Source organism: Pseudomonas sp. 7SR1, assembly GCF_900156465.1.
GTDB lineage: Bacteria > Pseudomonadota > Gammaproteobacteria > Pseudomonadales > Pseudomonadaceae > Aquipseudomonas.
On sequence record NZ_LT707064.1, the window covers coordinates 950765 to 1008435 of the forward strand.

Below are 57671 nucleotides of genomic sequence, written 5' to 3' on the forward strand. Positions count from 1 at the left end.
ACCCGACCCTGCGGCGCTGGCTGAACCAACCGGCCAACACCGTGCTGCTGGCCAACGGCCTGGCGGTTTCAGCGCACCATGCCTGGGACGCTCCCCACAGCGCACGCTGGCAGTACCTCACGAGCCTGTACCTGCAGATGCCCGTGGAAGAGATCCAGCAGCAACTTCACCAACAAGCCGCCAACAGCGCTCGCCAGAACAGCATGCCGGACCTCTGGCACCCGGCCGTGGCCCTGGTCTGGCCCCCGGGCAGTCGCCGCATCCCCTCCGGGCGAGCATCCGCAACGCCACCCAGCACCGTCGACCTGACCCAGTGGCGCAAGCAGTGCGCCGCCTTGCTGGTGGAGCCAAGCCCCTTCAGCAACGCCATGCACCTGACCACCGCCGCCCGGGACGCCCTGGCGGCGTGCGGCATGCGCCGGGTGATGATCCTGATGGCCGACCGCAGCCAGGCCAACGTGCGCGTGCACCAGACCGCCGGCCTGCCCAGCGAGGCGGCGGCCATGAGCTTCCCGATCAACCAGAGCAAGGTCTTGCAACGGTTGCTGGCACAACAGGCCCAGGTTCGCCTGAACCCCGACAACAACGCTCAGTTTTCGGCACTGCTGCCGCCGGTCCTGCGCAGCCTGTTCAAGGGCGAGCACCTGCTGCTGCGTTCACTGACCTGCAATGGCAAGGTGATCATGCTGGTGGTCGTGGACCAGGGCGGAGGCCCGTTCTCGGACGTGACGGTCCAGGCTTTCGGCAAGACCGCGCAATGTATCGAGCGGGCCCTGCACACCTTTACCAACCGCGGCCGTTGAACTTGATACAATCCTTTCCCTTTGCGCCCCTGGAGACCTCACATGCCTGACTTCTCTGGCTTGCCGCTGGTGATCGAACCAAGCGACCTGCTTGCGCGCCTCGACGCACGCGAACTGATTCTGGTGGACCTGACCAGCGCCGCCCGCTACAGCACCGGGCACGTTCCCGGCGCGCGCTTCGTCGACCCCAAGCGTACGCAACTGGGCCAGCCGCCAGCGCCAGGCCTGTTGCCGGCCAAGGCTGACCTCGAGGCATTGTTCGGCGAGCTCGGGCACAACCCGGACGCGGTCTACGTGGTCTACGACGACGAAGGCGGCGGCTGGGCCGGGCGCTTCATCTGGTTGCTGGATGTGATCGGCCACCCGAACTACCACTACCTCGACGGCGGCCTGCTGTCATGGCTGGACGAAGGCCTACCCGTGTCCACCGAAGTACCGCCCAGCGCCGGTGGCCCGGTGCCGCTGACGCTGCGCGACGAGCCCACCGCCACTCGCGAATACCTGCAAAGCCGCCTCGGTGCCGCCGACCTGGCGATCTGGGACGCGCGCGGCCCGCTGGAATACTCCGGGGAAAAAGTCGTTGCAGCCAGGGGCGGACACATCCCCGGCGCGGTCAATTTCGAATGGACCGCCGGCATGGACCCAGCCCGCAACCTGCGTATCCGCCGGGACATGCCGCAGATTCTCGAACAGCTGGGCATCACCCCCGACAAAGAAATCATCACCCACTGCCAGACTCACCACCGCTCCGGCTTCACCTACCTGGTGGCCAAGGCGCTCGGTTACCCACGGGTCAAAGGCTATGCCGGTTCCTGGGGCGAATGGGGCAACCACCCCGATACCCCTATCGAGCTTTGAAGGTTCCAAAAAGGACAGTTAATGAAAAACCGCTTGTTCATCCTCACCCAGTACCTGTTGCCCCACCACCTGCTGTCACGGCTGGCCGGCTGCATTGCCGAATGCCGCGTACGCTGGTTCAAGAATGCATTCACCGCGTGGTTCGCCAAGCGCTACCAGGTGGACATGTCCCAGGCCCTGGTGGAAGACCTGACCGCCTATGAGCACTTCAACGCCTTCTTCACCCGCGCCTTGAAGGAAGGCGCGCGCCCACTGGACGAAACCCCAGGCGCGATCCTCAGCCCCGCCGACGGCGCCGTCAGCCAGCTCGGCCCGATCGAGCACGGCCGGGTGTTCCAGGCCAAGGGCCACAGTTTCAGTGTGCTGGAACTGCTTGGCGGCGACTCGGCCAACGCAGCGCCGTTCATGGGCGGCGATTTCGCCACCATCTACCTGTCGCCCAAGGATTACCACCGCGTGCATATGCCGCTGGCCGGTACGCTGCGGGAGATGGTCTACATTCCGGGACGGATCTTCTCGGTCAACCAGACCACCGCCGAAAACGTTCCCGAGCTGTTCGCCCGCAACGAACGCGTGGCGTGCATCTTCGACACCGAACGCGGCCCCATGGCCGTGGTACTGGTGGGCGCGATGATCGTGGCGTCCATCGAAACCGTCTGGGCCGGGCTGGTCACGCCACCCAAGCGCGAGCTCAAGACCTTCCGCTACGACGAAGCCGCCCGTGCGCCGATCCATCTGGAAAAAGGTGCCGAACTGGGCCGCTTCAAGCTGGGTTCCACCGCCATCGTCCTGTTCGGCCCGGGCCAGGTGAAGTGGGCCGAGGAACTGGTGGCCGGCTCGCCGGTACGGATGGGCCAGGGGCTGGCCTTGCCGAGGACCTGAACCATCGGTCGCCCCGTGGGAGCCGATACACTCGCTCCCACGGGCGACCTGGAATTCGATCGGAACTTCTTTCGACCACAGCTGCTATTGTTGGAGACATCCTTTTCGTTTTCAGCCGGAGTCGTCCACGGCATGAATGAGACCAGCCCTCTCCAGTTACTGCGCGTCTCGACCCCGACGCAGCCACGCCTGTCGTTCTGCGATGCCACGCCACGCGACCTCAAGCGCTGGATCGCCAACCTGCCCAAGGCCAACATCGGCGAAACCGCTCGACTGCTGTACCAGGCCATCGGCGAACTCAACCTGCTGCTCACCACCAGCGACAATCGCCTGCAGCTGCTCGAATTGCTGCGGCCCGAGGTGTACTACGTCTGCAAGCATCTGGAGCGGCATTTCCTGCACCAGGCCATTGTGCTGGACGACCGCTCACGCAAGATCGTCAACCTGTGCCAGGCCCTGCAAAGCCAGCTGGCGATGGGCTACAAACAGATCGTGGCGCGCATTTCACCAAAATTCACCAAGGACCGCGCCCGCCTGCTGAGCACCGCGCTGCAACGGGCGATGCATGCCCTCGACGGCCCGCTGATGCGCGCCACCGAGCTGTACAGCCCAGTGCCTGAAGGGTTATGGCTCGATTTGCACCAGCTGTACCGCATCGCCTGCCAGCATCGGTTGCAACATCAGAGCATCAATGACGAGCTGGCCAGCCAGGTCCAGCAACTGAGTCCGGAGCAAAGCTATGTGGTCGCCCTGCTGCTGGGCGCCTCGCGCAGCAACCAGCTGCGCCAGGGCCAGATAGCCCGGCTGGCCGAAGCGCTGGAAATCTGGAGCCAATGGATCAAGCTGGACCCGGCCACTTCCGCCACGAGCCTGTTCGCCGTCGCCCCGGGCCTGGATGTGGGGCCGCGCTATCGCTCCAAGTTCAGAGCCGAGCAACAGCCCAGCCTGCTGGGTTTCGATCCTCAGCCGCTGGTGCGCGCCATCGCCGTGCATCTGCAGCAGCCGACCGACCACACCCTGCCGGTGCCCGGTGGCATGAGCACCGACACCCTGCAGCACCTGCAGGCGGCCTGGGGCGAGGCCGTCGAACGCAGCTTCCAGCGCACCGAGGGCAACGGCACGCTGACCTTGTGCGTGGGCATGAGCGCGCTGCATTACTACCTTGGCGGCAAACGCTCCTTCAGCGAAATCCTGAAGACGCCGAATGCCCGCAAGGCGCGCTTCGAAGTTTCACAGAGCAAGCCCCACGACACCTGGAACCAGGCCTTCGACGCAGCGCCCGCTGGCGACAGTGACCTGCTGCCCTACGAGGAAATCGAATACCCGGCCAACCCGACCGACGATGAAGGCAGCGGATCGGACCACCAGCAGCATTTTCCAACCTACGACCTGCCGATCATCAATCACAGCCCTGGCGGTTATTGCCTGGGCTGGCCTAAGGAAGTACCGGAACAACTCCAGGCCGGGGAAGTGGTCGGCATCCGCGACGCCACCGATCAGGTCTGGAGCATTGCCGTGGTGCGCTGGATTCGCCAGGTGCGCAACGGCGCCATGCAAATGGGCATCGAACTGGTCGCCCCTTATGCCCAGCCTTGCGGCCTGCAACTGGTGCGTGAACAGGACCAGCAAGGTCACTACCTGCGTGGCCTGCTGCTGCCGGAGATCAGTGCCATCGACTTGCCGCCCACCATGATCGCCCCGCGCCTGCCCTTCCAGGAAGGCCAGCGCGTATTGATCAACACCAACGGTCAGGAACGCCGTGCCGGCCTGGACCGTCGGGTCACCAGCACCCACAGTTTCAACCAGTTCGCCTATCACCAGGAGGACGCAGGCCCCACCGGGAAGGACGACGCCCCCGAAGCAGACTTCGATTCATTGTGGAAGTCGCTTTGAACAGCCCACACACAACCCTTTATGGCAAGGGAATCTATCCCCTCGCCACAGGTGAACGCTTCCAAAGAATGCACCAGACTCGAATCAGAGCTGCCCGTCGCGATCCCTGAAGCCCAGCAGGTACAAGACGCCGTCCAGCCCCAGGGTCGAGATCGCCTGCCTGGCCGACTGCTTGACCAGCGGCTTGGCCCGGAACGCCACGCCCAGCCCGGCGATGGCCAGCATCGGCAGGTCGTTGGCGCCGTCGCCCACGGCGATGGTCTGCTCCAGGCGCAGGCCTTCCTTCTCAGCCAGCTCACGCAGCAGGTCGGCCTTGCGCTGGGCGTCGACGATCGGCTCGACGGCCACCCCGGTCACCTTGCCGTCCACCACGGCCAGTTCGTTGGCAAACACATAGTCGATGCCGAGCTTGGCCTGCAACTGCCTGGCGAAGTAGGTAAAGCCGCCAGACAGGATCGCAGTCTTGTAGCCCAGGCGCTTGAGTTCGGCGAACAGGGTCTCGGCGCCCTCGGTCAGGCGCAGGGAAGCGCCTATGGAATCCAGTACGCTGACATCCAGGCCTTGCAGCAACGCCAGGCGTTCCTTGAAGCTGGCGCGAAAATCCAGTTCACCGGCCATGGCCCGCTCGGTGATGGCCGATACCTTGTCGCCCACGCCAGCGGCCTTGGCCAGTTCGTCGATGACTTCGGCTTCGATCAGCGTCGAATCCATGTCGAACACGGCCAGGCGCCGGTTACGACGGAACAGCGAGTCCTCCTGGAACGCGATGTCGACGTTCAGCTCCTGGGCCACGCTGAGGAACTCGGCGCGCAGTGCCTGGGGATCGGCCGGTTCGCCCCGTACGGAAAACTCGATGCACCCCTTGCCCTTGTCGGCCGGGGTATCGAGCGGCATGCGCCCGGACAGCCGGTCGATATGGTCGATATTCAACCCGTATTTTGCGGTAATCGAGCTGACGCGCTGCAATTGCTCGGCGGTGACCTTGCGGGTCAGCAAGGTAACGATGTGACGCTTCTTGCCCTGGCCTGCCACCCAATGCTGGTAATCGGCTTCCGATACCGGCGTGAAGCGCACCTGCTGGTCAAGTTCATAGGCGGTGAAGAGGATATCCTTGAGTACCGACTTGCCTTGTTCGCTATCCGGGATTTCAACCAGGATGCCAAAGGACAGCGTGTCGTGAATCACCGCCTGACCGATGTCGAGAATGTTCACACCACCCTGGGCCAGGACGCCGGTAATGGCCGCAGTCAGACCCGGACGGTCGCTGCCAGTGATGTTTATCAGGACGATTTCGCGCAAGGCGCACCCCCGCAGGTGGAAAAAAACCGCATTCTACCCACTTTCGGTGACCATCGGGCACCGCCAGTGCTTTGCCGGTCATGGGGCTGTCGCTATACTGCGCGTCAATTTCACGGACAAAGAGCCGAGCTCAGTGAACCGGCCCACGCCAGTCAAAACCGACAATTTCTTTCTGCTGATCTTCCGTGCACTGCGCCATCGTCGCGTGCCGATTGCATTGCGCATTGCCAGCCATAACGTGATCCTGGTCGCCCTGGCGCTGGTCATCTATGCCTGTGTGATGGGCTTGCAGTTCAAGCAGGCGATGCACGAACAGGCCGACGCCCTGGGCGAGAGCCTGACCACCCAGACCGCCACGTCCGCCACCGAGCTGCTGGTGTCCAACGACATCCTCAGCCTCAATGTGCTGCTCAACAACCTGACCAAGAACAAGCTGGTGGCCCACGCCGCCATCTACAGCGTGGACAACCGCATCCTCGCCGAGGCCGGACAGCGGCCCAAGCCTGGCCTGCTGGGCGAATCCGGGGGCATGTACCAGAGCAAGATCACCTTCCAGGACGTGACCGCCGGGCAACTGCGCATCAGCCTGGACATGGACCAGTTCCAGCAGCCGATGACCATCAGCCTGCAAAGCATGGGTATCCTCAGCGCGATATTGCTGGCCCTGGCCCTAGCCTTGAGCCTGCGCCTGGGGCGGCACCTCTCCACGCCGCTGCTGCAATTGCGCGTCTGGTTGCGGGATATCGACGAACATACCCCGGCCATCCAGCGCCAGGACGAGATCGGCGACCTGGCCCGGCAGCTGCACGCCAGCTTCGCGCCGGAGCCTGAACCTGAGCCAGAACCCGAGGAAATCGACTACGCGGATGATGATGCCGAGCCCGGTTTCGAAGTCCGCAACCTGCGTGATCCCGGTTTCGACGAAACCCCGCCCATGCCTGCCGCCCGGCCCGCGCCCCGTCACGTAGTGCGCACGGTTGAAGACGACGAGGACGACGATGCCTTCGCCGACCTGCGGGACGAAACGGTGACCGGGCAAACGCAGCCGGTCGCCAGGGCTGCCGTCTCGAACCAGCCGCAGCACAGTGCCGTGCTTGCCGTGCAGCTCGGCGCCCAGGATCAATTGCGACGCCTGCCCCAGGCCCGCCTGAAGGAACTGCTGGAACGCTATCGCGATTGCCTCGACCAGGCCGCCTCGCTGTACCAGGGTGAATTGCATACCCTGAACGATGGCAGCACGCTGATGCTGTTCCACACCGAAGACAGCGGTGACGATTACCTGACCAATGCCATCTGCTGCGGCGAACTGCTGCGGGCCCTGGGCCATCAGTTGCAGATCGAAGTGGCCGACAGCGGCATTACCCTGCAATTACAACTGGGCCTGACCCTGGGCGACGGACTGTTCGGCCTGAGTCAGATTGACCTGCTGCTGACCGAAACTGCCCAGGACGCCCTGGCCTTGTCCCAACACAGCCGCAACCTGTTGCTGGTGGAGCGCAAGATCAACGACGACGCCCTGATTCGCCAGCGGGCCCGCATCCGCCCTATCGCCAGCCCTGAAGGCGCCTGCTGCGTGGAGCGACTGATGGAGCCCTATCCGTCCTTGCTGGAGCGGCAACTGGCGCGAATGCACGAGCGCCAGGCCTGATATCCAGTCGTTGAAGCGAACGCAAGCCTGCAGATGAGTGATTATCTGCAGGCTTTTTTGTTGCCATCGCCGATCGGTTGCGAGCAGGCTCGCTCCCCCACAAGATCTTCGTAGGCGGCAGAATCCGTGTTTACTCAAGGTTGAATGTGGCTTGTTCGCGAAGGAGCCAGGACAGGCGCCGACAATCCAATCGACAGAAACGACAAAGCCCGCATCAGTGCGGGCTTTGTCTTGTTTGCAGTCCAGCTATCAGAACCGGAAAACTTCCATATCCGTCCGAATCGGCAAGGCCATCGGGATCTTTGGCGACTTCTCCGGTTCAGCAGGCTTGGCCTGGGCCGGAGCGGACTTGCGCACCGGCGCTTCGACGATGGGAGGTTGGTTGGCCAACGGCTTGAGCGCCGTCGATAGCTGCTCGGCCAGGCGCTGCACCAGGATACCTTGGGCCTGGACCTGGGCCGCAGTGCTGCCCGCATGTTGCTCCTGCAGATGAACGATACGGTTTTCGCGGACCTTGCCGCGACGGTCGATCAACCGCCATTGGGCGTCGAGCACCGCCGGCTGCGATTCGCCAGAGTCCAGGCGGGTAATGGAAAGCAGCACCTGGACATCGGGGGTGAAACCCTGGGTCGCTGGCGCAAGGACCACTCGCTGGCTGTCCAGGTGACCCGCCACCTGGCGCAGCAGCAACTGATCGATGTCCGAAGAAAGGCTACCGGCCCAACGACCGTCGGTGGCGGCCTGCAAGCTACCGTCGGGTTGGCGTTGCAGCAGGGTTTCGCGTTGCAGGTAGTCAGCGATCAATACAGGGCCGAGCAACACAGCCATGCCCGTGCTTTGTGCAGGCTGGGCCGGGTTTCCACTGTCGAGTTGATACAGCGACACCGGCTGGTGAATGCTGCAGCCCGCCAGGCCAAGCAGGCCGGCGAGCCACAGAATAGGAAGGCGCAGAGCAGTCATCGTTCCGTCCAGGTGGCGGCCACAAGGCTTACCACAGTGAAAAAATACTCGGTCATTATGAAGAACGCTCGGCCACGCCGGCGCTTGAAAGGGCCTATCATCCGTGAATATCCGTTCCGACTCCAGCGCGAAAGCATCGATCTGCGGCTTTTAATCGCAGACCGAGGCCTCTGGCACGCTTAATTCAGGTTTTCGACGAGCAGTGCATCCACTCGCTGGAAACCCCTCGGAAGCTTGTTGCCCCGGCGACCGCGTTCACCCTTGTAATGCTCAAGATCGTCCGCTTTCAACGAAAGCGTACGCTTTCCAGCCTGCAGCACAAGCGTGGCACCCTCCGGTAATACTGCAATATCCGTGACAAATTCCTCACGGCTTGCAACCCGTTCGCCGGAAATGCCGATTATTTTGTTGCCTTTGCCTTTCCCCAGCTGCGGCAGATCGCTGATCTTGAAGACCAGCAAACGGCCCTCGGTAGTCACCGAGGCCAGCCAGTTGTTATCGCGATCGAAGACCGGACGCGGCGCAATGACCTTGGCGTTGTTCGGCAGGCTCAACAGCGCCTTGCCCGCCTTGTTCTTGGCTTGCAGGTCCTCACCCTTGACGACGAACCCGTAGCCGGCATCCGACGCGATAACGTACAGCCCGTTATCATCAGGCATCAGCACGCATTCAAAAGTTGCACCCGGTGGCGGCGTCAGACGACCGGTCAGCGGTTCGCCCTGGCCGCGAGCCGATGGCAGGGTATGGGCCGGCACCGAATAGCTGCGTCCCGTGGAGTCGATGAACACCGCATACTGGTTGGAACGCCCGGGCGCCAGGGCCTTGAAACCGTCGCCGGCCTTGTAGGAAAGCCCGGCGGCGTCAATATCATGACCCTTGGCGGAGCGTACCCAGCCCTTTTCCGACAGTACGACGGTCACTTTCTCATTGGGCAACAGGTCGTGTTCGCTCAACGCTTTGGCTTCGGCCCGCTCCACGATCGGGGAGCGTCGGTCGTCGCCGTAGGTTTCGGCATCCTTGAGCAATTCGGTGCGCACCAGCTTCTTGAGCTTGGCTTCGCTGCCCAGCAAGGCGAGCAGCTTGGCCTGCTCCTTGAGCAACTCGTCCTGCTCGGCCCGCAGCTTCATCTCTTCCAGCCGCGCCAATTGCCGCAGGCGGGTATCGAGGATGTAGTCGGCCTGGATTTCGCTCAGGGCGAAGCGTTCGATCAGCTTGGCCTTGGGATGCTCCTCGGTGCGGATGATGTGGATCACCTCATCCAGGTTGAGGTAGGCGATCAGCAAGCCATCCAACAGGTGGAGGCGACGCTCGACCTTGTCCAGGCGGAACTGCAGGCGCCGGCGTACCGTCTTCACGCGGAATTCGAGCCACTCCACCAGTAGCGCCCGCAGGTTCTTCAACTGCGGCTTGCCATCCAGGCCGATGATATTGATGTTGACCCGATAACTGGATTCCAGATCGGTGCTGGCGAACAGGTGCTGCATCAGCGCCTCATGATCGACCCGGCTGTTGACCGGAATGATCACGATGCGGCAAGGGTTCTCGTGGTCCGACTCGTCGCGCAGGTCCGCCACTTGCGGCGCTTTCGACGGTTTTGCCTGCATCATGGCCGCAATCTGCTCCAGGACCTTGGCCCCGGACACCTGGTGCGGCAGTGCGGTGATGATGATGTCGCCATCTTCCACGTGGTACACGGCGCGCATACGCACCGAACCACGACCGGTCTCGTAGATTTTCAGCAGGTCGGCCCGCGGCGTGATGATTTCCGCCTCGGTCGGGTAATCCGGCCCCTGGATGTGTTCGCACAGCTGCTCCACCGTGGCTTTCGGCTCGTCCAGCAGGCGCACGCACGCCGTGGCTACTTCCCGCAGGTTGTGAGGCGGTACGTCGGTGGCCATGCCCACGGCGATGCCGGTGGTGCCATTGAGCAGGATATTCGGCAAACGTGCCGGCAGCACCAACGGCTCCTCCAGGGTTCCGTCGAAGTTCGGCCCCCAGTCCGCGGTACCCTGGCCCAGTTCGCTAAGCAACACTTCAGAGTAACGCGACAGCCGCGCCTCGGTGTAACGCATGGCGGCGAAGGACTTGGGATCGTCCGGCGCACCCCAGTTGCCCTGGCCGTCCACCAGGGTGTAGCGATAGCTGAACGGCTGGGCCATCAACACCATGGCCTCGTAGCATGCCGAGTCGCCATGCGGGTGGAACTTGCCGAGCACGTCACCGACGGTACGCGCCGATTTCTTGTGCTTGGAATCGGCATCCAGCCCCAGTTCACTCATGGCATAGACGATGCGCCGCTGAACCGGCTTGAGGCCGTCGCCAATGTGCGGCAAGGCGCGGTCCATGATCACGTACATGGAGTAATTGAGGTAGGCACTTTCGGTGAAGTCAGCCAGCGATCGGCGCTCCACGCCGTCCAAGCTGTCTGCAAGAATGTCGCTCATGCGGGCCTCATCAGTTCGTTGTCTGGCACGACGACAGGCGTGTCGCCGCGCTGGGTAGATTCAATCGGGTCCAGGGCGCATCGGCCCCGTGGTTGCCCATTCATGGCGAAGCGCTCCAACCGCCATCGGGCGCGGCGAAACGCCAGATGACCGGCCGTCTTTCGCCATCGGCGCGTGGCCCATCGTTGTTGTCCAGGCCGATCCAGGCGCCTGCGGCATCCACCACCATTGCTTCGGCCAGCCCATAGGGTTGGGCGTAGCGGCGTTTATCCAGAAGTCCCTCGGCCGCGAATGACCAGCAGCGCTCCACCTTGGCGGTCTGCGGATCGCGCCGGCAGATCTGATAGGCGTTGCGTTCCAGGGTAAACAGTTTGCCGTCGAACAGTGACAGATCGGCGAAGTCCCGCGAGACCGCCTTGGCATCGGCAAACTGGGCCGGTTGCATTTGCTGCCCCGCTTCGCTCAGCAGCGCGCACTGGCCGTCGCAATCCCATACCGTTTGCTGGCGCTTGATCAGCAACAGGCCGCGGCGCTCGCGCTCGGCCGCCAGCCACAGTTGGTCACCGGCCGGGTTGACCGCAATGCCTTCGAACAGCGCATTGAAATGCAACAACATGCCGCTGGCCCGGGCCTGGCGGATCATGGTCGGGGCGATCTTCAACCAGGATGCATCGCCCGACGGCGACACCTGCAACACGGCGGCATGGGACTCGCTGACCACATAGCGGTTGCCTGCGCTGTCGCAGGTAATGCCTTCGAAATCCAGCTCGCCACCACGCAGGAACGAAGCGGCCCAGGTCCGCGAACGCAAACCCCAGGGCAAGTCGCTTTCAGGCACCGGCGGTACCTCGATGGTCGAGACAAGGGCTTGCCAGACCGCCGCATCGGAGGTGTCCAGGCGATAGAGGCGATCATCATCGCGATCGGACACCGCCCACATTTCGCGGCCACACAGGGCCAGCCCGGACAGATTGCCGCCCCGCATGCCATCGACGACGTGCTCCGACAGCATTTTCAGTTCCGTTGCCGGCCCGGCGACGACGCTTCCCACCCATAGCAACAGCGCCAGGGCGAACCCGTTGCGCATCAGGCCAGCACCTCGGCCAGGTCGCCCTTGGACTCCAGCCAGGTCTTGCGGTCGCCGGCACGTTTTTTCGCCAGCAGCATGTCCATGATCTCCGTCGTCGCCTCGAAGTCATCCAGGGTCAACTGCACCAGGCGGCGCGTATTCGGGTCCATGGTGGTTTCGCGCAGTTGCGGCGGGTTCATCTCACCCAGCCCCTTGAATCGCGTGACCTGCGGCTTGCCGCGCTTCTTCTCGGCCACCAGGCGATCGAGAATGCCATCGCGTTCGGCTTCGTCCAGGGCGTAGTAGATATCCTTGCCCAGGTCGATACGGTACAGCGGCGGCATCGCCACATAGACGTGACCGGCATCCACCAGCGGGCGGAAATGCTGGACAAACAGCGCGCACAGCAGCGTGGCGATGTGCAGCCCGTCGGAGTCGGCGTCGGCGAGGATGCAGATCTTGCCGTAGCGCAGTTGGCTCATGTCCTCGGCGCCCGGATCGACGCCAATGGCCACCGCGATATTGTGCACTTCCTGGCTGGCCAGCACTTCGCTGCCGTCCACTTCCCAGGTGTTGAGGATCTTGCCCCGCAACGGCAGGATGGCCTGGAATTCCTTGTCCCGGGCCTGCTTGGCCGAGCCGCCGGCGGAATCACCTTCCACCAGGAACAGCTCGGAACGCATGGGATCCTGTCCGGCGCAATCGGCCAGCTTGCCCGGCAATGCCGGCCCCTGGGTGATGCGCTTGCGTTCGACCTTCTTGCTGGCCTTGAGACGACGACCGGCGTTGTTGATCGCCAGCTCGGCCAGCAACAGGCCGGTTTCCGGGTTGGCATTGAGCCACAGGCTGAAGGCGTCCTTCACCACACCGGACACGAACGCGGCCGCCTCGCGGGAGGACAGGCGTTCCTTGGTCTGGCCGGAGAACTGCGGCTCCTGCATCTTCATCGACAGGACGAATGCAATGCGCTCCCAGACGTCTTCCGGCGCCAGCTTCACGCCACGGGGCAGCAGGTTGCGGAACTCGCAGAACTCGCGCATGGCATCCAACAGGCCCTGGCGCAAGCCATTGACGTGGGTACCGCCCTGGGCGGTGGGGATCAGGTTGACGTAGCTTTCCTGGACGCTTTCGCCGCCCTCGGGCAACCACAGCAATGCCCAGTCCACGGCTTCCTTGTTGCCGGCCAGGCTGCCGCAGAACGGCTCATCGGGCAGGCGCTCGAAACCACTGACCGCGTCCACCAGATAGGAACGCAGGCCATCCTCGTAATGCCACTCGACCTTTTCACCCGTGGCCTTGTCCTCGAAGCTGACCAGCAGCCCCGGACACAACACGGCCTTGGCCTTGAGCACATGCTTGAGGCGGGTGACGGAGAACTTGGGCGAATCGAAATACTTGGGATCCGGCGCGAAATACACGCTGGTCCCGGTGTTGCGCTTGCCGACGGTGCCGACCACTTCCAGCTCGGTGGCCTTGTAGCCATCGGCAAAGGTCATCTGGTATTCGTTGCCGTCACGCTTGACCCGTACCCGGACCTGGGTCGACAAGGCGTTGACCACGGAAATACCCACCCCGTGCAAACCGCCGGAGAACTGGTAGTTCTTGTTGGAGAACTTGCCGCCTGCGTGGAGCTTGGTGAGGATCAGCTCGACGCCCGACACGCCTTCTTCCGGGTGGATATCCACCGGCATGCCACGACCGTCGTCGCTGACTTCCAGCGAATGGTCGGCATGCAGGATGACCTGCACCGACTTCGCATGCCCCGCCAGGGCTTCGTCGACACTGTTGTCGATGACTTCCTGGGCGAGGTGGTTCGGCCGACTGGTGTCGGTGTACATGCCGGGGCGCTTGCGCACCGGGTCGAGGCCCGAGAGGACTTCGATGGCGTCTGCGTTATAGGAGCTAGCGCTGGGAGTGGCCATGGGGTCTCGTCGTCAGTGTTCAAATAAAAAGGGGCGATGGCTTACAGCGACGTGAAGTCGATCGCCTGGTACAGATCGGCGCCAATTCCGGCAAAACTCAACAACGCCGGCAATCGTTGGGCAAATCCCTGGAAACTGTGATCGCCACCGGCCTGGATGCGCAGGGCACAGGCGCGGTAGTACTGCTGGGCGTGGCGATAATCCAGCGTTTCGTCACCGGTTTGCAACCATATCTGAAACCGCTGCGGATCCCGGGGCGCCGGCACTTCCAGCTCGGCCAGGGCCGTGACGTGGTCGTGGGTCAACTCCCAGGTTTCGTCGGTGTACAGATTCCTCTGCGTGCCCAGGTAGCCATCGAACATCCGATGGGGGCTGACGGCAGGGTTGATCAACAGCGCCTTGAGGCCGTGGCGTTCGGCCAAGTGAGTCGCATAGTAGCCGCCGAGCGAGCTGCCGACCAGCAGCGGACGGCCCAGTTGTGCGATCGCCTGTTCCAGCTGGGCCATGGCTTCGCGGGGGTGGTGATGCAGTGCCGGCACTTGCAGTCGGTCGGCCAGGCCCAGGCGGGGCATCACATCGATGAGCTGGCGGGCCTTGGTCGAGGCTGGCGCGCTGTTGAAGCCGTGGATGTAGAGGATCGAGGCCGACATGCCAATTTCCTGTGTGTGGGGGCAAAGGCCGGAGTTTACAGGGAGATTGGAGTGGTTTGGGGGGATTTGGCCTTATCGCCGCCCCATCTCTGCTGGCGGTGCTGCGATTCTGTTGGGAGGGCTAGCTTGCTCGCGATGGCGGCCTGACTTGCTGTGTATTTTTTGACCGAGTACATATCCATTGCTGCGGTAACGGCCGCTTAGGGTTCCGCCCTTACGGCGGGTCACTTTTGAAAAGGCGCCAAAAGTAACCAAAAGCGCCTCGCCCCACCACTGGGCACCTCGCCAAGGCGAGGTGTTCCCGAACGCAGGCATTGCTCCGTGGGCCCGCCGCGAAGGGCCATCCATGGCCCAGCGCGGCTATCCCGGCATCCATGCCGGGATACCCACTACGCAACGCCTGCGTTCGGCCCTTGTGGTTTAACGGGGCGCTCAAGATCAAAAGCCAAAGCCAGAGCAAGAGCAAGAGCAAGAGCAAGAGCAAGAGCAAGAGGTTGCCTGGCCTATCGGGGATCAACGACGTCCAGCGCTCGGTTTGCCAGCAGCTCAGAGAGTTCGACCATCTGCTGGACGCCGAAGGCTATATGCCGGTTGGAGCCTTCCAGGTTGAAGGCCAGGTCGCTGAGCATCGCATTGGCCGAGGCCAGGGTTTCGCTGAGGTTGGCCAGGAGGGTTTCGCTGTCCAGATCTTCGACGACGGTGAATAGCTGACCGGGTAATGGTTTCTTTTTAGCCTGGGGTTCTGGGGCGAGGTAGAAGTTGAGAGCGCGTTCGGCGGCTTCGTCGAGTTTTTTGGCATCGAGGCCGGCGTGAGCCGAGGTGGGATCGGTTTCGGGGGGATTGGGGGTTACTTTGAACATGATGAGGCTCCCTTATGTAGTGGAGCCGCCATTTCCCGTTTCCAGGCGAGAGGGTGGCAGCTATGCGCGGGCTGGAAAACCGGAGTGCGGAGCAAACCCGGCAGACTCGAAAGTCTCCCGCGCACAGCCGCCATGAAGCAGAACTGCACACGCAAAAAAGCGATGCAGTATCTCATGTGGCGCGCTGTTGCATCCTCACTTATCGGGTTTCCAGGCCCGGTCGCTGAATTGCAGCGACCGAAAAAGGTTAGCGAGTCCCCTTCCCACCCGGCAACCGCCAGAGATCGTCGGAAAAATCTGCCTGAATGTCCGACCTTTCCCACAGATTTAGGGTCGACTGTAAAGCCGCCATCGCGAGCAAGCTCGCTCCCACAGTTGGATTGGGTATGGCCAGAGAAACTGGTCGGCCGTCAGGCCGACTCGCTTTGGCTTTGGCTTTGGCTTTGGCTTTTGATCTTAGACGCCCCATTAACCACAAGGGCCGAGCGCAGGCGTTGCGTAGTGGGCATCCCGGCATGGATGCCGGGATAGCCGCGCTGGGCCATGGATGGCCCTTCGCGGCGGGCCCACGGAGCAATGCCTGCGCTCGGGAACACCTCGCCTTGGCGAGGTGCCCAGTGGTGGGGCAAAGACCTTTTGGTTACTTTTGGGGCGTTTGCCAAAAGTAACCCGCCGTAAGGGCGGAACCGTAAGTGGCCGTTACCGCAACAATGGATATGTACCCAGTCAACAGTTCAATACCCCTGAGCCCCATAATCAACCACAAACTCAAACCCAACCACCCGCTCAACCCCCGTCTCCAACCGCCCATCCGGCCAAAGCCGCAACCACCGATACCCGGGCGCCTGCTCACCGACGGCAAAATCCTCACTCCCCGGCTCGAACTGAATGCAAGTCGAAGGCGAAGCCAACAACCGCACCCCATTGCGCTCCCGGTCGATCTCCTGGTGCACATGCCCCCAAAGCACTGCCCGCACCTGAGGAAACCGATCCAGCACCGCAAACAGCGCCTCGGGATTGCGCAACCCGATAGGCTCCATCCACGGGCAGCCAATCGACACCGGATGATGATGCAGGCACACCAGGTGATGGCGCTCCGGCGCTTCGCTCAAGGCATTGGCCAGCAGGATCAATTGTTCTTCTGCCAGGAAGCCAGGCACCGAGCCCGGCACCGCGGAGTCCAGCATCGTGATTCGCCAGTTGCCGATATCCACCACCGGATCGAGCAAAGTGCTCTGCACCGCCGCCTGGAGCATGACCTGCGGTTCGTCATGGTTACCCGGGATCCAGCGCGCCGGGGCATCGATTCGCCCGCTCAGGCGCCGGAATGCCTCGTAGGATTGCAGTGTCCCGTCCTGGGACAGGTCGCCCGTGGCAAGCATCAGGTCGACGTCCGGCTGCTGCCTGAGTACCAGGTCAATCACCGCTTGCAGGCTGTCACGGGTGTTCATGCCCAACAGGAGGCCGTCAGACTCGGCGAACAGGTGACTGTCGGACAGCTGGACCAGCAACGCCGCATCGGCGGTGGTCAAGGTGGATACGCTCGGCAAATCGCTCGCTCCCAGGCGCGATGACGCCATTGGCTGAAGTCGCAATTATGCTGGGGATGATCGAAAGGGGAAACCCGCGAACCGGAACCGGTTCACACTAGCGAACGACTTCGAACTCGTGCCCCAGCGCCAGGCAATGACTCAGCCACTCTCCCAGGAACAGGTTCAACTGGGCTTTCTCGTCCGGCTGGTGCATTGAGGCATTGGGATAAGGATAGATGCCACGGAAGCGTCTTGCATGTTCGGCGCTGACGACTTCGGCCATGCGGGCATCGTGGTAGACCTGGACTTCCAGCTGCGGCACCGGCAGCCAGGGCAGGCTGTGCTCCTGGCGCACTTGCAGCGTGGTGGTATAGGGGCAGGTCTGCAGCACTTCGAGGGCCAGCACGCCGAGCATCTGGTCGCCATGGGTCACGGCGATGCGGCGCGGCGCCGGATCGTTGCGCATGTCCGGCAACAAGCGCATCAGGCGGGCATAGTTGGCCTCACAGGCCGCCTGCAAGCCCACCAGATCGACGCGATAGCGATCGCGTAGCTTGTTCAGGACCATAGCCCCCTCACTTCATCGCGGTTCAAGGCCAGCCACTGCAAGGCAATGATGCTGGCCGCGTTGCAGATACGTCCGTCGCGCACCGCCTGCAAGGCATCTTCGTAAGCCCAGACCTTCACACGAATGTCTTCGGCCTCTTCCACAAGCCCGTGCAGGCCGCCTGCCCCCGTGCTGTCGCAACGCCCCAGGTAGAGATGCACGAATTCATTGCTGCCGCCCGGCGATGGGAAATACTTGGTCATCGGCCACAGCGCGGCGAATACGAGCCCAGCTTCCTCCTGCGCTTCGCGATGAGCAACTTCTTCCGGTTGTTCGTCCTTGTCGATCAGGCCGGCCACCAGTTCCACCAGCCACGGGTTGACCGTCTTGCCCATGGCGCCCACGCGAAACTGCTCGATGAGCACCACTTCGTCGCGCTGCGGGTCATAGGGCAACACGCACACCGCGTCATGGCGCACGAACAGCTCACGACTGATTTCACGGCTCATGCCCCCAGCGAACAGCTCATGGCGCAGGTGAACGCGATCGAGCTTGTAGAAACCCTGGAAGCAGCTTTCGCGCTTGACGATGTCCACGGCGGTCGGTGTGGCGTTGGCGAAATCAGTCATGACAGTCCTCGTATGGAGCAGATCGATGCGAGGTTCCAACCTCGACTTCGCGCCATCCTAACGCGCCCGTACCGTTTGATGCAGCCCCTTTCCACTGATCGGGATAGACGGCAGGGGATGAAAGAATTCTAATGAGTTTAGTGGCGAACTGATTGCCCCGCAGACAGTCGAAGCGGGGAGCTTTTCGCCTTTCCCTGTTTCATGAAGGACACCCATGTCGCTTTTCAAAACCGTTTCAGTGGCCCTCGTCGCCCTGACCCTGGGCGCTTGCCAAAGCCTGTTCCAGCCCAATTACCGCGCACCGCTGGAAACCACCCGCGATGCCTCGGAACAGTTGCAACCCGGTTGTGCCAGTGCCGACTGCCCCTTGGTGAACATCGACACCCTGCATTTTCCCGCCGAGCCGGCACTGGACGGCATCGTCGAAAAACGCTTGCTGCAAATGACCCGCACCGCACCCGACGCCCCGGTGGCGCCGACATTGGCCGCCTACCGCGACCAGTTCCTGCGCAGCGCCGCCCCTGGCAGCAGCAGTTATCTGCAGGCCAAGGTACGGGAGCAACATGACGGCCTGGTGATCATCGAACTGTCCAGCTACCTGGATACCGGCGGTGAACACGGGACACCCGGACGCGGCTTCATCAACTATTCGCGCCAGCAGAACAAGGTGCTGACCCTGTCCGACATGCTGCTGCCGGGCCAGGAGGACGCCTTCTGGAAAGCTGTCCAGGTCGCCCATAACAGTTGGTTGATCAGCACCAAGCTGGATCAGGAGCCGGAATTCATCAAGCAGTGGCCCTTCAAGAAAACCCCGAACGTGGCGCTGACCTACGGCGGGGTGATCCTCAAGTACGAAACGAGCACCATCGCGCCCTACGCCCTGGGCCACATCGAACTGAAGATCCCCTACCCGCGCCTCAACGGCATTCTCAAGCCCGAGCTGTTTCCCGGCCGTAGCTGAACGCCCGGCCCAGCATCAGTTGCAGCGCCCCTGCCACGATCAGCGATGGCAGGGTCGCGCCGAAATCCGGGTAGAAGTGGGCGAGCACATGATAGGTGCTCACCCCGCCCAGCCACGCCAACAACGCCGGCCAGCGCAATGCGGCCGACATTACCTGGCTGCTGCGCCTGCGCAGGATGAAATGATCCACCAGCACCACGCCGAACAGCGGCGCGAACACCGAGCCGATCAGCAGCAGGAAGTTCTGGTACTGCGCCAAGGGCGCGAAGCAGGCGATCAATGTGCAGATGACACCGATGGCCAAGGCCAGGTGCTCGACCTTCAACCCCGACAACATGCCACTGGAAACCGCGGCCGAGTGAATATCGGCGAAAGCGTTTTCCGACTCGTCCAGCAGGATCAACAGCAGCGGGATGCCCAATCCGGCGCCTGCCAGGGCCAATAGCAATGCATTGACTTCGCCGCTCGGCGCAAAGGCCAGGGTGTAGGCCACGCCCAGGCTCATCAGCCAGCAGTTACCCATGAAAAACCCCAGGGCGGTGCCGCCGAAGACGTTCCTGGCGCACTTGCCGAAACGTGAGTAGTCGGCGATCAGCGGCAGCCACGACAACGGTATGGCGATCGCGATGTCGAATCCCACCGCCAGCGGCATCGAGCCGTCGCCCGCCTGGGCCCACAGCGCCGCCAGGTCAGCCTTGGCGAACAGGTTCCAGGTCAGCCACAGGCAAGCCCCCAGCAGCAGCCAGATGCCCCATTTGCGCAGCACCTTGCGCACGAATGTCAGCGGTCCGCTCACCGCAAGCAAGGTCGCCAGGGCGCCGAAGAACAATGTCCACAGCAAAGGGCTCGCACCCAGGCTGCCCTCGCTGAAGGCCCGTGCGCCAAGCAGGCTGGCCGCATCGCGCATGACGATGATTTCGAACGAGCCCCAGCCAATCAGTTGCAACAGGTTCAACACCGCCGGCACGCTCGCGCCCCTGCCACCCAGGCTGAGCCTGAGCGCCGCCATGGCCGACAGGCCGGTGTCGCTGCCGATCACGCCAACGGCCGCCAATAGCAGGACACCCACCAATGTGCCGAGGAAAATCGCCAGCAACGAACCGCTCAGCCCAAGGCCCGGCGCGAGCAAGGCACCGACCTGCAAGACCATCAGGCCGATGCCGAGGGAGAACCACAGGGAAAACAGGTCGCGGGCGCCGAAGACACGTTTGTCCAGGGGGACTGCGGTATCCGGGGAGTAGGTGCTGGGTTGGATGTTCACGAGTGTTATCTCAGAGGAGTATTTGTTGTTTTGGGGCCGCTATCGCGAGCAAGCTCGCTCCCACAAGGGATCACAGGCGCACACAGACTTTGTGTTCACAGCAGATCCCCTGTGGGAGCGAGTTTGAACTGGTCAAGTAATCTTGGACACCAGTTAAGGCTTACGCCGCCAGCCGTTCTTTGGCGACCGGTGACCGATAGTCGTTGTAGCTATGAGGCCTGACGGTGTTGTAGCGCGATACATAGCGCTGCACATCCGCTCGGGCTTCATGCTCGGATTCGTAGCCTGTTTCGGGTACCCACTCTGATTTCAGACTTCCAAAGAAACGCTCCATTGGGGCGTTGTCCCAGCATTCGCCTTTACGACTCATGCTCTGCTGTAGCCCGTGTTCCATCAGTACATTCCTGAATTTATGGCTGGTGTACTGGCAACCCTGGTCGGAGTGAAACAGCACGTTTGCAGGGCGACGGCGCACTTCAACCGCCATTCGTAGAGCTTCGCAGGTCAACGTGGCATCGGAGATCATCGAAAACGCCCAACCCACCACCCGGCGAGCATACAAATCCAGAACCGCCGCGAAGTACAGCCATCGCTTGCCCACCTTGATGTACGTCACGTCTCCACACCACACCTGATTAACCGCCGTCACATCAAACTTGCGCTTGAGTATGTGTGGCGCCACCAGCGCTTCCACCCCTGGTGACTTGTACTTATGACGCCTGCGCTGACGACTGACAATGCCTGCCTCTCGCATCAAACTGCGAGCCATAAACCGCCCGACACTGTGTCCGCTGGCTTGCAACTGCTTGGCCAAGGTGCGGGCCCCCGCCGACTCTCTCGACGCCTTGTGATGCTTGACCAGCACGGCCTTGAGCTTTTCTCGCCGAGGATTCACTTTGTCTTGGCGCTGACGCCAGGCGTAAAAGCTGCTGCGGTTGATGCCAAGCACCCGACAGCACTCATTGACGCCGTATTGCTCGCCCAGCTCACAGATCAACGAGAGTGATCTTTGGCGTCCAAAAGCAGGAGAGCACTGGCCTTTTTTAGGATTTCGATATCCCGATCCTTTTGCCGCAGCAACGCTTTGAGCTCCTGGATCTCACGTTGATCGGCGGTAATCGCTTTGGCCCCTGCCGGCGTTGAACCTTGGCGTTCCTGACGAACCTGATCGACCCAACGGCGCAAGGCTGTAGGGCCAATATCCAAACCGACACAGACCTCAGGTACCGATTGCCCCTCGTCCAGCACCATGCTGGCGGCCTTGAGTTTGAACTCTCTCGAATAGGATTTACGCATAGCCAAACACCTCAGATTTGGGCGCTATCATAGCGCCCGATTGAGGTGTCCAAAATCATTAGGCCAGTTCAGTTTGCTCGCGATGAGGGCAGTGAAAACACCGCCCCCTCGGCTCACATCACACTTTCTTGTAAAGCTGACTGCCTTCCTGCTTGAACCGCTCGGCCTGCTCCGCCATTCCCTGGGCGACGTCGACGTCCACCGCTTCGATGCGCTGGTTGGCGGCGTATTCGCGTACTTCCTGGGTGATTTTCATCGAGCAGAATTTCGGCCCGCACATCGAGCAGAAATGCGCCACCTTGGCCGAGTCCTTCGGCAGGGTTTCATCGTGGTACGAACGGGCGGTGTCCGGGTCCAGGCCGAGGTTGAACTGGTCTTCCCAGCGGAACTCGAAACGGGCCTTGCTCAGGGCATTGTCGCGGATCTGCGCACCAGGATGCCCCTTGGCCAGGTCGGCCGCATGGGCGGCGATCTTGTAGGTGATGATCCCGGTCTTCACGTCATCCTTGTTCGGCAGCCCCAGGTGCTCCTTGGGGGTCACATAGCAGAGCATGGCACAGCCGAACCAGCCGATCATCGCCGCACCGATACCGGAGGTGATGTGGTCGTAGCCCGGCGCGATGTCGGTGGTCAGCGGGCCGAGGGTATAGAACGGCGCCTCGTCGCAGCACTCCAGCTGCTTGTCCATGTTCTCCTTGATCAACTGCATCGGCACGTGGCCAGGGCCTTCGATCATGCATTGCACGTCGTGCTTCCAGGCGATCTTGGTCAGCTCGCCCAGGGTTTCCAGCTCACCGAACTGCGCTTCGTCGTTGGCGTCGGCAATCGAGCCCGGACGCAGGCCATCGCCCAGCGAGAAGCTGACGTCGTAGGCCTTCATGATTTCGCAGATGTCTTCGAAGTGGGTGTAGAGGAAGTTTTCCTTGTGGTGCGCCAGGCACCACTTGGCCATGATCGAACCGCCACGGCTGACGATCCCGGTGACGCGCTTGGCAGTCATCGGCACATAGCGCAGCAGCACGCCGGCATGGATGGTGAAATAGTCGACACCCTGTTCGGCCTGTTCGATCAGCGTGTCGCGAAACAGCTCCCAGGTCAGGTCTTCGGCCACTCCACCGACTTTTTCCAGGGCCTGGTAGATCGGTACGGTACCGATCGGGACCGGCGAGTTGCGAATGATCCACTCACGGGTTTCATGGATGTGCTTGCCGGTGGACAGGTCCATGACCGTGTCCGAACCCCAGCGGATGCCCCAGGTCAGCTTGGCCACTTCTTCTTCGATGGACGACCCCAGCGCGCTGTTGCCGATGTTGCCGTTGATCTTCACCAGGAAGTTGCGGCCGATGATCATCGGCTCCAGTTCGGTGTGGTTGATGTTGGCCGGAATGATCGCGCGGCCACGGGCGATTTCATCGCGGACGAATTCGGGGGTGATGACCTTGGGGATGCTGGCGCCGAAGCTGTGGCCGGCGTGCTGTTGATCCAGCAGGCCAGCGGCACGAGCCACTTCCAGCTTCATGTTCTCGCGGATGGCGACGTATTCCATCTCGGCGGTGATGATGCCTTTGCGCGCATAGTGCATCTGGCTGACGTTGGCCCCCGGCTTGGCGCGACGCGGATTGTTCACGTGGGCGAAGCGCAGCTTGGTCAGCTCGGGGTCGGCCAGGCGTTCCTTGCCGAAGCTGGAACTCAGACCTGCCAGGCGTTCGGTGTCGCCCCGCGCCTCGATCCAGGGCGAGCGTACATCGGCCAGGCCTTTGCGTACGTCGATGATCACGTTCGGGTCGGTGTAGGGGCCCGAGGTGTCATAGACCGTCACCGGCGCGTTGATCTCGCCACCGAAGTCGGTGGGGGTCACGTCGAGGCTGATCTCGCGCATGGGCACGCGGATGTCCGGGCGGCTGCCCTGGACATAGATTTTTTGCGAGCGGGTAAAGGGCTGAACCGATTGCTGATCGACCTGGGCCGAATCACTGAGGTTGGTCGCGTTTTTTGATTTTGTCGTCATCACGGGCTCTCCAGACACACATCCAGGCAGTGGATTTTTGTCGGAGCGAACCTGTAGCGAATGGACGCACCCCTGCACGATCGTGCGGATGCTGTGCTTGCTGCTCGAGGATGCTCGAAGATCGAAAGTCGATTGTCGAACAACATCCCGGACGAAGCACAAGAGGACTCGCCGGGTGACGAGAAATCTTGTTCCCTACGCAGGCGTTAACCTGATCAGGTTCAACGGGATCCGAAATTATTCGATCTCAGCCTCAAAGCAAGGCACCCCGACAAGAACCCGGCCAGTCTAGACACAACCACTACAGAACGCCATGGCTACGGTAAAAGGCTTGATGAATGGCGCATATACAGGATTGTTGCCATGCCCCGGCGCAACTACACTCGCTACGCCGCGCCTTCGTGCGCACTCATTCGTCTAGGGATCGTCTCATGCTGCGCAAACTCTCACTGGCCCTTGCCGTGTCTTGTGCGTCCAATGGAATGGCTTGGGCTGCCGAAGCGCCCTTATCGACCAGAACCGACCTGGTGAGCGTGTACCAGGAAGCGGTGGACAACAACGCCGACCTGGCCGCTGCCCGCGCCCAGTACGGCGCCCAGAAGGAAGTGGTGCCCCAGGCCCGCGCCGGATTGCTGCCCAACCTTTCCGGCGGGGCCGAGGTGGCCAACGTGCGCACCGACATCGATGAGCCTGCCGCCATTGCCAACCGCAGTGCGCGTTCATACCAGGCCACATTGTCCCAACCGCTGTTCCGTGCCGACCGCTGGTTTCAATTCCAGGCTGCCAAGTCGGTGAACGAGCAGGCGGCACTGCAACTGTCGGCCACCGAACAGAACCTGATCCTGCAAAGCGCCGAGAGTTACTTCAATGTGCTGCGCAGTCAGGACAACCTGGCGTCGACCAAGGCTGAAGAAGCCGCGTTCAAGCGCCAGCTCGACCAATCCAACGAGCGCTTCGACGTGGGCCTGTCGGACAAGACCGACGTGCTGCAATCCCAGGCCAGCTACGACACCGCGCGGGCCAACCGGATCCTCGCCCAACGCCAGGTCGAGGATGCCTTCGAAGCCCTGATCACCTTGACCAACCGCCAGTACAACTCGATCCAGGGCATCGTCCACACACTACCGATCCTGCCGCCGGCGCCGAACGATGCCAAGGCCTGGGTGGACACCGCCGCCCGGCAGAACCTCAACCTGCTGGCCAGCAACTACGCCGTCACGGCGGCCGAAGACACCCTGCGCCAGCGCAAGGCCGGCCACGCCCCGACCCTCGATGCCGTGGCGAGGTATGAGAAAGGTGACAACGACGCGCTGGGGTTCAGCAACCCGAACGCGATTGGCCGTCCATACGGGGGCGATGTCGAGCAGCGCACCCTGGCCCTGCAGTTGAACATTCCGATCTACAGCGGCGGGTTGACCACCTCCCAGGTCCGCGAGTCCTACTCGCAGTTGACCCAGACCGAGCAGCAGCGCGAAGGCCTGCGCCGGCAGGTGGTGGAAAACACCCGTAACCTGCATCGCGCGGTGAACACCGACGTGGAACAGGTCCAGGCACGGCGCCAGTCGATCATTTCCAACCAGAGCGCGGTGGAGGCCACGGAGATCGGTTACCAGGTGGGCACCCGCAATATCGTCGATGTGCTGGATGCCCAGCGCCAGCTGTACACCTCGGTGCGCAACTACAACAACGCCCGCTACGACTACATTCTCGACAACCTGCGCCTCAAGCAGGCCGCCGGCACCCTGAGCCCGGCCGACCTGCAGGACCTGTCGCGCTACCTCAAGCCTGATTACAACCCGGACAAGGATTTCCTGCCACCGGACCTGGCGCAGGCCGCGGCGGAGCAACTGCGCTCACGGCCGGCGCAGTAGCCCACGGATCTCGCGGCAGCTACCCCTGTGGCGAGGAGATTTATCCCCTCGCCACAGATATTTTCTCTTGCCACACAGCAATCATCACCGTCCCGCGATCAACCGCCCCAATCCGTCCAGCAAACGCTGCAGCGCCCCCTGATTGGTGCGCATCACCTTCAGGCCAGCCTCGGCCATGCGCTGGGCATCCCGGGGCAGTTCGAACAATCGCTGCACCGCCAAGGCCAGGCTCTCGGCATCGTCGACTTCCTGCAATGCCCCGGCGGCTCGCAGCTGGGCGGCGATTTCGAGGAAATTGAACAAGTGCGGTCCACTCAGAACCGGCTTGGCCAGGGCCGCCGGTTCCAGCAGATTGTGCCCACCGTTGGGCACCAGGCTGCCGCCGACAAAGGCGCTGTCGGCCAACGCGTAGAGAAACAACAGTTCGCCCATGGTATCGCCCAGCAGCACCGAAGCCTGGGCGGTCACAGGCTGCCCGCTGGAACGCCGGACCGTGGCGAAGCCTTCGCGCTCACAGAGCCGGTACACCGAGTCGAAACGCTCGGGATGACGCGGCACCAGGATCAGCAGCGCATCGGGATAACTGTCGAGCAACTGGCGGTGGGCGGCCAGCACCACCTCGTCTTCGCCCTCATGGGTGCTCGCGGCGATCCAGACTGCGCGCTCTGTCGCTTGCCATTGATGCCGCAAGACGCTGGCACTTTCCAGCAGTTGCGGATCGATCGTCAGGTCGAACTTGATGGATCCGGTCACCTCGACGGTTTCGGCCCGGGCGCCCAACTGGCGAAAACGCTCGGCCTCGGCTTCGGTCTGGACGGCGAACAGGCTCATCTCGGCCAGCATCGGACGGGTGAGCCGGGGAAACCGTGCGTACCCCCGCGCCGAACGTTCCGACAACCGGGCATTGGCCAAGGCCACGGGAATGCCGCGCCTGGCGCATTGATGGATGTGATTGGGCCACAGCTCGGTTTCCATGATCACCGCCAGCTTCGGACGCACCCGATCGAGAAAGCGCTTCGCGGCGCAGGGCAGGTCGTAGGGCAGGTAGCAATGCTGGATGCGCGGCTCGTTGGCGAACAAGGCCTGGATCCGCTCCGAACCGGTGGGCGTCATGCAGGTGACGGTGATCGGAAGCTGTGGATAACGTTGCAGCAGGGCCCGGATCATCGGCGCGGCGGCAATGCTTTCGCCCACCGACACCGCATGCACCCAGATACCTCCCGGCACCAGGGTCGGCAGGCGCCAGGAAAAACGCTCGCCAATACGCCGGGCATAAGCCGGCGCCTTGCGTGCCCGCAACCACAACCGAATCGCTACCAGTGGCAGCCCCAGATAAAACAATGCGCTATAGAGAGTTCTGTTCATGGCGGCGGAGTTTATCGGGTTTTCAGCCAATCGCCTGCAGCTGCACGGCAAAACGTTCCGCCAACCAGCGCGCGGCCGGGCCCAGGGGCTCGTCGCGCCGCCAGACCAGTTCCACCACCAGCGCTGGCGGGGTCCATTCGCTGTTGAGCTCGATCATCTGCCCCTGATAGGCCGGGTACTGCACCACATGCCGTGGCAGCCAGGCCCAACCCAGGCCACACCTGAGCCATTCGGCCAGGACATAGAAGCTGTCGGCGCGCCAGACTTGCGGGCTGGCCTGCTCACTGCCGGGGTAGACACTGGACTGGGTCGCCATCAGCAACTGGCGATGACGGGCCATTTCCAGGCAAGTCACGTATTCCTGCGTGGCCATGGGATGTTCGCGTCCGCACACCGTCACCATCTCGACGCTGCCCAGGACCCGGCGCTCCAGTGCCGCAGGGATCTGCTCGTGATAGAACAGCAGTCCGAGGTCGGCGTGGCGCTCCACCAGCTTGCGCGCTACATCTCCCTGGGCAGCGCTGGCCAGTTGCACCTCGAGGGTGGGGAAGCGCTCGGCCAGGGCGGTCAGGCTGTCGATCACCGGCTGATAGGGCATGGCCTCGTCCTGGGCCAGCCGCAGCCGTGCTTCCTGTCCTCGCATCAAGGCCTGGGCCCGCCCATTGAGGCGTTCGCACTGGCGCAGCACCTCCCGCGCCTCTTCCAGCAAGGCTTCGCCGGCTTCAGTGAGCCTGGGCTGACGGCCACTGCTGCGCTCGAACAGGTTCACTCCCAGATCGGCTTCCAGCAAGGCAATGGCGCTGCTGATGGCCGACTGGGCCTTGCGTTGGTCCCGGGCCACGGCGGAGAACGAACGCTTTTCGGCAACACCGACAAACAGCCGCAGCTGCTCCAGATTCCACTGCACGTTCATGACCCAACCTATCTCTATATCAGATAGGTAATGACTTTACCGCATCTGAACGCTCACTAGAATGGCGCCATCGAAAGTCGCAACAGCCAAGAGGAATCGCTCATGAACGCTTACTACTACCTGGCCATCGCCATCTGCGCCGAAGTGATTGCCACCGTCTCCATGAAAGCGATCAAAGGCTTGAGCACGCCCTTGCCCTTGCTACTGGTCATCGTCGGTTACGCCACCGCGTTCTGGATGCTGACCCTGGTGGTGCGCACTGTCCCGGTGGGCGTGGCCTATGCGGTCTGGGCCGGACTGGGCATTGTCATGGTCAGCGTGGCGGCCTTGTTCATCTACGGGCAGAAGCTGGACGTGCCGGCGATGCTGGGGATGGCGTTGATTGTGCTTGGGGTGGTGGTGATCCAGCTGTTCTCCAAGACGGCCGGCCACTGAAGCACACCGGTCATTGACTGGAATACCTTGTGGCGAGGGGCTTTATCGATTCGTCGCAGCGCCCCCTTTTCAAGACAACTGACATGCTGCCGTGCTGTCAGGTGATGAGGTGGCTACACAGCCCAGCGGAGATAAATTCCCTTGCCGCAATCGGACCGAACTTGAATCGCAGATCAGACGCTTCTCATCGAGTCTGTATACTGCGCCCTCGTCTTGAACACAGAGGTCGCTGCATGCCATCCGTTATTTCCACCGACGTCCTGATTGTCGGCGCCGGAGTCGCCGGCCTCTGGCTGAATGCGCGCCTGCGTCGCCAGGGTTATTCGACCGTGCTGGTGGAAAGCGCCAGCCTGGGTGGCGGGCAGAGCGTCAAATCCCAGGGCATCATCCATGGCGGCGCCAAGTACGCGCTGCATGGCGCACTGACCGGCGCCTCGGAAGCCATCGCCGACATGCCGCGCCGCTGGCGCGAAGCGCTGGCCGGCGACGGCGAGCTGGACCTGTCCGGCGTTCGCCTGCTGTCCGAAGCCCACTACCTGTGGTCGCCCGGCACCCTGGCCGGCAACCTCACCAGCTTTTTCGCCAGCAAGGCCGTGCGCGGTCGCGTCGATCAGGTCAAGGGCGAACAACTGCCCGCAGCCCTGCAGGACAAGCGCTTCAAGGGCAAGGTCTATCGTCTGGCCGAACTGGTGGTGGATGTCCCCAGCCTGATCGCGCGCCTGGCGGAACTGGCTGGCGACGGTCTGCTTGCCGGACAACTCATTGAGCCGCTGCGCGAGAATGACGAACTGCTGGGCCTCAAGGTGGACGGTCGCGAGATCCGCGCCCAACGCATCGTCTTAAGCGCCGGGGCCGGCACCGCCGACCTGCTCGCCGCCCTGGGCCTCGACCAGCCAGCCATGCAGCGCCGGCCGCTGCACATGGTCCTGGTCAAAGGCCCTTCCCTCAAGCCGCTCTACGCCCATTGCCTGGGAGGCGGACCGAAGCCGCGCATCACGGTGACCACTCACCCGGCCGCCGATGGCCAGTGGGTCTGGTACCTGGGTGGCGACATCGCCGAAGCCGATGGCGTTGCCCGCGATCCCGCCGCGCAGATCGCTACCGCCCAGAAGGAACTCGGTCAGTTGCTGCCCTGGATCGATCTGAGCTCCGCGCAATGGGCCACCCTGCGAGTGGATCGCGCCGAACCCTTGCAGTCGGGCCTGACCCGTCCGGATAACGCCTTCCTGGCCGAGCGGGATCGTCTATTGGTGGGTTGGCCGACCAAGCTGGCCCTGGCTCCGGATTTTGCCGACCGGGTAATCACGGCACTGCAACGCGACGGCATCGTGCCAAGCCATCCGGCCCCCCTGCCCGACTTGCCGAAACCGCCCATGGCTGTGCCTGCCTGGGAGCAACTGCTGCCATGAGCCAGCCGACCCTGCACGATTTTCTTCGCCCACTGGGCAATGGCGGCCCGCTGGTTTCCCCCGTGGGCCTGGGTACCGTCAAGCTCGGGCGCGACCAGGGCGTCAAATACCCCAACGGCTTTCGGATCCCGGATGACGACGAAGCGCGGATGCTGCTCAGGCTGGCACGCGACCTGGGCATCAACCTGATCGACACCGCACCGGCCTATGGCCGCAGCGAAGAACGCCTCGGTCCGTTGTTGCGTGGGCAACGCCAGGAGTGGGTGATCGTCAGCAAGGTCGGGGAAGAATTCAGCGACGGCCAGTCACGCCATGACTTCAGCGCCGCCCACACCCGCCTTTCAGTGGAGCGCAGCCTCAAGCGCCTGGAGACCGACTATATCGACCTGGTCCTGGTGCACTCCGACGGCAACGACCTGGCGATCCTCAACGACAGCGAGGTCTATCCAACCCTGGCGGCGCTCAAGGGCGAGGGCAAGATCGGTGGCTTCGGTTTCTCCGGTAAAACCGTCGATGGCGGCTTGAAGGCCCTGGAGCAAGGCGATTGCGCAATGGTCACCTACAATCTGAACGAACGAAGCGAGAAGGCTGTCATTGACTACGCAGCCGAACACGGCAAAGCGATCCTGGTGAAGAAAGCCCTGGCCAGCGGCCATGTCTGCCTGACCCCCGGGGTGGACCCGGTCCGTGCCAGCTTCGAACTGTTGTTTGAACATCCCGGGGTTGCCAGTGCTATTGTCGGCACCATCAATCCGCTGCACCTCGCCCATAACGTCGCGACCGTTGCCAAGGTCCTGCGTAAAGACTGACGCCGCATGCGCGGCATGAAGAAGGAGTCGACATGCCGCGTACGCTCATCAGAAAGAACCCCAGCAACTTCAAGACCCTGCCCCTGTATGTCGAAGCGACTCCCGAAGGCCTGACCTACCAGAGCGTGGGAATGCCGCTGAACTTCGCCCAGACCCTGCAACGCCGTCGGCCGGTGACGGTGGCCGATGCCGAACGCTTTTCCCTGGAGCTGGCCAACCTGGGGGTCTCGGTGCGCCTGACCCTGCATTGGCAGAACCGCGACTACTGGGTGCTGGTGCGCCAGCGGCGGCAGGATCGCGGCGACGTGGTGCTCAAGCTGATTTCCGGCTACGTCCCGGCCCATGAACTGAACCTGCCGCTACTGACCGCCATCCAGGAAATCGCCGAGGAATGCCTGCTGGAAACCCCCGAAGGCTGGCTCGGCGGACGCTTCAACGATACCTGGCTGCCGGCCCCTTACGCCGCTGCCCTGCATTATCGCGAAGCCTTGCCGTTTCGCCTGGCACCGCTGTCCGGCTCGGCCCGCCCGGTGCGCAGTGCCAACCTGCAGCTGATCGAGCGACCAAGAGCCTATGTGCATCTGCCGACGGCATCCTTGCAACTGATCTACGATTTGCGCCTGGATGTGCCCCGGGAAGCCAAGTCCCTGAGCCTGTTTCATGTGGATGAGCGCCTCGAGGGTGACCAATTGGTGGCCACGCTTGATCGCAAACGGCCCGACCTCTACCTGATGCCGCTGCACGACGGCCAACCCTTGCCCGAGCTGTACACCCTGAAAAAGGACCAGCTCTACCCGGCCAGCACCCGTGGGTTGTATCTGGCGGAAAGCTTCGCAAAGCAGGATGGCTGGCTGGTGCGGGAGGAGCGGATTCGCTGGAAGGATTGGTTGCGCCAGCAAGGGCTGACGCCTCCGGGCAAGGAGTCGGGCCTGACCCGGCTCAAGGGCAAGGCCCGGCAGTTGCTCAAGAAAATCGTTCCGCGCAAGGTGGCTCGTTAGGACGAAGAGCGACCAGTCAAGCCGGACCTGTGCCGAGGGGACGTATCGCTAGACTCCCTCGCCACAAAGGCTCTTCGCCTTCATTGAGTCGCAATCGCCGGACTCAGTTATTGCGGATCTTCTCCACAATCGCTGTCGTCGAGCTGTTTTCCACCAGCCCGAGCACCTTCACGGTACCGCCATAGGCGGTGACGATGTCCGCACCCACGACCTGGTCGATCCCGTAGTCGCCGCCCTTTACCAGCACGTCCGGCTTGACTTGGCGCAGCAGGTTTTCCGGGGTGCCTTCGCTGAAGCTGATCACCCAGTCCACCGCGCCCAGGCCGGCCAGGACGGCCATGCGCCGGTCGACGCTGTTGATCGGCCGACCCGGCCCCTTGAGACGGCTCACGGAAGCGTCGTCGTTGACCGCAACGATCAGGCGATCGCCCTGTGCCCTGGCCTGCTCGAGATAGGTCACATGGCCGGCATGCAGGATGTCGAAGCAGCCATTGGTGAACACGATCTTCTCGTTGTGGGCACGGGCATCGTCAACGGCCAGCAGCAACTGCTCCAGCCCCAGCACACCGCGCTCGGAACCTTCTTCACGCTGGATCGCACGACGAAGTTCCGGGGCGCTGATGGCAGCCGTACCGAGCTTGCCAACCACGATGCCTGCCGCCAGATTCGCCAGGGCCACCGCGTGCGGCAATTCCTCCCCAGCGGCAATCGCCGCGGCCAGGGTGGAAATCACCGTATCACCGGCACCGGTCACGTCGAAGACTTCACGGGCGCGGGCTGGCAGGTGCAACGCCGGGTGGTCGGGACGCAGCAGGGTCATGCCGTGCTCGCCGCGGGTCACCAGCAGGGCCCCCAGATCGAGGTCCTGCATCAACCGGGCGCCTTTGCTCACCAGTTCATGCTCGTCGGCACAACCGCCGACGATGGTTTCGAACTCGCTGAGGTTCGGCGTGATCAGGCTCGCGCCACGGTAAATGGAAAAATCCTTGCCCTTGGGATCGGCCAGCACCGGGATGCCACGGGCACGCGCGGCCTGGATCAACACCTGATGATTCTTCAACGCGCCCTTGCCATAGTCCGACAATACCAGGACCTTGATGCCTTCGAGCATCTGGTCGACCTCGGCTCCAAGGGCCAGGGGATCGGTGGCGAACGGTTCTTCGAAATCGATCCGCAGCAGTTGCTGGTGACGGCTCATGACCCGCAGCTTGACGATGGTCGGCTGGTGCGCGATGCGCTGGAATCGTGCCCGCACGCCAGCGCCCCTGAGGCTGTTGGACAGACTGTCGGCGGCCTCGTCGTCGCCGGTGACGCCGATCAGGGAGGCCGGCGCGCCGAGGGCGGCAATGTTCAACGCGACGTTGGCCGCGCCACCGGGACGATCCTCGATGTGTTCGACCTTGACCACCGGCACCGGCGCCTCAGGGGAAATCCGTGAGGTACCGCCATGCCAATAGCGGTCGAGCATGACATCGCCGACCACCAGGACAGGGGCTTGATCGAATCGCGGCATCGACAACTTCATGGAGCATCCCACATACAAAATGAACAGGGCGGCGATATTAGCACAGGGTGGGCGAAGGCTCGTCCATGGCGGTGGGAAGCCGCGCCATTATTCCTGTTTCAGCAATGCCGCCAGCCGGTCACATGCCTGGGACAGCTCGACCTCGCAAGTATTGATTTCGCATTCGGGCGCCAGCGGCGCTTCGTAGGGGCTGTCCAGACCGGTGAAATTCTTGATCCGCCCGGCGCAAGCCTCGCGATACAACCCCTTGGGATCACGCTGGGCGCAGATCTCGAAAGGCGTGCTTACATACACTTCCAGAAACGTTTTTTCAGGAAATAACCGCCGGGCCGCATCCCGATCATTGCGAAACGGAGAGATCGCCGCGACGATGACGATCAGGCCGGCGTCCACCATCAACCGCGCAACCTCGGCAATGCGCCGGACATTCTCGCTGCGGGCCGCGTCATCCATCCCCAGGTCGCGGCACAACCCTTGGCGCAGGTTGTCGCCGTCGAGCAGACAGGTGTGCAACCCCTGCTGGTTGAGCTGCACCTCCAGGGCATTGGCCAGCGTCGACTTGCCGGCTCCCGACAAACCGGTCAGCCAGATACAACGCGGCCGCTGGGACTTGAGCGCGGCCCGGTCACCGGGGGTAAGCGCCGGCGCGTAGGGGCGGATCTGCACCTGTTGCATCGATACCTTTGACGTCTCATTCATAGCCGAGCATCTCGTAGTCGCGCTGGTAAACCCGCCGAACCAGCCGGCGGGTACGCACCGAACAGATTTCCCGGACCGGCATCGAGGTACGCTGCGCGGTGCGGTTCACATGAGGCAGTGTAGCGGCAAGGCCCAGATGCTCGCATACCCGCCGAAAATCTCGACCCATATGTTCCTGATAACCGATGAAGTCCATCGCCAGGTGACCGAGGGAATCGGTGAGAAATTCAGTCTGTGGGGCGAAATGCAACTGACGCGCGACATTCTCCGGATGCAGCCAGCGGGCGACGAAATCGTCGAAGTCACGGTAATGCCTCACCAGCGCTTGCGCCCTTTGGTCCCGCGGCCCCAGCTGATTGCCGCGCAGGAAAGCATAGGCGCAATAGGCACGCTCCAGAGGATCACGGACAAAAGCGAACTTGAAGCTGGCGGCGTATTGCTCCGCAAACTGCTCCTCGTACCAGTACAGCGGTAGATGCCCGGGGCTGAAACCATCGAACATGCCCACGCAGACACTGCTGCCGGCGCATTTGGGAACATGGATGAACAGGCAGGCGCGCTGGGCGAAGGCTTCGGGGAAGCGGCAGTTGGCCGACAATGATTTGTTGACGGCTTGCCGATCGACAATCGACAGGCGGCCCAACAGAAAGGAGCGTTGCGACTTGGGCAACAGTTTCCAGAGATAACGTTGCAGCATTGGAGTACCCGCGCGAAGGGGATCGTCTCATCGATCAGTGAAGGTCGTTCAGGAAAAGTCCTGTAGCCAGGACGTTATCAAACGCGGCGCGCGGATTTATGGCGGGTTGGTTCACACAGGTAACCCATTGGATACAAATGCCCGCGGGAGCTCGGATGCTCCCGCAGGTATCACGCTGTATCAGGCGATGTCCTGGGCTGGCGCATCCAGGCCCATGGCGTGCAGGCGTGCGTAGTAGCCGTTCTGGGCAAGCAGTTCGCCGTGGGTGCCGCGCTCGACGATACGCCCCTGGTCCATGACCAGGATCAGATCGGCTTTCTCGATAGTCGACAGGCGGTGGGCAATGACCAGGGTGGTGCGACCTTTCATCACTTGGTCCAAGGCCGCCTGGATATGCCGCTCGGACTCGGTATCCAGTGCCGAGGTGGCCTCGTCGAGAATCAGCAACGGCGCATTCTTCAACAGTGCCCGGGCAATGGCCAGGCGCTGACGCTGGCCACCGGACAGCAGCACGCCGTTCTCACCCACTTCGGTATCCAGCCCCTTGGGCAACTGCTCGATGAAATCCATGGCGTAGGCATCACGGGCAGCTTTCTCGATATCGGCCCGTGGCGCGCCGGCCAGGTCGCCATAGGCGATATTGTTGGCCACGGTGTCGTTGAACAGCGTGACGTGCTGGGTCACCTGGGCGACATGCCGGCGCAGGTTGCGCAGGCGATAGTCCTCGATTTCCACATCATCGAGCAGGATCTGGCCGACTTCATGGTGATAGAAGCGCGGGATGAGGCTCGCCAGGGTCGACTTGCCACTGCCCGAACGCCCCACCAGGGCTATCATCTGCCCAGGCGCTGCCGTGAAGCTGATGTCCTTGAGGACCTCGCGGTCGGCACCGGGGTAGGTGAAACTCAGGTTGCGCACATCGAGACGGCCGCTGACGCGTTCCTGCTCGACCGTACCGTTGTCGATTTCCGGCGCGACATCCAGTTGCTCGAAGATGCTTTCCGCACCGGCCACGCCTCTCTGGATGGTGGAACTGACTTCCGAAAGCTGGCGGATCGGCTTGGGCAGCAGGCCCGCGGCCGTGATGTAGGCCACCAGATCACCGGCCGTGGCATCCCCCCGCAGGAACAGCACCAGGAACATCAGGGCCGCCATGGCGGTGTAGATCACCAGTTGCAACATTGGCGTATAGACAGCGCCCGTACGCGTCATGCGCAGCTGTTTTTCGGTATTGCCCTGGCTGGCCCGGGCAAAACGCTGTTCTTCGTAGGCTTCGCCGCCAAAGCTGCGCACGACGCGATAGCCCTGGATGGTCTCGGACGCCACGTGCGTGACGTCGCCCATGGCCACCTGGATTTTCTTGCTCTGCTTGCGGAATTTCTTGCTGGTATTGCCGACCATGAATGCGATCAACGGCAGGATCGCCAGCATCACCAAGGTCAGTTTCCAGTTCATCCAGACCAGGTAAACGAAGAGGAACACCACGGTGAGGCCTTCGCGGATCACCACCTTGATGGCATCGGTGGCAGCACCGGTGACCATGGTCACGTTAAAGGTGATGCGGGAAATCAGGTGCCCCGAATTGTGGGTATCGAAATAGCGGTTGGGCAGCACCAGCAGCTTGTTGAACAGCTCGACCCGCAGGTCATGGACCAGCCCCAGGGAAACCCTGGCCAGGTAATAGTTGCCCAGAAACGACCCCAGGCCCTGCCAGGCGGCGATCAGGATGATCAGCAGCGGCACCGCCATCAGCAGCTTCAAGTCCTTGAGGTAGGCCACGTTGGGAAAGAGCACCGCATCGGGGTTGCTCAAGCCATCGACGAAATATTTGAGGATCCCGGCCAGCATGGGCTGGGTGGAAGCAAATATCACGAAACCCACGATACTCAGCAAAAAGATGCCCACGTAGGGTTTGACGTATCCCAGCAGCCGAAAATAGATTTTCAGGCTGGAGTCCTGTTCCGCTTTGGGCGGTGCATCACTCATCGTAGAGCTCACTGGTTAGGAAGAACACGGAATTTTATCACAGCCACCCGGCTTGACCCGCGCCCAGGTCAAAACACCGGCCAAACCGATCGGCAGCCAGCTGATGAACCACTCGGCGCGCGGCGTTCCGGTCAGGCTTGCGGCATCGAACTGCATCGCCAGGAACGAAAATATCCACATGCCGAGCACACCCCGTCCCAGCAGGCTTTCCCGTGCGCGCCAGGCTTCGCGCAGCACGGCGAACCAGGCAATGCACCACAGCGCCAGCCCCGGCAATCCAAGCTGGATGGCGACATGGCTGAACAGGTTGTGTGCGTGGTCAAAGGAAATACGGCCAACGGGGATCCGGTAGTCTGCCGCCAGTCCCAGGCCACCCCACGGGTGCTCGGCAATCATGTGCAGGCTCGACATGAAGATCTCGGGCCGGTAGGAAGCACCACGCGCCAGGACCAGCGGCTCGAGCAGCCAGAAGGTCAGCATCGCCAGCACCAGGGCGGTGGCTGCGATCACACGGCTACGCTGGTCGCGGCAGTAGATGGGCATGGCCAGGACGCTGAGCAGCAAGGCCAGCGCCGCGCCACGGCTCTGGCTCATCACGACGAATACGCCCAACAGTGCCAGGGCCACCGCCCAAACAACCTGCAGGCCGATGGAACGAGGCACCCAGTGCAACAGCCAGATCGCCGCCAGGCCAATCACGTAGCCGCCAAGGATTGGATGGGACAACTCGCCCAGTCCTTCCAGGCGGGCTACCCAGGGATTGTTTTCAACGCCGTAGAAATGAACGATCGCCATCAAGGCCGTCAGGGCAAGCCCCACTCCCCCCCATTGCATGATGCGGATGACTCGCTCGGGCTGGCCATCGGCCAGGATGGCAAAGGACAACAGGAACACCAGGATGTAGAGCAACCGCTTGGCCTCACGCGCCGGCTCCGGTGCATCGGCCCAGCACAGGGTAATCAGCGACCAGACTGCCAGTGCCAGCAGCGCGGTGTAGATGACACGCTGGGCACGCCACAGTTCTGCCAACCGCTGACGCGCCGGCCAGGCAAACAGAATTGCCGGCAACCAGACAAAGATAACAAGGCCCTGTTGATAAACTTTATTGCTTGGTGCCAGGGCGATTGCCAGCAGAAACCAGAACAAGCCAAAGGCCATCCATCGCTGCGCCCAACGTGTTGCTTGCATCTTCGCTCCTAAATGGTTCACCTGCCAAACAGGCATGGTTAAAACAAAAACTTTTGGGCATCATGGCCCGCCAAGGTACCGGCCCTTTCAACAAGGTTTCCCTACGATGCAATCCACACGGCTTCCCCAAGCCGCTTTGAATCAACTGATTGAAGGCGCCAGCATTCTGGAGGCCGACAGCTCCGGCCCAAAAGTCTATCTGTTGCAGGATGGCAACATCCTTAAGTTATTTCGCCGCAAGCGGCTTTTTTCTTCGGCTCTTCTACGGCCTTATTCGGTACGGTTCATCCGAAACGCGGCTCGCTTGCGAGAGCTTGGCATACCGACCCTCGACGTACTGGCTTTCTATAAATTGCCAAGCCCCGGCATGACCGCCGTACTGTATCGGCCGCTTCCTGGAAAAACCCTGCGTCAAATATCGAATCAGGAAAATTTCAGTTGGCAGCAAGCGCTTCCGCAACTGATCGAAATGATCCGCAGGCTGCACGCCAGCGGTATCTACTTCCGCTCGCTGCACCTGGGTAACATCGTCGTCACTCCGGAAAACGAACTGGGCCTGATCGATGTGGCCGATATGCGCTTTTTGCGCGCGCCCTTGCCGCGGCATCTGACGCGCCGCAATTTGCAGCATTTCGCTCGTTATATTGCCCGCGAGAACCTGAACGAGAGCTTTCCGATGCAGGCGCTGGAAGAAGCGCTACTGCCTGCCTGAAACCAGTTGCCGCGCGGTCTGGCTGAAGCTCAGCCAAGCCTGGTCAGGTGCCAGCGCTTGATATTGAGCCGCCGCGACCGCTTCTGCCGAACCCTGTGAAGTCTGGAGAAGTGCCTCGCTCCAGGCGTTGATATCGTTCGCCGGAGCGTACCGCCCCGCATCGCCCAGTTGCTCGCGAAACACCGCCAGCTGGCTGCTGAGCACCGGAATACCGGCCATGACCGCCTCTTGCAGGATCAGCCCGAGCCCTTCCTCGAGGGAGGGGATCACCACCCAGTCAAACGCCTTGTAAAGCGTTGCGACATCATCCAGATGCCCCGTCAGCAACACTTTCCCTCGTAGATCCGGTTGGGCGATCCGCGCCTGAAGCGCCTCGCGCCGCGGCCCTTCACCGACAATGACCAGGCGCCAATCAGGCTGGTTTGCCGCTGCAAGGGCAAACGCCTCCAGCAGGCAGGCGAAGCCCTTGTCGTCCACCAGGCGTCCAACGGCTCCAAATACCCGCAGACCGCCAGAAGGCAAGCCCAAGCGGATACGGGCTTCCTGGCGCGGGATGAGTGCGTGCTGGAAAGCCGCCGGGTCGAATGCGCTGCGCAGCACCGTCACAGGGAGACCTAGCGCGTCCTGCAACGCGGTCGCAAGGGTCTGGGAAACCGCCACCAGCGCCAGGCGTGAAGCAGGGAAGCCACGCAGCAGCTCACGACTTTCAGCTTTTATCCGCGTCGCACCGTGGAAAATCACCACCACCTGTATGTGTGGCATGCCCTCAAGGACAGGCAACAAGGTCCGGGCGACACCCAGACCGTCCAGCAGCACGACGCGAGCATCGCTGTCGAGCAGTGCCTGTCGGAATCGCTTACGCATCAAGGGCTTGAATAACCGCCAGACATGTCGCCCCTTCAGACGGGCCGACGAGAGACGCCACTCCAGCGCCTGCCCCATGTTGACCTGACAGGCCACGCCCGCGCCCTGCAAGAACCATGTCTTGACCGGCATCGCAGGTTCAAGCTGCGAGAGGATCTGGTGATGGACTTTGTGTACCGAAGCGAACGGCGAACCGCCCGCCCACATGACGTTAATAATGCTCATTGAGCAGCAAACCTTTCATCGCGTTCCGGGATTCGTGCTGCCGGGCATTTAAAAATTGATGAGCCAGCCAATGCAGACTCCGAGCAACAGAACCAGAGCCAGCTTGATCTGCTCGCGGCGCCTGCGGCGTGCCTTGCGCTGACGTTCCACAGGTACTTCGACGTGATCCCCGAAACCAGTATGCAAAACAGCATCTCCTTCCAGCGTGACCGCCGTCAAGTTCAGCTGTGCATAGCGAAGCGACAGGGCTTTTTCGCCTCCGAAGCCGGCAAACGGGGCACACAAGCGATACTCCTTCAGCCGTCGTAGCCCAGGATTGAGCGAAAAGCTCTGCCATTCAGGCTTGTCGGAGATCAACGGGTAACAGGCCACTCCAGCGATGACTTCACGCTCCCCCAGGTGTATGTAAGGGCTGTGTACGCACAAATCGTAAACATAGTTGCGCAACCACACCTGGAGAATATCGGGACGCTGCTCGAGAATGGCACGCGAATCTTCCACGAAGGCCGGGCGATAGAATTCCCAGTCGTCCTCGCAGTGAAAGATATAAGGGGTCTTGACGTGCCCATAGGCCAGGTCGATCGAGGCCAGTTGTCCCAGCTTCGGCCTGTTGACGAAAACTGTGCAGTGATCTTTCCAATGCGCCGGAATGACCTCATGTACCCCTTCATCGCCGGCATCCTCGGTGATGAAGACCTCCCGGATAGGCGCGGTATTGAAACGGTCGAAGCTCTCCAGAGTCCGCTTAAGCAGATCGAGCCGACCGCAACTGGTTACCACCAGGGTAATGTCACTCTCTTCGGAAAATTGCACCTGAAATACCATTTAGTTAAACGCTACCCCGCATCGGGCAGCCGAACGATTCCTGTCAAACGCCCAGCCTCAGGCGTAGTTTTTCAAGCAGGCTCAACGGCGCACGAGGCCGCAACGGCGGTTCCAGCGCCTCGACAATCTTCTGGCCTATGCGTGCAAAACTGAACTGCTCCAGCGCCAGTTTCTGGCCGTTGCGCGCGATACCCTGCGCCATTGCGGGATCGGCACGAAGCTGGGCGAGCTTTTCCTGAAGCTGCGGGATGTCGCGATACAACACGACGTTCTGCATGTCCTGCAGGCCCAAAGCCCGGGCCTCATCGGCGCCCTGGTCGAACGCCAGCAGCACGCAGCCACAGGCCATGGCTTCGAAGTTCTTGATCATGAACTCCCCCATGCCCACATCGGCGCTGACGAAAAAGCGGATACGATTGAGCGTCTCGCAATATTCTTCGCCCGACTTGGTGCGGGTCACCACCAGCGGCTCGACGCGCCCCAACTCGTCCAGCAGAGCCTTGCGGCCACTGTAGGCAACGCTGTTGGTGCTGCCGACAAAAGCCAACTCGATATCCCGCTCGCGCCCCTGATCCTGCAACAAGGATTGATCGTAGCCCTTGGGCACGAATACCGCATCGAAACCTTCCCCGCGCAGACGCTCGGCGACCGTGAAGCCGGAACTGATCACCCGTGCCCAAGGCAGGCGGCGGTAATGAGCACTGAATTTTCCAGTGTATTTGCACGCAATATAGTTCTGGTAGGCATCGTGTTCGAGGATCACCAGGTTGGGGACCGTACGGATGAATCCGGCCTGGCGGATCTCCTGCTTGAAGCGCAGGAAAAAGACGATCCGGTCGTAACGCGACACGTCCACATGGCGCCTGAAATAGCCCCGCAGATTGCGCTGTTCACCACTGTCGAGCCAACGCAGGTCACATTCGCAATGGGCGGCGACACCTTCATAAAGCCGATCAAGAATGGCCCGTTGTTCTTTCTGCACCAGGAATAGAACTTTCATCGTCTTCCTATCGGACCAAGGAAAATATGTTGCTTAATATTTCAAAACAGCTCGACTGCATCCATTTCAAACGCTGACTCATAACTTTCCCTGATGAAAACCTGTCGCATCGATCTCCCAAGAGGATGTCGCCGCCAGTTGTTTGATCGATGCAGTATCGGGGACAGGCAATACCGACCATTCATTGTGCTTCCAGGAAACAAAATGAAAATAAGGAAAAGCACGCTCCCCATCTCGATCATTGGTGAGGCAGCCGTCGCGCCAGTACCAGCGATGAGGGAAGTCTTGCGAACCGTCGTGCCACTTTATGCAACCGCCCGGCGTACTGAACGCTTCGATGAACTCGCTGCTTCGACGCCATGGATTGAATTTTCCGACCAGGGAAAACAGCGGCTTGGGAAAATTCTTTCGCCACAGGAAAATGCGGCTGAACGCCCCCTCGTCCAAGGCGTGATGTTCGTCGTCGGTAAAACGCTCTTTCCAGTTCTTCATCAGCTTGAACACTTCACGCTTGCGTGCAGTGTTGCGCATCAGGCACAAATGCCCAGCGACACGTCGCTCATGGGTTGAAAACAGGTCATACCGGGCCAGGCGCTCAGCGGTGAAGTATTGCCGGAGGTTGCCATATATCAGGTCAATATCGCCAAAAGCCCAGAAATCATAGCCGTCGAGGCGGTCGACATGGATGTAACCAAGGGCGGGCTTGATATCGCACAATTTATAAGGCTCGGCAGGCCTGAAATCGATATCCAGTTTCCGGGAAACCAACTGGCAATAGGCTGCAAACGTCATGCTTTCTACCGTCACGTTTGGCGGAAGATTTTCCGGCACGCCACAATCGCTGAATAACAGCCAATCGATATCAGCGTTACGCCGACAGCTCTCAAGGAACAATGGCATCCAGTAAGGCCAACGGCCGAAGTAAGGGATGATAAAAAGAATACGCGGGCAGGGATTGATCAAAACAACTCACCTTCACTAAGGACGAAGACGCCAGGGCCTGTTATGCGTCATTTATGTTTTATTTTCGCTTCAGAAGGTTTCAACAACCAAAAAAGTTCGTGACGCCTGACCGCCTTGCGGAAAAATTCGTTCTCACCATAAACGGGAATAACTCTACCCGCCATAAAGCGCTGTATCAATCGCCTCACTCGGCGCTTCAATGGCGCAGACGGTTGCAAGTCGTGCATCATCCCCAGCGCCATGGCCTTGTCCCGCTGCCCCCTCAATGACAGAGGCAGGCTCAGGGGCTGCATCGACCGATCCGGATCGAAAAACGGCGGCAAGGCGACCCCCTCCCCTGCATTGCCCATTGGCCAGCGGTCATTGTCATGCAGGTGGTTGGCATAACCCAGCAGCGTTGCGGGCTGCCACTCCAAGCCTTCGAGGGCTTGCAGGACGGCCTGATGGGCGCAGAGGTGATCGGGGTGCGGGTCCAGGGTTGGATGCGGCAGCACGATGACGTCGGGGCGAGCCTTGAGGATCAGCTCGCGCAGATCGGCCAGCAGGTTGTTCCAGGTCGGTGCCCCATCGACATCGCCAGGCAAGGCAAACGGGTTCATCTGACGAAACAGCCGGGTATCACTCAGGTCCGCCTCGCGCGACCCTTGCGGCTGGCCGGGCGTCGCTTGCATCGCCGCCAATTGCAGGCAGAAGTATCCCAGTTGCACACAATGTGTTTCCGGCACCCCGGCCCAGCGCGGCACCGTGATGCTGTCCCAGGCACGCAGGCGTCCCTTGAGCCGAGCCGCCTCGATGCGGTCCAGCCCCATCCGTTGATAGTGTTCGGCTTCTATCTCGCCAGCGGTCAGCGTCACGACCCAGGCTTCGTCAGCCTGGCTGTACAAGCCGTACGCGGCCAATTCCGCATCGTCGGCATGGGGGGCGATGACCATCACCCTTTGATGGCGCATGTCCACGGGTGCGAAGGACCATAAGGTCGCCCCCCCCAACAAGCGGCAGAAGCGCCCCCGCAAGCGCAGCTCGCCAGCGGTCAGCGCGGCCCCTTGCTCACTGAGGTTGAGGTAGCGCACGCCGTTGACCCCGCGCTCGAAAGTCTGCCGATCCGAATACCCACCGCCCGACAATAAGACGACCGGATCGATGAAGCGCCCCAACCAGGTACTCTTGACCCGTAGCGCCAGGATCAACGTCGCCCCTTCATCCAGCATCACCCCCTCGTCCAATCGCAACCGCCCGGCATCGAGATGCACCTTGGGCTGCTGGGTGAACGGCGGGAAGCTGTACAGATAGTCCTCCCGAGGCGAATAGAACAGATGGTCGGCGAACCATGCCTCATGGGCCATCCAGCCCAGGACCGCGAGCAACAATGGCAACCACCAGGCGACCAGCACACCCGACAGGACCAGCACCATGAGGGCGAGCAACAGCACGACGCGCTTGTTGCGACGGTGGCGCTTGAGCAATTGCTGCTTGCGACTCAAGGGCAGGTTCATACGCTGAACACCGGCACGGGGTTGCACCAACGGTCCTTATATTCCCGGTCTGCCCGGCCGAAAGAGAAACGCATCGGCTTGCCGAGGGCACGGGCATGCTCCCAGGCCCCTTGGGTATTGAGGAAGCTCAAGACACTGCCAGGGCTGAACTCACGGGTCTGCGGGTCGACACCGCCGTTGATGTACTCGACGCTGATCCATTCAGGCGCTTCGACGCGATACACCAGTTGAATGGCAATCGGCGCATCGTTGAGCAAAATCACCGAACCGATGAGCAGTTCGCGCAGCAATTCGATCACTTCGCCCATGCGCTCGGCTCCGGTGGCCGCAAAACCCCAGCGACGCAGGAACAGATCACAGTAGATCGCGGCCAGCTCGTCGCTGGAGAACGCTTCGACCGGCCTAACCACACCACCAGCCTCTTCCAGCAAACGCAACTCGCGACGCTGGTTATAGCGAAACTTCTTCGACAGTTCTTCCGGCGTGCGGGCCATGGCCAGCTGTTCTTTTTGTGGCTTCAAGCCACTGAAACGTCCTTCGTTGAGGGCCGACAGGTAACGTCCACGATGACGCAACGGTGCCAGGGCATCGGGCGCCGCCGGCAGGATCAGCTCGGCATTGCCCAGGTCGAACAGGCCTTTCTTGCCGCTGCGCTTGAGCACGTCCTTGGACAACGCCAGGTCGCGCCCCCAGGTGGGAATCGCCGCCTTGAGCTCACCCTGCTGCTCATAGGCCAGGTATCGCACGGGGATGCCAGCCAGGGCCGCGAGGCGCTCCACCACCATGGGATGGGTTGCCACGCTGCCACCAAAACGTTGCCAGGCCTGGGCATAGACCGAAGCGTCTACGGCTGTCCAACCGCGTTCGCGCCAGCCTTGAAATCGATTGAACATCAGGCCCCCGGCGCCAGTTCGGTCACTTGTGGCAGACGCCAGAAAGCCTCGCGTACGGCGCGATCCGAGAAGCGTTCACGCAAGCGGTCGAGCATCAGTTCGGCACATTGACGACGCTGCAGATCGTCCATGGCCGCCAGGTGCTGCAGCCCCTGGGCCATATGCTCGGCGTCACCCAGCGGGAACAGGATGCCCACGCCCTCGACCACCTCCTTCGCCCCGCCACAGGCGGTGGCCAGCAATGGCACGCCGGCGGCCATGGCTTCGAGCAATACCATGCCGAACGGTTCGTGATCGGAACTCAGGGCAAACACATCGAAGGCGCGAAAATAGCGACGCGCCTCGGGCACCTGACCGAGAAACAGCACACGGTCGGCAATGCCCAGTTCCAGGGACAGCTCTCGAAGGTCTTTCTCCAGTCGCCCCTTGCCGAGAATCGCCAGCTGGCTGTTGCCAGGCAGATGCGCCAGCGCCGCGGCGAAACCTCGCAATAGCGTAGCCTGGTCCTTGTCCGGGTGCAGGCGGCCGACATTGCCGATGATCCAGGCGTTCGAATCCAGCCCGAGGGTCTGCCGCGCCTCATCCCGGGAAAGCAGGCTGGCCTGCGTCGCGTCGAGGTCAATACGGTTGTAGAGGGTCTGGATCCGGCTGGCCGGCCATTTCGGCAGACAGCGACGCAGGTCGTCGCGCACCGCATCAGAGACGCCAAGCAAGCTCAAGCGCTTGCGGTAGACATGGGCGAACAGCCGGCGGGTCCGCCGCTGATAGTCCCCAAAGGCATGGTGCACGCCTATCACCGGCAGACGGGTGCCCAGCAGGGCGATATAGATTGGCTTGAAGCGGTGAGCAATGCAGAAACTGAAATTGCGTGAGGCGGCGATCCTGCGCAGATCGGCGATGGCGCCCAGCTTCAGGCCGCGCACGGCACTGGAGCTGTATTCCATGAACAGCACCTCGTCCGAGGCACAGCCGGCGGCGACCTCGGCGTCGGCAGCGCCGGTGAGGAACACCGTGGTCACGCGATAGCCAGTGCCGGCGAACAGACTGGCGTATTGACGGGCACAGTCGAGGAACGGCCCGTCATAACCGTGGCAGAACTGCAGCACATGTCGCTCAGCCGAGCGTGTCATAAGCGTCCACGCCGTCTTTGACCACCAGGATGTCTTCCATGATCAGGTACTGCAGGTCGGAACCATAGAACATGTTCAGCGCATCGGTGGGCGAGCAGATCATCGGTTCGCCACGACGGTTGAGCGAAGTGTTCAAGGACACGCCATTGCCCGTCAGCACTTCGAGGGCCTTCATCATGTCGTAGTAGCGCGGGTTGTATTCGCGCTTGAGCACCTGGGCACGGGACGTACCGTCCTCATGGACGACTTCCGGTACGCGGGTCTTCCATTCCTCGGCCACTTCGAAAGTGAAGGTCATGAACGGCGCGGGGTGATCGACCTTGATCATCTGCGGCGCGACGGTGTCGAGCATCGAAGGGCAGAAGGGCCTCCAGCGCTCGCGGAACTTGATCTGCTCATTGATGCGATCGGCCACGCCAGTGGCGCTCGGGCAACCGATGATCGAGCGACCACCCAGGGCACGCGGACCGAACTCCATGCGCCCCTGGAACCAGGCCACCGGATTGCCGTCGACCATGATCCGGGCGATGCGCTCGGGCGTGTTGTCGATCTTGCGCCACGCCGGTCTGCTTGGATGACGGGCACACGCGGCGATCACGTCTTCGTTGCTGTAGGCTGGGCCGAGGTAGACATGCTCCATCTTCTCCACCGGTACGCCGCGAGCGTGGGACACATAGGCTGCCGCCCCCACTGCGGTGCCGGCGTCGCCGGAGGCCGGTTGCACGAACAGTTCCTTGACGTCGTCGCGGGCGATGATCTTCTGGTTCAGCTTGACGTTCAAGGCGCAGCCGCCGGCGAACGCCAGCTTGCCGGTTTCCTTGAGTATGTCGCCCAGGTAGTGATCGATCATCTGCAGCGCGAGCTTCTCGAACAGCGCCTGCATACTGGCCGCGTAGTGAATGTACGGCTCGTCGGCGATGTCGCCTTCACGTTTCGGGCCGAGCCATTCGATCAGCTTCGGCGAGAAGTAGAAGCCCTTGCCCTTCTCTTTGTAGCGACGCAGGCCGATCACGTTGGCGTAGTCGGTGTTGATCACCAGCTCGCCATTCTCGAACGAGGCCAGGCGCGAGAAATCGTACTTGCTGGCGTCGCCATAGGGCGCCATGCCCATGACCTTGAATTCGCCATCGAGCATCTCGAACCCGAGGAACTCGGTAATGGCGCCGTACAGGCCGCCCAAGGAGTCCGGATCGTAGAATTCCTTGATCTTGTGGATCTTGCCGTTTTCGCCGTAGCCGAAAAAGGTCGTGGCGTACTCACCCTTGCCGTCGATGCCCAGGATCGCGGTCTTTTCCTGGAAGCCTGAGCAGTGATAGGCGCTGGAGGCGTGGGCCAAGTGGTGCTCGACCGGCTCGATCTTGATTTTCTTCGGGTCGAAGCCCAGTTGCTCCAGGCACCAGACGATCTTGCGGCGATAGCGCTTGTAGCGGCGGTTCCCCATCAGAATCGCGTCGAGGGCGCGGTCCGGGGCGTACCAGTAACGCTTGGCGTAATGCCAGCGAGCCTCGCCGAACAGGCTGATCGGGGCGAATGGAATCGCCACCACATCGACGTCGGAAGGCTTGATGCCGGCCTGCTCCAGGCAGAACTTCGCCGACTCGTAGGGCATGCGGTTCTTTGCATGTTTATCGCGTACGAAGCGCTCTTCCTCGGCCGCCGCGATCAGCTTGCCGTCTATGTACAGCGCTGCGGAAGGATCATGGCTAAGGGCGCCGGACAGGCCAAGAATCGTCAATGCCACAGGGGTCTAGCCTCTTATGTCTGCATGTGGGCGCCAAGCGCCGCGAAAAAATGATGTGCCACGTGCCGGGGCGCGGGGCAGCTAAAGGGCGGGATTATAGCTTAAAAGCGATCCTAAGCCTCTAGCAGTGAGTGGCAAGCCTGGGACGCACTGTTCGGAGGGGCCACGGCAAGCCGGCGCCTGGGACTTGTGGGGAGGGGATCCATCGGCCTGGCTGCGAAGCAGTCCCCAAATCGGCGGCCTGGTTGCGCTCAACGGGTTTGGGGTCGCGGCGCGACTCAACGGGAATCCCCTCGCCACCAGGACTGCATCCGACTGCCGGCGTACGCTGCTCGCTAGGACGAGGCGCTATCGATTGTTCTGGGCAACCGCTGGTCAATCACCCGGTACAAGGCGCTGCCCTCAGGCCAGTTGCGCATGAACCGGGCCCGGTCACGTGCGTAGGCCGGGGCGAAGCTGGCGTGGGTGCGGTGCTGGCACATCGAGTCCAGGTCGATCAGCGCCCAGCGGTCGTGCTGCCAGAACAGGTTGTGACCCTTGAGGTCGCCGTGGCTGATGCGCTCGCGGATCAGGTCGGCGAACAGACGGTCCAGCGCCAGCAATTCGGGCTCCGGCGCTTCACCGCTTTCCATGTAGGGTGTGAAGCGCTCGATGATGTCGGGCCCAGGCAGGTAATCGGTCACCAGGTACGCACCGCGACGCAGCCACAGGAAACGCTTTTCCAGCAATGCCAGCGGCTTGGGCGTGGCGATGCCGAGGAAGGCCAGGCGATGGCCTTCGCGCCAGGAATGCCAGGCACGGCTGGGGCGCCAGAAGCGCTTGAGCCAGTGGGCGAAATTCTTGATGTTGTAGCGCTTGATCACCAGGGGACGACCGTCCACTTCGACTTTGCCAACACTGGCCGCGCCACCGGTCTTGTACAGGTGTCCCTGGTCAAGCAAGGCATCCGCCTGCGCCAGGACCGGTGCCATGGCTGCCTCCTCGTCACGACGGATCGCCCGCAGGCCGAACGGTCCCCGTTGCACACTGAACAGGCTGCATTCGCGACCGATCTTCTCCAGGAAATCTTTCAGGCGCCAGGCCTGCACCTTGTCGATCTGTTTCTGCAGCGCTTCCATGGGCAGCGCGTGCTCGGCGTTACCGAGCAGGTAATGCACCAGCAGTTCCTCGTTGAACGGCTCGATGGACTTGGGTAGCTGGGCAAAGAACACCCCGAGGTTCTCCAGCACCTTCTGTCGCGACAAGGGTTGCCCAGGGGTTTCGGCGCGGATGCCGGCACCGTCGATCAGATAGAGCTTGCCGCCATGACGCAGCAGGTTGTCCAGATGAAGATCTTCCTGCCACAGGCCTTTGCTGTGCAGCTGGGCAATGGCGCCCAAGGCCTCGGCCAGCACAGCCGTCTGCTCGTCCGCCAGCAAGGGCAGGTGCTCGACCTGCTTCCAGGCATCCGCCAGGCTCTCGGCCTCTTCGAGCAACTCGAACAGCAACCAGCCGCCCTCACCTTCTTTCAGGCCATCGGCAAGCAATAGCGGAGTGGTCAAGCCCTGCTCGGCCAGCAAGCGCACGCCCTGCAATTCTCGCTGGAAGTGCCGGGCGGCCTTGCTGCCCACCAGCAACTTGGCCAACACCGGCCGGCCGCGCCACACACCGGCACCGACATAACGCTGCCCCGGCAACACTCGCAACAGCGTCAGCAGCTGCAGTTGCGCCGGCCCGGCGGCGTCCGCCAATTCCAGGCTCAGCGGCAGGACCGGGCTGCGGCCGGCATCTTTCAGTTCGGACAATTGCATCAATGGGCTTCCTTGTGGCTGCGCCGGGCGGTAAGGCGGCTCATCCAGCTATCGACCAGTGCCCCTTCGATCGGCTGGTCCAGATAGGCAGACAGTAGCTCGCGCACGTCGTTGTCATTCCAGGCGCGAGCGCGACGCAGCAAGGGCTCCAGATCCTTGACCCGGTCGCGCTGGCCGAACAGCAGTGGTCGAGTCTTCTCCAGATCGATCAACCGGGCCTGGTAGCCGTTCGCGATCGCCTGCAGGAAGATGTGCTTGGGATAGAAACAGCCATGGACCTGACGCATGCCGTGCAGGCGCCGCGCCAATTGGCCGCAGGCCTGCAGGATGGCGCAGCGTTGCGCTACCGTCAGCGCCGGCCAGCGATGCAATAACGAATCCAGGTCGTCCCAGCCGTCGAGCGCCCGGGTCAGCAGGATCGCACGCACCTCGCCGTCCACCTTGCGCTGGCCGTAGAACACTGCTTGCAGCGCCGGGATCCCCAGTTCGCGATATCGGCTGATATTGCGAAACTCCCGGGAAAAGCTCGGCTCGCCGAAGGGATGGGACCAGGTTCGAGTCAGGTAATTGCTCTGGCGCTTGAGGTAATAGCCCTGCCCTTCCAGTTCAAGCCGGAACACGCTGCTCCAGCCCCCGCCCGAGGTATTGGGTTCATCCACGGCGTCCAACTGCCGCGCCCACAGAGCCTCGAAGCTGTCCAGGCCGTGACGCGCCAGCAAGGGCCGGTCTTCGGCGGCCAGAAAATCAGTCATTCACGCCCCTCGAAAAATCTCACCACATGGCGGATGCGCTTCTTGTCGCACGCATCGAGCCGGTCACGCTGGCGGTATTGCAGGTAAAAGCGCAGGCGCTGGGTGGCGGACAGGTGATACTTGGCCACTTTATCCAGGCATGCCAGGTCTTTGGTGATGCGGTACTTGAGCCAGAAACCACGCCAGAAATCACCGTTGGGACAGTCGATCAGGAACAGTCGCGACTGGTCGTCCACCAACAGATTGCGCCATTTCAAATCGTTATGGGTGAAACGATGTTCATGCATGATCCGGGTGTACCCCGCCAGTTGCTGGCTCACCTTTTCGACCCAGGCGCGATCGGCCAGGCGCTGGTCGTGATGCTCGGCCAGGGCGGAAAGGTCCTCGGTATGGGGCAGCTCACGGGTGATCATCGCGCCGCGGGCATAGGCCGCGCCATGCCGTTCCAGCCCCCAGGCGACGACTTGTGCCGTGGGAATGCCCCATTTGGCGAAACGCTTGAGGTTCTGCCATTCGGACTTGACCCGGGGTCTGCCCAGGTAGCGCCGCAGGCCCTTGCCGGCCCCGGTGTAACGCTTGACGTAATAGTTCACGCCATTGCGCTGTACCCGGATCACCTCCGACAGCGGGTCGCGTGTCAGGCGCTCGCCCTCCAGGGCGAACACCGCGTCGAGGCTGCCGAAATCCCGCGCCAGTTCAGCGTAGGCAGGTTCCAGATTCCAGCCCGACATCAGAGCGCGTCCCCGTACCGTTGTTTACGTGCATAGAGCTTGTTGGCCTTGCCTTCGAGCCAACGCAGCAGCGTGGCTTCTTCGGCGAGGATCCGGCGCAGCGACTGCTGGAAATAGCCTTTGAGAAAACGCAGCTTGTCACGCTGTGTCAGGCCAATGTCCAACGCCGAGAAATACAGCGCCGCCAGGTCCTTGTTGCGCCAGCGCCGGGTGATGGCCGGGCGGGTCTGGGCACGGTGCAGGTCGATCACCGACAGTTTGAGATCCGCAGCCGTGACCGGTTTGTCGGTGTGCAGCAGGAAATGGCAGATGTAGCAGTCTCGATGGTTGACCCCGGCACGGTGCATCATGCCGGTCATGCGTGCCACCTCGGCGATCAGGGCCCGCTTGAGTGCCGGTTGCGGCGGCTGCCTGACCCAGTCGATGCTGAAATCTTCGAGGCTGATGGTAGGCGCCAGCTCCTCGGTGACAATGAAAGAGTGCTGGTCTGCCGGGTTGCTGCCTTTTTCGCCATAGGCCACGGCCGTCATGGTGGGTACACCGACTTCCTGCAAGCGCTGGATGGCTTTCCATTCCTGCCCCGCCCCCAGGACCGGCAATTTGGCAGTCAGCAGGTTCTTGAAGATTTCGCCCCAACCGATTCCCCGGTGGATCTTCACGAAAAAGCCGCGACCGTCCACCTCCGTGCGCAAGGTGCGCCGGGCTTCCAGTTCGCGATAGACCTCGCCCTTGAGCGCTTCGACTTCGGCGAACGCATCGCGTCCGGCCCAAAGGCTCTTGAACGGTTCGGCCAACATCACTTTCATTGTGCGTGCTCCGCCAGAATCACGTCGGCCGCGTGCTGCGGCATGCTGTAGAGGTCCGCCGTTTCGGCGAAAGCCAGGCCGTTGCGGCTCCAGGCAGCCCGCGCCTCGGCGTCGCTCAGCATCCGCTGCAGGTACTCGGTGAGCTGGGCCTGTTCGAACGGCTCGTCCAGCACCAGGCCGCAATCGGCCTCGGCAATGTAATGAGCGTACCCGCACACCGCGCTGACCAGCACCGGCAAACCGGCCACCAACGCTTCCAACAGCACGGTGCCAGTGTTTTCGTTGTACGCCGGGTGGATCAACAGGTCGGCCCCTAACAGGAAACGCGGGATGTCACTGCGGCCCTTGAGGAACCGCACGTTGTCGCCCAGACCCAACGCGGCGCTCTGCAGTTGGAATACCTTGGGGTCGTCCTGGCCGATTACAAACAATCGGGTGCGTTTTTTCAGTTCCGCCGGCAACGCGGCCAGGGCCTTGAGGCTGCGATCCACGCCCTTGGTCTTGAACCCGGAGCCGATCTGCACCAGCAACAGCTCGTCGTCAGCCAGTTCGAATTCGGCACGGAACGCGGCGCGTATGTCATCGGCATCGGCGGGCCGTCGGCGATCCTGGGCGATGCCCGGTGGCAGCAGGTGAAAGCGTTCCAGCGGTGTGCCGTAGTGCTTGATGAACAGCGGCTGCTGGACTTCGGAAATCATCAGCACATCGGTTTTCGCATCCTTGGCGAACACGGCCCGCTCGTACTCGGCGAAATGCCGGTAGCGGCCCCAGCGCCGGTACAGCGAGTTGCGCAGGTTCTGCGCCTTGTCTTCGAAACAACCGTCGGCGGCGTAGTACACGTCCAGGCCGGGCATTTTGTTGAAGCCGATCAAACGGTCCACCGGGCGCTTGGCCAGGTCGGCCTCCATCCACGCACTGAGCTTCTCGTTACGGCGGTGATTGAACAGCGCCTTGACCGGCGCCACCAGCACCTCGAAACCGGGCGGCACGTCTCCTTCCCAAATCAGCGTGTAGACACGGATCTGGTGACCGCGTCGCTGGCACTCCAGGGCAATGCGCATGAAGTCACGCTGCAGGCCACCGAAAGGGAAGTACTTGTACAGGACAAAAGCCAATTGCATCAGCGTGATTCCTCAGCCAATAACGTGCTCAGGTGGCTGGCGACACGCTCGGGGTTCAGACGCGTGAAGCACAGGGGCTGCTCGCGTTTCAGGTCAAACCGCCGGGCATCTTCGGCGGTCGGCGGATAGGTGCATTGTTTCTGCATGCAGGGTGCACAAGGAAAATCACTGGCAAGGTGGACCTGGCCCTTGCCGTAGGCACCGGTGAGTACCGGGTTGGTGGGGCCGAGCAGGGAAATGGTCGGCACGTCCAGCGCCGCGGCCAGGTGGCCCAGCCCGGTGTCCACGGCCACGCAAGCCTGAGCGCCGGCCAGCACCTTGCCCACAGCGCCCAGGTTCAGCTTCGGCAACACCTGGGCGTTGCGCAGCCCTTTGGCGATGCGCTCGGCCCGGGCCTTTTCCAGGGGGCTGCCCCACGGCAACTTCACCACCACGCCGAGCTGCCCCATGCGCTCGGCGAGCTGGCGCCAATAAAGCTCCGGCCAGTGCTTGGACTCCCAGGTCGTGCCATGCAGGAACACCACGTAGGGGTATTGGCGCGGCAATTCCACCAGCTTGTCGACGTTCAGGCCATAGTTGCCCAGGGTCTGGGGCAGGTCATACCCCAGCGCCAGCGCGAACAACTGCCGCACCCGCTCCACCGCATGCTGACCGCGAGCCACCGCCAACCGACGGGAATAGAACCGCGCGGCCAGGGGTTCACGGGCCGATTGCTTGTCCAGGCCGGCCACCGGAGCCTTGACGTAACGGGTCAGCCAGGCGCTCTTGAGCAGGCCCTGGGCATCGATGACCAGGTCGTACTTTTGCGCCCGCAGGCTCTGCTTGAAGCCTCGCCACTCGCCGCTCTTGATGGTTTGCCAGAGGTTCTTGCGCCAGCGCCGAATCGCCACCGGTATGACCTTGCCCACGGCCGGGTGCCAGGTGGGAATCTCGGCGAAACCTTCTTCCACCACCCAGTCGAACCGGATGCCAGGGATCGCTCGCGCGGCGTCGGTCAATGCCGGCAGGGTGTGGACCACATCGCCCAGGGAGGAGGTCTTGATCAGCAATACCCGCAAGTTACTGGACCTCCACGGGGGTGCCCTGCACGCGCGCCAGGGCATCGGTCACCGATGGCGGCATGAGCTGGCGCAGGCAGTTGTAGTGGCCGAAGCGGCAAGTGCGGTCGAAGCATGGGCTGCATTCGATGCCCAGACGCACTACTTCGACCTTGTCGGCCAGCGGCGGGGTAAAGCCCGGCGAGGTGGAGCCATAGACAGCCACCAGCGGACGGTTCAGGGCCGCCGCCACGTGCATCAGGCCTGAATCGTTGGACACCACCGAGTCGGCGCAAGACAGCAGGTCGATGGCTTCGGCCAGGGAGGTATCGCCACTGAGGTTCACCGCCTCTTCCCGCAGGCCGGGAATCAGGCGCGAGCGGATGTCTTCGCCCACCGGGTGATCCTTCTTTGAACCGAACAGCCACACTTGCCAGCCTTCACGGATCTTGGCTTCCGCGACCTGGGCGTAATGCTCGGCCGGCCAGCGCTTGGATTCGCCGAACTCGGCCCCCGGGCACAACGCAAGCACCGGACGGTCAAGGCTCAGGCCGAACCTGGCCAAAGCAGCGTCACGGGTCACCGGGTCGATCTGCAGGCTCGGCCGCGGATAAGGTTTCGGCAGCTCGGCACCCGGCTCATAGGCCAGGGCCATGAACCGCTCGATCATCAGTGGATAGCGGTCCTTGTCCAGCTTGCGCACATCATTGAGCAGGCCGTAGCGCAGCTCGCCGCGCCAACCGGTGCGCTTGGCAATGCCGGCGAAGAACGGCACCAGGGCAGATTTCAACGAGTTGGGGAGCAGGATCGCCTGGTCATACTGACCGGCCAGGGATCTGCCGATACGCCGGCGGGTCGCCAGCTCCAGCACGCCGTGACCGAGCGGGAAGCTCAAGGCCTTGCGTACTTCGGGCATGCGCTCAAGGATCGGCCGGCTCCACTCAGGGGCCAGGACGTCGATTTCGCACTGCGGATGGCGCTGCTTGAGGCACTGGAACAGTGTCTGCGCCATCACCATATCACCGACCCAACTGGGCCCAACGATCAGAATATTCATGTGCTTTCCAAAAACGATACGGGGAGGCCTACGCCTCCCCGCCTCGAGAATCACTGTGGCTTAGGTCGTTGCCTGCTGCCCTAATCTACAACACACCGCCAATCTACCGAGGGAGCGAGCCTGCTCGCGACAAGGCCAGCTCATTCAACATCAATGTCGCCTGACATTCCGCTATCGCCAGCAAGCTCGCTCTCACATTTAAAGCTTCAGCTCAGCCCCAGCTCACCCCAGATCCGCAATACCTGGCGGCGCTCATCCACGAACTGGTCGCCTGCGATCACCCCGGCATCTTTCTGCAAGGCCTGGCGGTGGGCGGCGGAGCGGTAGGCTTTATAGGCTTCGCGCAACAGCGTGGCATCTTCGGCCGGCATCAGACCGACCTCTTGCAACCCGTCCAGGATGCGGATGTTATCGGTGTAGCGCACCAGCGAGGGATGCTCTTCGGACCACGCCAGAGCCGCGTATTGCACCATAAATTCAATATCGACGATACCTCCGGCGTCCTGCTTGAGGTCGAAGGGCGCCGAGGCGTCGAAGGCGTTTGCCGCCGTCCCGGCGGCGGTGGCCTTGCTACCGAGATTGTCGCGCATCTTGGCGCGCATCTCGCTGACCTCCTGGCGCAGCGTCGACAGGTCACGCTTGCGCCCCAGCACCTGGGCGCGGACTTTCTCGAAGGCCTGGCCCACATCCTGGCTTCCCACCAGCACCCGGGCCCGCACCAGTGCCTGATGCTCCCAGGTCCAGGCTTCGTTTTCCTGGTAGCGGGCGAACGCCCCGAGGGAACTGACCAGCAACCCCGAAGCACCGGAAGGCCGCAGGCGCATGTCCACTTCATACAACTGCCCGGAGTTGGTCTGGGCCGTCAGCAGGTGAATGATCCGTTGGCCCAGCCGGGTAAAGAACTGGGCTCCATCGATGGGTTTCGGTCCGTCGGTTTCCGCCTGGGGATCGCCGTCATGGATGAACACCAGGTCCAGGTCGGAACCATGCCCTAACTCCAGGCCGCCGACTTTCCCATAACCGACAATAATGAAGCCCGGATCGCACAGACTGCCGTCGGTGCGCAGCGGCACACCGTGCTTGGCCACGGTCTGGCGCCAGGCCAGGGCCAGGACCTGTTCGAGAATCGCCTCGGCCAGCCAGGTCAGGTAATCGCTGACCTTCATCAACGGCAGGCTGCCGGCAATTTCCGAAGCCGCCACCCGCAGGCGATGCGCCAGCTTGAAATGCCGCAGCGCTTCCATCTGCTGTTCGAGATCATCCTCGGGGATCCGCGTCAGGCGCTCGCGCAGCTCGGCGGCCAGCTCCGGCGCCAGGGGCGGCTTGAACAGACGACCTTCATTAAGCAGCTCGTCGAGCAGCAGGGGGAAACGCGTGATCTGTTCGGCAATCCACGGGCTGGCCGCGCATAGCGTCAACAAACGTCGCAGGGCACCGGGGTTTTCCGTCAGCAGCACCAGGTAGGCCGAACGGCGGGCCACCGCTTCCACCAACGGCAGTACCCGCTCCAGCACCAGGTCCGGATCGGCGTGCTCGACGGCCTGGGCCAGCAGGCGCGGAATGAAGGCATCCAGGCGTTCGCGCCCCAGGCGCTGCATGGCGCGCAACTGCGGACTGCCGCGCAGGGCCGCCAGGGCCCTGAGCGCCTTGGGCGCGTCACGGAAGCCGCCCTCCTGCAACTGCCGGCACGCCGCTTCCTCGTCCTGACTGTCTTCCCACAAGGGCAACCATTCGCCGCCCACCACCACTTCGCTTTCGCCGCCCTCTTCTTCATCCGGGTCGGCGATGACCTGGCCGAAGTGCCAGGCCACGCGTGCGCGCCAATGCATCAGTTGTTCGTGGAAAGCCGCCCAGTCGGTAAAACCCAGCATGAACGCTATGCGCGCCTGGTCCTGGGGGGTGTCGGGCAGCATCTGGGTCTGGCGGTCGGCGATGGCCTGGATAGCGTGTTCGGTATAGCGCAGGAACTCGTAGCCCTGGCGCAACTCGTCGATCACCTTGGCCGGCAGGTAACCCTGGCCCTCCAGCGTCCCCAGCACCTTCAACAACGGCCGCTGCTGCAGACTCAAATCGCGGCCGCCGTGGATCAGCTGGAATGCCTGAGCGATGAACTCCACCTCGCGAATGCCACCCGAGCCCAACTTGATGTTATCGGCCATGCCCTTGCGCCGCACCTCCTGCTGGATCAACTGCTTCATGGTGCGCAACGCTTCGATGGCGGAAAAATCCAGGTAGCGGCGATACACGAAGGGCCGCAGCATATCGAGCAGTTGCGCGCCGGCCGCCTGGTCTCCGGCCACTACCCGCGCCTTGATCATGGCGTAGCGTTCCCAGTCGCGGCCCTGGTCCTGGTAGTACTGCTCCAGCGCGTTGAAGCTCAGCACCAGCGCACCGGCCGAGCCGTAGGGACGCAGGCGCATGTCGACGCGAAACACGAAACCATCGACCGTCATCGGGTCCAGGGCCTTGATGAGGCGCTGGCCCAGGCGGATGAAAAACTCCTGGTTATCCAGTGGCCGCTTCACCCCGACGGTTTCGCCTCCCTCGGGGTAGGCGAAGATCAGGTCGATGTCCGACGACAGGTTCAATTCCACCGCGCCGAGCTTGCCCATGCCCAGGATCACCATCTGCTGCGCCGTACCGCTGCGCCGGCCGGTAGGCGTGCCGAATTGCTGGCAGAGGCGCTGATACAGCCATTGATAGGCCTGGTCAATGCAAGTGTCGGCCATGTCCGACAGGTCGCGACAGGTCCGGACCAGATCGGCCCGACGGTTCAGGTCGCGCCAGATGATCCGTACCTGTTGCCGGGTGCGCTGGCGGCGCAGGACCCGACCCAGCTCGTCCTCGGTCTCGGCGGCCTGGACCGCGGCGCCGATCTGCCGGCACATTTCCCCGGTCGCCAGGTCGCGATCCAGCTCGCCGCTGCGTACCAGCTCCAGTAGCATCACGGGGTCACGAAGACTCTGCTCGATGACGAAATCGCTGGCGACGGCGACGCGGTTGAATTCGCCCCAGCGTTCCGGCGTCCAGGTGGCCAATCCGTGATCGTCATCCAGTGAGGCGACCGACGCACGGAACGACTGCTCGGCACGGCTGACCAACGGCAGGAGAATT

At 62.3% G+C, this 57671-nt stretch carries 49 protein-coding genes and 1 riboswitch (2 of these 50 running past the window's edge); of the genes, 12 read left to right on the plus strand and 37 right to left on the minus strand.

Annotated features, from left to right (window positions below; all coding sequences use genetic code 11):
• The 4 genes from BW992_RS04460 to BW992_RS04475 all read left to right on the plus strand — a co-directional run.
• A protein-coding gene (locus BW992_RS04460; protein WP_072398514.1) for an HDOD domain-containing protein crosses the window boundary here: on the plus strand, positions 1–803 show its 3' portion. 736 nt of this gene lie to the left of the window's left edge; only the last 803 of its 1539 coding nucleotides appear in the window; the start codon falls outside the window, past its left edge; the stop codon is at positions 801–803.
• Between the two features lie 42 nt (positions 804–845).
• Complete coding sequence (locus BW992_RS04465) at positions 846–1661, plus strand: rhodanese-like domain-containing protein (protein ID WP_072398515.1); 816 nt, start codon at positions 846–848, stop codon at positions 1659–1661.
• A 21-nt stretch (positions 1662–1682) separates the two neighbouring features.
• Positions 1683–2543 (plus strand): archaetidylserine decarboxylase, encoded by an 861-nt coding sequence (asd, locus tag BW992_RS04470; protein WP_072398516.1) that lies wholly within the window; start codon positions 1683–1685, stop codon positions 2541–2543.
• A gap of 132 nt (positions 2544–2675) precedes the next feature.
• Positions 2676–4436 (plus strand): molecular chaperone, encoded by a 1761-nt coding sequence (locus BW992_RS04475; protein WP_076405673.1) that lies wholly within the window; start codon positions 2676–2678, stop codon positions 4434–4436.
• 84 nt (positions 4437–4520) lie between these two features.
• On the opposite strand, the gene serB is transcribed toward BW992_RS04475, so the two are convergent.
• Positions 4521–5735, minus strand: a complete 1215-nt coding sequence (gene serB, locus BW992_RS04480) for a phosphoserine phosphatase SerB (protein ID WP_072398518.1) — start codon at positions 5733–5735, stop codon at positions 4521–4523.
• A 133-nt stretch (positions 5736–5868) separates the two neighbouring features.
• Here serB and BW992_RS04485 point away from each other — a divergent pair, with 133 nt between their 5' ends.
• The gene (locus tag BW992_RS04485) at positions 5869–7383 is read left to right on the plus strand and encodes an AhpA/YtjB family protein (RefSeq protein WP_076405676.1); all 1515 of its coding nucleotides are present in this window, start codon (positions 5869–5871) and stop codon (positions 7381–7383) included.
• A 249-nt stretch (positions 7384–7632) separates the two neighbouring features.
• Here the strand turns inward: BW992_RS04485 and BW992_RS04490 are convergent, their stop codons facing one another.
• The 9 genes from BW992_RS04490 to BW992_RS04530 all read right to left on the minus strand — a co-directional run bounded on the left by BW992_RS04490 (position 7633) and on the right by BW992_RS04530 (position 17996).
• Positions 7633–8343, minus strand: a complete 711-nt coding sequence (locus BW992_RS04490) for a PqiC family protein (RefSeq protein WP_072398520.1) — start codon at positions 8341–8343, stop codon at positions 7633–7635.
• A gap of 179 nt (positions 8344–8522) precedes the next feature.
• Positions 8523–10787, minus strand: coding sequence for a DNA topoisomerase IV subunit A (gene parC, locus BW992_RS04495; protein WP_072398521.1), 2265 nt, complete (start codon positions 10785–10787; stop codon positions 8523–8525).
• Positions 10788–10887: 100 nt separating this feature from the next.
• Complete coding sequence (locus BW992_RS04500; protein WP_076405678.1) at positions 10888–11874, minus strand: esterase-like activity of phytase family protein; 987 nt, start codon at positions 11872–11874, stop codon at positions 10888–10890.
• Complete coding sequence (parE, locus tag BW992_RS04505) at positions 11874–13778, minus strand: DNA topoisomerase IV subunit B (RefSeq protein WP_072398523.1); 1905 nt, start codon at positions 13776–13778, stop codon at positions 11874–11876. Before parE ends, BW992_RS04500 begins: the two co-directional genes overlap by 1 nt.
• A 41-nt stretch (positions 13779–13819) precedes the next feature.
• A complete protein-coding gene (locus tag BW992_RS04510; RefSeq protein ID WP_076405680.1) occupies positions 13820–14428 on the minus strand; it encodes a YqiA/YcfP family alpha/beta fold hydrolase in 609 nt (202 codons plus the stop codon).
• A 503-nt stretch (positions 14429–14931) separates the two neighbouring features.
• On the minus strand, positions 14932–15288 hold the full coding sequence (locus BW992_RS04515; protein WP_072398525.1) for a DUF6124 family protein: 357 nt from the start codon (positions 15286–15288) through the stop codon (positions 14932–14934).
• 734 nt (positions 15289–16022) lie between these two features.
• Positions 16023–16838 (minus strand): 3',5'-cyclic-AMP phosphodiesterase, encoded by an 816-nt coding sequence (gene cpdA, locus BW992_RS04520; RefSeq protein WP_072398575.1) that lies wholly within the window; start codon positions 16836–16838, stop codon positions 16023–16025.
• A gap of 97 nt (positions 16839–16935) precedes the next feature.
• Positions 16936–17388 (minus strand): DUF1249 domain-containing protein, encoded by a 453-nt coding sequence (locus BW992_RS04525; protein WP_003186471.1) that lies wholly within the window; start codon positions 17386–17388, stop codon positions 16936–16938.
• Entirely contained in the window at positions 17379–17996 is a 618-nt protein-coding gene (locus tag BW992_RS04530) for an NUDIX domain-containing protein (protein WP_072398526.1), read from the minus strand. Before BW992_RS04530 ends, BW992_RS04525 begins: the two co-directional genes overlap by 10 nt.
• A gap of 214 nt (positions 17997–18210) precedes the next feature.
• On the opposite strand from BW992_RS04530, the gene BW992_RS04535 reads away from it, so the two are divergent.
• The gene (locus tag BW992_RS04535) at positions 18211–18957 is read left to right on the plus strand and encodes an RsiV family protein (RefSeq protein ID WP_072398527.1); all 747 of its coding nucleotides are present in this window, start codon (positions 18211–18213) and stop codon (positions 18955–18957) included.
• On the opposite strand, the gene cytX is transcribed toward BW992_RS04535, so the two are convergent.
• The 4 genes from cytX to thiC all read right to left on the minus strand — a co-directional run bounded on the left by cytX (position 18926) and on the right by thiC (position 23522).
• Complete coding sequence (cytX, locus tag BW992_RS04540) at positions 18926–20218, minus strand: putative hydroxymethylpyrimidine transporter CytX (protein ID WP_076405682.1); 1293 nt, start codon at positions 20216–20218, stop codon at positions 18926–18928. The two genes, BW992_RS04535 and cytX, sit on opposite strands and share 32 nt — an antisense overlap.
• A gap of 160 nt (positions 20219–20378) precedes the next feature.
• A complete protein-coding gene (locus BW992_RS04545; RefSeq protein WP_072430581.1) occupies positions 20379–21215 on the minus strand; it encodes an IS3 family transposase in 837 nt (278 codons plus the stop codon).
• A complete protein-coding gene (locus tag BW992_RS27155; RefSeq protein WP_072430580.1) occupies positions 21212–21514 on the minus strand; it encodes an IS3 family transposase in 303 nt (100 codons plus the stop codon). Before BW992_RS27155 ends, BW992_RS04545 begins: the two co-directional genes overlap by 4 nt.
• Positions 21515–21632: 118 nt before the next feature.
• A complete protein-coding gene (gene thiC / locus BW992_RS04555; RefSeq protein ID WP_072398529.1) occupies positions 21633–23522 on the minus strand; it encodes a phosphomethylpyrimidine synthase ThiC in 1890 nt (629 codons plus the stop codon).
• 175 nt (positions 23523–23697) lie between these two features.
• Positions 23698–23803, minus strand: a riboswitch (TPP riboswitch).
• 150 nt (positions 23804–23953) lie between these two features.
• On the opposite strand from thiC, the gene BW992_RS04560 reads away from it, so the two are divergent.
• Positions 23954–25393, plus strand: a complete 1440-nt coding sequence (locus BW992_RS04560) for a TolC family outer membrane protein (RefSeq protein WP_072398530.1) — start codon at positions 23954–23956, stop codon at positions 25391–25393.
• A gap of 84 nt (positions 25394–25477) precedes the next feature.
• Here the strand turns inward: BW992_RS04560 and waaA are convergent, their stop codons facing one another.
• Together waaA and BW992_RS04570 are read right to left on the minus strand one after the other, a co-directional pair.
• Positions 25478–26758 carry a lipid IV(A) 3-deoxy-D-manno-octulosonic acid transferase gene (gene waaA / locus BW992_RS04565; RefSeq protein WP_076405684.1) on the minus strand — a complete coding sequence of 427 codons (1281 nt, stop codon included), beginning with the start codon at positions 26756–26758 and terminating at the stop codon, positions 25478–25480.
• 22 nt (positions 26759–26780) lie between these two features.
• Positions 26781–27671 carry a LysR family transcriptional regulator gene (locus BW992_RS04570; protein ID WP_072398532.1) on the minus strand — a complete coding sequence of 297 codons (891 nt, stop codon included), beginning with the start codon at positions 27669–27671 and terminating at the stop codon, positions 26781–26783.
• A gap of 102 nt (positions 27672–27773) precedes the next feature.
• Here BW992_RS04570 and BW992_RS04575 point away from each other — a divergent pair, with 102 nt between their 5' ends.
• From BW992_RS04575 to BW992_RS04590, 4 genes are all read left to right on the plus strand, one after another.
• Positions 27774–28106 carry a DMT family transporter gene (locus BW992_RS04575; protein WP_046065574.1) on the plus strand — a complete coding sequence of 111 codons (333 nt, stop codon included), beginning with the start codon at positions 27774–27776 and terminating at the stop codon, positions 28104–28106.
• Positions 28107–28339: 233 nt separating this feature from the next.
• A complete protein-coding gene (locus BW992_RS04580) occupies positions 28340–29515 on the plus strand; it encodes an NAD(P)/FAD-dependent oxidoreductase (RefSeq protein ID WP_076405685.1) in 1176 nt (391 codons plus the stop codon).
• A complete protein-coding gene (locus BW992_RS04585; RefSeq protein WP_072398534.1) occupies positions 29512–30324 on the plus strand; it encodes an aldo/keto reductase in 813 nt (270 codons plus the stop codon). Before BW992_RS04580 ends, BW992_RS04585 begins: the two co-directional genes overlap by 4 nt.
• 32 nt (positions 30325–30356) lie before the next feature.
• A complete protein-coding gene (locus tag BW992_RS04590) occupies positions 30357–31322 on the plus strand; it encodes a metal ABC transporter ATPase (RefSeq protein WP_072398535.1) in 966 nt (321 codons plus the stop codon).
• A gap of 103 nt (positions 31323–31425) precedes the next feature.
• Here the strand turns inward: BW992_RS04590 and hldE are convergent, their stop codons facing one another.
• From hldE to BW992_RS04615, 5 genes are all read right to left on the minus strand, one after another.
• Positions 31426–32847, minus strand: a complete 1422-nt coding sequence (gene hldE / locus BW992_RS04595) for a bifunctional D-glycero-beta-D-manno-heptose-7-phosphate kinase/D-glycero-beta-D-manno-heptose 1-phosphate adenylyltransferase HldE (protein WP_072398536.1) — start codon at positions 32845–32847, stop codon at positions 31426–31428.
• 87 nt (positions 32848–32934) lie between these two features.
• Positions 32935–33546 (minus strand): adenylyl-sulfate kinase, encoded by a 612-nt coding sequence (gene cysC / locus BW992_RS04600; RefSeq protein ID WP_072432161.1) that lies wholly within the window; start codon positions 33544–33546, stop codon positions 32935–32937.
• Entirely contained in the window at positions 33539–34243 is a 705-nt protein-coding gene (locus tag BW992_RS04605; RefSeq protein WP_072398538.1) for a sulfotransferase family 2 domain-containing protein, read from the minus strand. Before BW992_RS04605 ends, cysC begins: the two co-directional genes overlap by 8 nt.
• 180 nt (positions 34244–34423) lie before the next feature.
• Entirely contained in the window at positions 34424–36229 is a 1806-nt protein-coding gene (gene msbA, locus BW992_RS04610) for a lipid A export permease/ATP-binding protein MsbA (RefSeq protein WP_072398539.1), read from the minus strand.
• A gap of 15 nt (positions 36230–36244) precedes the next feature.
• Positions 36245–37417: an O-antigen ligase family protein gene (locus BW992_RS04615; protein ID WP_072398540.1), complete on the minus strand. Its 1173-nt coding sequence runs from the start codon at positions 37415–37417 to the stop codon at positions 36245–36247.
• A gap of 106 nt (positions 37418–37523) precedes the next feature.
• On the opposite strand from BW992_RS04615, the gene BW992_RS04620 reads away from it, so the two are divergent.
• Positions 37524–38129: a lipopolysaccharide kinase InaA family protein gene (locus tag BW992_RS04620; RefSeq protein ID WP_072398541.1), complete on the plus strand. Its 606-nt coding sequence runs from the start codon at positions 37524–37526 to the stop codon at positions 38127–38129.
• On the opposite strand, the gene BW992_RS04625 is transcribed toward BW992_RS04620, so the two are convergent.
• The 16 genes from BW992_RS04625 to glnE all read right to left on the minus strand — a co-directional run.
• On the minus strand, positions 38115–39218 hold the full coding sequence (locus BW992_RS04625; protein WP_072458644.1) for a glycosyltransferase: 1104 nt from the start codon (positions 39216–39218) through the stop codon (positions 38115–38117). The genes BW992_RS04620 and BW992_RS04625 overlap by 15 nt on opposite strands.
• Before the next feature lie 48 nt (positions 39219–39266).
• Complete coding sequence (locus BW992_RS04630) at positions 39267–40031, minus strand: hypothetical protein (protein ID WP_076407323.1); 765 nt, start codon at positions 40029–40031, stop codon at positions 39267–39269.
• A gap of 55 nt (positions 40032–40086) precedes the next feature.
• Complete coding sequence (locus BW992_RS04635) at positions 40087–41043, minus strand: glycosyltransferase family protein (RefSeq protein ID WP_072398543.1); 957 nt, start codon at positions 41041–41043, stop codon at positions 40087–40089.
• 78 nt (positions 41044–41121) lie between these two features.
• On the minus strand, positions 41122–42006 hold the full coding sequence (locus tag BW992_RS04640; protein ID WP_072398544.1) for a DUF6625 family protein: 885 nt from the start codon (positions 42004–42006) through the stop codon (positions 41122–41124).
• 47 nt (positions 42007–42053) lie between these two features.
• The gene (locus BW992_RS04645; RefSeq protein WP_076407324.1) at positions 42054–43487 is read right to left on the minus strand and encodes a PIG-L deacetylase family protein; all 1434 of its coding nucleotides are present in this window, start codon (positions 43485–43487) and stop codon (positions 42054–42056) included.
• Between the two features lie 8 nt (positions 43488–43495).
• Positions 43496–44392, minus strand: a complete 897-nt coding sequence (locus BW992_RS04650) for an antimicrobial resistance protein Mig-14 (protein WP_072398545.1) — start codon at positions 44390–44392, stop codon at positions 43496–43498.
• Positions 44392–45522, minus strand: a complete 1131-nt coding sequence (locus tag BW992_RS04655; protein WP_076405687.1) for a glycosyltransferase — start codon at positions 45520–45522, stop codon at positions 44392–44394. Before BW992_RS04655 ends, BW992_RS04650 begins: the two co-directional genes overlap by 1 nt.
• Entirely contained in the window at positions 45506–47263 is a 1758-nt protein-coding gene (locus BW992_RS04660; RefSeq protein WP_072432168.1) for a carbamoyltransferase family protein, read from the minus strand. Before BW992_RS04660 ends, BW992_RS04655 begins: the two co-directional genes overlap by 17 nt.
• Before the next feature lie 335 nt (positions 47264–47598).
• Positions 47599–49053, minus strand: a complete 1455-nt coding sequence (locus BW992_RS04665; RefSeq protein ID WP_072398548.1) for a lipopolysaccharide kinase InaA family protein — start codon at positions 49051–49053, stop codon at positions 47599–47601.
• Positions 49053–49805: a lipopolysaccharide kinase InaA family protein gene (locus tag BW992_RS04670; RefSeq protein WP_072458646.1), complete on the minus strand. Its 753-nt coding sequence runs from the start codon at positions 49803–49805 to the stop codon at positions 49053–49055. Before BW992_RS04670 ends, BW992_RS04665 begins: the two co-directional genes overlap by 1 nt.
• On the minus strand, positions 49802–50536 hold the full coding sequence (locus tag BW992_RS04675) for a lipopolysaccharide kinase InaA family protein (RefSeq protein ID WP_072398550.1): 735 nt from the start codon (positions 50534–50536) through the stop codon (positions 49802–49804). The genes BW992_RS04670 and BW992_RS04675 overlap by 4 nt, the downstream gene beginning before the upstream one ends.
• Positions 50536–51342 carry a lipopolysaccharide core heptose(I) kinase RfaP gene (rfaP, locus tag BW992_RS04680; protein ID WP_076405689.1) on the minus strand — a complete coding sequence of 269 codons (807 nt, stop codon included), beginning with the start codon at positions 51340–51342 and terminating at the stop codon, positions 50536–50538. The genes BW992_RS04675 and rfaP overlap by 1 nt, the downstream gene beginning before the upstream one ends.
• Positions 51339–52463: a glycosyltransferase family 4 protein gene (locus tag BW992_RS04685; RefSeq protein ID WP_072398552.1), complete on the minus strand. Its 1125-nt coding sequence runs from the start codon at positions 52461–52463 to the stop codon at positions 51339–51341. Before BW992_RS04685 ends, rfaP begins: the two co-directional genes overlap by 4 nt.
• Complete coding sequence (waaC, locus tag BW992_RS04690; protein ID WP_072398553.1) at positions 52463–53521, minus strand: lipopolysaccharide heptosyltransferase I; 1059 nt, start codon at positions 53519–53521, stop codon at positions 52463–52465. The genes BW992_RS04685 and waaC overlap by 1 nt, the downstream gene beginning before the upstream one ends.
• A 1-nt stretch (position 53522) precedes the next feature.
• Positions 53523–54557 (minus strand): lipopolysaccharide heptosyltransferase II, encoded by a 1035-nt coding sequence (gene waaF / locus BW992_RS04695; RefSeq protein WP_072432172.1) that lies wholly within the window; start codon positions 54555–54557, stop codon positions 53523–53525.
• A gap of 206 nt (positions 54558–54763) precedes the next feature.
• Positions 54764–57671, minus strand: the 3' portion of a protein-coding gene (gene glnE / locus BW992_RS04700) for a bifunctional [glutamate--ammonia ligase]-adenylyl-L-tyrosine phosphorylase/[glutamate--ammonia-ligase] adenylyltransferase (protein ID WP_076405691.1). The gene runs 32 nt beyond the window's last position; the window shows 2908 of its 2940 coding nt (coding positions 33–2940); its start codon lies off the right edge, out of view; the stop codon is at positions 54764–54766.

Bases quoted from the DNA above. Each gene is read 5' to 3' on its own strand.
- msbA (WP_072398539.1), bottom strand. From the start codon at position 36,229: ATGAGTGATGCACCGCCCAAAGCGGAACAGGACTCCAGCCTGAAAATC.
- BW992_RS04570 (WP_072398532.1), bottom strand. From the start codon at position 27,671: ATGAACGTGCAGTGGAATCTGGAGCAGCTGCGGCTGTTTGTCGGTGTT.
- BW992_RS04490 (WP_072398520.1), bottom strand. From the start codon at position 8,343: ATGACTGCTCTGCGCCTTCCTATTCTGTGGCTCGCCGGCCTGCTTGGC.
- waaA (WP_076405684.1), bottom strand. From the start codon at position 26,758: ATGAACAGAACTCTCTATAGCGCATTGTTTTATCTGGGGCTGCCACTG.
- BW992_RS04615 (WP_072398540.1), bottom strand. From the start codon at position 37,417: ATGCAAGCAACACGTTGGGCGCAGCGATGGATGGCCTTTGGCTTGTTC.
- rfaP (WP_076405689.1), bottom strand. From the start codon at position 51,342: ATGAAAGTGATGTTGGCCGAACCGTTCAAGAGCCTTTGGGCCGGACGC.
- BW992_RS04625 (WP_072458644.1), bottom strand. From the start codon at position 39,218: ATGAGCATTATTAACGTCATGTGGGCGGGCGGTTCGCCGTTCGCTTCG.
- BW992_RS04590 (WP_072398535.1), top strand. From the start codon at position 30,357: ATGCCGCGTACGCTCATCAGAAAGAACCCCAGCAACTTCAAGACCCTG.
- BW992_RS04670 (WP_072458646.1), bottom strand. From the start codon at position 49,805: ATGACTGATTTTCTGGCCGCCGAAGACCGGCCCTTGCTGGCGCGTCAC.
- parE (WP_072398523.1), bottom strand. From the start codon at position 13,778: ATGGCCACTCCCAGCGCTAGCTCCTATAACGCAGACGCCATCGAAGTC.
- BW992_RS04465 (WP_072398515.1), top strand. From the start codon at position 846: ATGCCTGACTTCTCTGGCTTGCCGCTGGTGATCGAACCAAGCGACCTG.
- BW992_RS04515 (WP_072398525.1), bottom strand. From the start codon at position 15,288: ATGTTCAAAGTAACCCCCAATCCCCCCGAAACCGATCCCACCTCGGCT.
- BW992_RS04575 (WP_046065574.1), top strand. From the start codon at position 27,774: ATGAACGCTTACTACTACCTGGCCATCGCCATCTGCGCCGAAGTGATT.
- BW992_RS04535 (WP_072398527.1), top strand. From the start codon at position 18,211: ATGTCGCTTTTCAAAACCGTTTCAGTGGCCCTCGTCGCCCTGACCCTG.
- cysC (WP_072432161.1), bottom strand. From the start codon at position 33,546: ATGAATGAGACGTCAAAGGTATCGATGCAACAGGTGCAGATCCGCCCC.
- BW992_RS04510 (WP_076405680.1), bottom strand. From the start codon at position 14,428: ATGTCGGCCTCGATCCTCTACATCCACGGCTTCAACAGCGCGCCAGCC.
- BW992_RS04650 (WP_072398545.1), bottom strand. From the start codon at position 44,392: ATGTTCAATCGATTTCAAGGCTGGCGCGAACGCGGTTGGACAGCCGTA.
- BW992_RS04685 (WP_072398552.1), bottom strand. From the start codon at position 52,463: ATGCAATTGGCTTTTGTCCTGTACAAGTACTTCCCTTTCGGTGGCCTG.
- thiC (WP_072398529.1), bottom strand. From the start codon at position 23,522: ATGACGACAAAATCAAAAAACGCGACCAACCTCAGTGATTCGGCCCAG.
- BW992_RS04500 (WP_076405678.1), bottom strand. From the start codon at position 11,874: ATGCGCAACGGGTTCGCCCTGGCGCTGTTGCTATGGGTGGGAAGCGTC.
- BW992_RS04525 (WP_003186471.1), bottom strand. From the start codon at position 17,388: ATGGTCCTGAACAAGCTACGCGATCGCTATCGCGTCGATCTGGTGGGC.
- BW992_RS04635 (WP_072398543.1), bottom strand. From the start codon at position 41,043: ATGAAAGTTCTATTCCTGGTGCAGAAAGAACAACGGGCCATTCTTGAT.
- BW992_RS04585 (WP_072398534.1), top strand. From the start codon at position 29,512: ATGAGCCAGCCGACCCTGCACGATTTTCTTCGCCCACTGGGCAATGGC.
- BW992_RS04475 (WP_076405673.1), top strand. From the start codon at position 2,676: ATGAATGAGACCAGCCCTCTCCAGTTACTGCGCGTCTCGACCCCGACG.
- BW992_RS04605 (WP_072398538.1), bottom strand. From the start codon at position 34,243: ATGCTGCAACGTTATCTCTGGAAACTGTTGCCCAAGTCGCAACGCTCC.
- hldE (WP_072398536.1), bottom strand. From the start codon at position 32,847: ATGAAGTTGTCGATGCCGCGATTCGATCAAGCCCCTGTCCTGGTGGTC.
- parC (WP_072398521.1), bottom strand. From the start codon at position 10,787: ATGAGCGACATTCTTGCAGACAGCTTGGACGGCGTGGAGCGCCGATCG.
- BW992_RS04580 (WP_076405685.1), top strand. From the start codon at position 28,340: ATGCCATCCGTTATTTCCACCGACGTCCTGATTGTCGGCGCCGGAGTC.
- BW992_RS04655 (WP_076405687.1), bottom strand. From the start codon at position 45,522: ATGACACGCTCGGCTGAGCGACATGTGCTGCAGTTCTGCCACGGTTAT.
- BW992_RS04675 (WP_072398550.1), bottom strand. From the start codon at position 50,536: ATGTCGGGCTGGAATCTGGAACCTGCCTACGCTGAACTGGCGCGGGAT.
- waaF (WP_072432172.1), bottom strand. From the start codon at position 54,557: ATGAATATTCTGATCGTTGGGCCCAGTTGGGTCGGTGATATGGTGATG.
- BW992_RS04560 (WP_072398530.1), top strand. From the start codon at position 23,954: ATGCTGCGCAAACTCTCACTGGCCCTTGCCGTGTCTTGTGCGTCCAAT.
- BW992_RS04530 (WP_072398526.1), bottom strand. From the start codon at position 17,996: ATGACTGATTTCGCCAACGCCACACCGACCGCCGTGGACATCGTCAAG.
- asd (WP_072398516.1), top strand. From the start codon at position 1,683: ATGAAAAACCGCTTGTTCATCCTCACCCAGTACCTGTTGCCCCACCAC.
- BW992_RS27155 (WP_072430580.1), bottom strand. From the start codon at position 21,514: ATGCGTAAATCCTATTCGAGAGAGTTCAAACTCAAGGCCGCCAGCATG.
- BW992_RS04620 (WP_072398541.1), top strand. From the start codon at position 37,524: ATGCAATCCACACGGCTTCCCCAAGCCGCTTTGAATCAACTGATTGAA.
- BW992_RS04665 (WP_072398548.1), bottom strand. From the start codon at position 49,053: ATGCAATTGTCCGAACTGAAAGATGCCGGCCGCAGCCCGGTCCTGCCG.